Origin of the sequence: Solwaraspora sp. WMMB335, assembly GCF_049179075.1 — a bacterium.
Lineage (GTDB): Bacteria > Actinomycetota > Actinomycetes > Mycobacteriales > Micromonosporaceae > Micromonospora_E.
In genome coordinates, this window is sequence record NZ_JBMHMF010000001.1 from 5,459,776 (window position 1) to 5,516,323 (window position 56,548).

Below are 56,548 nucleotides of genomic sequence, written 5' to 3' on the forward strand. Positions count from 1 at the left end.
AACACGGTGCCGATCCCGACCAGCGCGCCACCCAGCTTGATCGCGTCGTCGGCCCGCCCGAGCACCCGCAGCCCGTCCGACCGGCCGCAGCCGCACCGCGCCGCCGCGACCCGGTCCCCGAGGCGGTAGCGCACGGTCGGCACCGTCCAGCCGTCACCCACCCGGGACAGCAGGGCACCGCCGTCGTCCGGCTCCAGCACCTGGTCCGGCATCAGATGCAGCACCGAGGTGCCGCACGCGGGGGTGCTGGTGGCGATGACGTACGTCTCCACCGAGCCGTAGTTGCCCCACAACCGCACCTGGTCGAACGCCGCCCGTACCACGGTTTCCTTCTCCTCGGTCCAAGGCTCGGCCATCCAGATGATCTTTTCGATCGGCGTCCGCCCGCCGGCGTCGAGCACCCCACGGGCCAGGTCGGCCAGGGCGGTCGGCGTGCCGGCCACCGCGTTGACCCGCAGCCGGCGCAGCAACGGCAGCCATTCGGCGACCTCGTCCGGGCCGATCGGGCCGAACGGAGCCACGTCGCTGCCGCAACGCTGGGCCAGCGCCTGCATGTAGTAGTGCGAGGCCCACAACCGGCCGGGAGTGAACAGATTGAGCAACAGATCACCGGTGTCCAACGGCCGCCACTGTGCCAGCAGCCGGTCGATCGCCTGGTGGTACGCGACGAAGGTGAGCTTGGGCCGACCGGTGGTGCCGCCGCTGGACATCAGCACACCCCCGGTGGGCCTGGTGACCGCCCGTGACACGGTGAAGATCTCGTCCGGGCCGGTGACCGCCAGATCGGCGAGGCTGACGGCCTCCTCCGGCACGACCGGGCCGCCGCATTTCGCGATCAGCCGGGCCTGGTCGAGCAGGCCGTCCCACGGCACCGCGCCTATCACCGGCGCTCCTCACCGGCCGCCGGCCGACCGTCGCCGCCGACCGCCGTCCGATCGCCGCCGACCGCCGTCCGGCTGGCGTGTCCGGCCAGGTACGCCTGGAAACGGGCCCGGACGATATCCCGCCCGGCGGCGTCCTGCTCGGGGATGCCGTTGAAGCCCACCGCGCCGTCGAGCTCGATCTCGGAGATCCAGTGCCGCTCGCCGTCGTGCAGGAAGTCCAGCGTGAAGTACGGCGTCGGCAGCCGCTGCGCCGCGTACGCCACCGCGTCGGCGAGTTCCGCCGGCAGGCCGGAGTAGCCCCGCTCGTGCCGCCCCCCGGTGGCCTTGGTGACCATCAGGCAGTAGCCGTCCTTGACCCCGTACAGCACGGTGTGCGCCTGCCCGTCGACGACGTACACCCGCTGTTCCCGCACGCCGGGCAGGTACGGCTGGGCGACCAGCGCGGTGTCGGAGCCGCCGGCCAGCCCGATGACACCCTTCAGATCGTGCATGTTGTGCACCACCGAGATGCCCAGGCCCATGCCCCAGTACGCCGGCTTCACGATCATCGGGAACGGCAGGGCGGCCAGCGCGGCGTCGTTGTGTCCGGCCATCGCCTCCCGGCCGCTGCCCACCCGCACCGTCGGCAGCATCGGGACCGGGCTGTCGGCCAGATGCAGCACGGTGGCCAGCTTGTCCTCGCCGATGTAGGACAGCGCCGGTGGGATCGGCAGGTAGAACCCGAGCCGCTCCAGGATGGTGAACAGGAACAGCTGGTTGCACACGTCCTGGGTCTGGTGCGGCAGCGAGTACAGCGAGGTCACGAAGATGGTGTCGGCCGGGGTGACCGGGTCGCCGTCAAGGTAGATCTTGGGCCGTGCGGGGTCGGTGGCGTCGACCGCGACCTCCTCCGGCTTGTTCAGCGTGAGTTCGAGCCCGAGGTCGGCGGCGACCTTGCGGTACGGTCCCCAGACGCCCTCCTCCTCGGCCCGCCGCAGCCAGGCGGTGCCCCGGTCGGGATAGATCCAGCTCAGTCGCCGCACCTTGGTGGGCGCGGCCGTGGTGTCGGTCAACTGCCGCCTCCTGTACGCTGCGTCGCCTTGCCTGGGACGGGGTGGGCGCGGTTCAACCGTCGACCGGGCGACCGGCGAAAGCCGCCACGAGCCGGGCGAACCGGTCGGGTTCCTCGATGAACGGCAGATGGCCGCTGTGATCGAACATTTCCAGCCGGGCCGCCGGCATCGCGTCGCGTAGCCAGCGGCCGAGATCACCCGGGTAGACCTGGCTGCGGGCGCCGTGCACGAGCAGGGTCGGCACCGTGATGGCACGGATCCGTTCCCGCCAGTCGGCGGCCACGGCGTCGCCGAACAGTGCCTGTACGGCGTCCGGCGCGCAGCCCTGTGCCTGTGCGGTCAACTCGGCCAGTACCGCCGGGTCGGGCTCGCTGCCGGCGGCGAAGGAACTGCCGACCAGGCCAGCGGCGAACGCGGGGTAGTCGTTGGTGACGCTGCGTACGGTGGCGTTGGCTCCGTCCGTGTCGAGCGAGCCGAACGCCCCGTACGGCCAGCTGTCGTCGACCACCAGGCGCGGGGTCTGCTCGACGGAGATCAGCCCGCTCACCCGGGCGGTGCCGAAGCGTTCCAGGTAGCCGTACGCCACGGTCGCGCCGAGCGACCAGCCGAGCAGGGTGACGTCGGCCAGGTCGCGTTCTTCGATGGCCTTGTACAGGTCGTCGACGGCCCGGGCCAGGCTGGCCGGGCGACCGGCGGTCGGGTTGCCACCGTGTCCGGGAAGCTCCACCACCACGATCCGGAGCCGTCCGGCGAGACGCGCGACGGTGCCGGCGAAGAATTCGGCGGTGCCGGCCAGCCCGGGGACCATCACCAGCGCCGGCCCCGCATCGAGGTCGGGGCCGGCGCCGGTGCCGGGACCGAAGTCCGGGCCGGTCATCGTACGCCCCCGGAAAGGCCCAACATGGTACGCAGCAACGGCTTGTCGACCTTGCCGACCGGGGTCCGGGGGATGGCCGGCACGATCCGTACGGTGCCGACCAGCCCGTGCGCCGCCAGGATCTCCGCGATGGTCTTGGTGGCGTCCTGATCGGAGTGCCCATCCGCGGCCACGGCGGCCACCGCCACCTCGTCGCGGTAGCCCCCGGGGTGTACGGCCAGGCTGACCGCCGCCGCGACGGCCCCGGCGGCGGTGAGTTCCTCGTCGAGCACCGGGGCGAGCAGCGGACCGGTCGCGCCGGCCAGCGTCTCGGACACCCGGCCCAGGATCCGGTACGTCCCGTGTGGGCTGCGCCGCGCGACGTCGCCGGTGAAGAATTCGGGTCGGCGGAAGGTGCGGGCGTTCGCCTCCGGCGCGTCGACGTACCCTTCGCTGGTGCAGTCGGAGTAGAGCACCAGCTCACCGACGTCGGGGTGGCCGGGCACGAACAGCTCCAGCCGGGTGCCGACGCCACGTACCGGCAGCAGTGCGCCGTCGGTCTGCACCACGTCGGCCATGTTGCCCATGGCCAGGCCGAACTCGGTCGAGCCGTAGATCTGCCGGAGGTGGATGCCGAGCACATCGGCGGCGTCGCGGACGATGGCCGGGCTGAGATAGGCGCCACCGCACAGCGGGCGGCGCAACGCCGGCAGCGGGAACCGGCCCTGTGCCCGGGCCGCGTCCACCAGATCGGCGTAGTGCTGCGGCAGGGCGCTGGTCACCGTCGTCGCGTGCGCCGCCAACTGCTCCAGCAGTACCTCGGCGGGTGCCTGCGGATCGGCCAGCACCAACTCGGCGCCGGCCAGCAGGGCGGCGAACACGTGCAGGTCGGTCGCGTGCGCCACGTCGAGGGTGTGCCGGCAGAAGAAGACGTCGTCGGCGTGGATGCCGGTATCGGCCAGCCAGCGGCGCCGTTCGGTGACGAACCGATCCTGCCGCCAGGCCATCATCTTGGGAAAGCCGGTCGAGCCGGAGGTCCACAGCAGCCGGAAGATCGCGGTGGGTTCCGCCGGGGCGTCCGGGGCGTCCGGGGCGTCCGGGGCGTCCGGGGTCTGTGGACCGGTCGGACCGGGCGAACTGGACGGGTCGGCAATGGTGAGCGGATCGAGGTCGACGACGGGCAGTCCGTCGACGTCGACCCGCCGGTGCCCGTCGGTGACCAGCAGGGCCGGCCGGGCCCGGGACAGCGCGGTTCGGACTCCGGCGTCGTCGAAGTTGGCCATCAGCGGGACGTAGCGGGCGCCGAGCCGGGCCACGGCCAGGATCAGCGCGACGTATCCGATGCTGTTGCGCAGCACCACGGCGACGGTGTCGCCGGCGCGTACGCCGTGCCCGGCGAGACCACCGGCGATCCGGTCGGTCAGCTCGACCAGCCCGGTGTAGCTGGTGGACTGCCCGTCGGTGGTGCGTACCGCCACGGTGCCGGCCCGGTCGTCGGCGACGTCGCGGACGGCCTGGTACAGCCCGGTGGCGGTCATCGTGCCAGCCATCCGGCGTAGGTGGCGAACCGCCAGTCCTTTGCCAGGCAGTCCACGATGTCGAATCCGGCCTCCCGCAGCCAGCCGAGCTGGGTGCCGACGTCGATACAGATATCGTGCTTCATGCGTTCGCGCCCGGCGGCCCACTCGTCGGCCGGGGTGCCGGCGGCGTGTACGTGGCCTTCGTGCTGCCGGTCGTACATCTGCTCGAGCTCCGGATGCGGAGCGAGCACCTGCTCGACGTTGACGAACATCCCGCCGGGATGCAGAATCTGCGGTATCCGCCGGAACAGTGTCTGCTTTTCGTGATGCTCCAGATGGTGGATGGCCAATCCGGAAACGACCGCATCGAATGGGCCGGCGGGCAGTGGATCCATCAGTCCGGAGACGATGAACTCGACCTGCTGATTGCCGTTGAATCGATTTCTGGCCTGCCCGAGCATCCGCTCGCTATGGTCGACGAGCGTGACCGCCGCACCGGGTATTCGGTCGAGGACGGCGGCGCTGAGCAGGCCGGTGCCCGCGCCGAGATCGAGGATTCGCGGCTGGCTCGGTACGGACATGGCGACGGCGCTCGTCGCGCTGCCGTAGAGCAGGTCGAACGATGGGATGAGTTGGCGCCGAAGCGCATCGTAGGTAGTGGGATTCCATAGCTCGAAGGTCACGATGTATCCCCAGTGGCTGCTCGGCGGAGCATTCGCCCGGGCCGCGCTCGGTCGGCAGTTGGACAAATTGATACGTGGCCGAGTGATGGTGCCATTGGGCCACGTCCTTGATGCCGGTAGGTCGCCGCGAGGGTGGTGCGGCGACGACGCCAGATCCGCCTGTTAATGGTTACAGCCCGATGTTCATGGGCGCCTCCCCGTGCCGGTCGCGTCTCCAGAAAATAGCAAAGAATGGATGTGCACAGAAGAAGTCGATCGATGACAAAGACTGTGATATGGATCACATTTAGAATGGAAAGAGGAATTTGTCCAATTCATCGTCTCCGCTCCGTCCGCCGGTTCCGCTCCGTCCGCCGGTTCCGCCCTGGCGCCGGTCCGGCCAGCCGGCCTGTCCAGGCCGACTGCCGGCTCCAGCACCGACGGGTGCCCGGGTAGCGGGTCGCCGACCCGGCGGGTCCCACAATCGCGGCCGGGCCGTCGATGCTGCCACTTGGTGAGCCCCGCGACGTGGTATCCGTACGCCGACAGCGCACCTGGGTAGGGCGGGGCGCGCCAGTGAGCAGTAGATGGACTGTCGGATGGACAGCTGGACCGGGCACCGTACCGCCGTGGAGACTGCCAGCATCGCCAGCTTTGCCCGACCGGAGTCAGCCGCCGGTGGCGCCGACCCCGACCTGATCGGCCCGCTGCGGCTACGGCCCGACGCACGCGCCGTACAGCTCGACCGGTACGGCCGGGTGGTGCGGGTCTCCGCCGGGCTGACCAGGTGGCTCGGCTGGTCCGGGAGCCAGCTTGCCGGACGGCCGTTCGAGCTGATGCTGCATCCGGACCGTCGGGCCTGGTTCCGGCACCGGTTCAGCGCCCTGCTGACCGACGCGTACCCGCACTTCGTCGGCCTGGCGGAGGTGATCGCCGCCGATACCCGGCTGGCCGCCTGCCACGTCACCGCTATCGCGGTCCGGGGCGCCGAGCCGCCGGCCGACTCGGTGCTGGTGATGCTGACCCCGGAAACCCGGGTACGCCGCCCGCAGCTGACCGAGGTCGGTGCCCGAGTGCTGGAGGGTCTGGCCGGCGGCGCCTCCACCGCCGAGTTGGCCGCCAGCCTGCATCTGAGCCGCAAGGGCGTCGAGTACCACGTGACCGCGCTGCTGCGGCAGGCCAGGGTGACCAACCGCACGGCACTGGTCGCCTGGGCGTACCACAGCGGCGTGCTGGTACCCGGCAGTTGGCCGCCCAGGCTCGCTCCGGAAGCCCGTGAGCAGGTACGCCCGCGCGCCCGTACGACCGCGACCGACCAGTCCGCGGACCCGGCCCGGCTGCTCGGCTGACCCCGAGCCCTCGCTCCCTCCCCGGCGATCTTGGACTCATCGCGCGACAAATGCGACTGAATCTCTCTCGACAAGTCCAGGATCGTCGGGGTTCAGATCCGGCGTACGGTGCGTAGTGCCAGGGCGGCGATCGGCACACCGACCAGGGCCCACACCGCGAATCCGAGCGTGACCGGATGGTCCTCGACGAGTATGCCGAGCCCGGGACGGGCCACCGCGATGGCCAGCCCACCGGCGCCGGCGATCAGGCCGAACATCGCCGCCCGGGTCGCCGACGGGGTGACCTCGTTGGTCAACACCTCCAGCACCGTGGTGCCGAGTACGTAGCCGAAGCCCATCACCGGCAGCAGCAGGAACGGCCCGAGTCCGGGCAGCTGGCTGGTGGCGGCAAGTGACCCGAGGATCAGCAGGAAGGCGGTGGCCAGGGCGGCGCGCCGGCGCCGCCGGGACAGCTGGCCGGCGGCCAGGCCGCCCAGCACCGAGGCGGCGGCGAACGCGGCGTACATCCATCCGGTGGTCCGGGCGCTCAGCCGCAGCTCCAGGGCGAGCGGCTGGAACAGGATCCGGGCGCTCCAGCCGAGGACCAGCAGCAGCACCGCGATCCATACGGCCCGGCGTACCGCCGGTCGGGCTAGCGCGGCCCGTAGGTCGGCGGCGATCGCCGCCAGCGTGGTCGGAGCGTGCGGCCGGGGCACCTCAGGCAGGGTCAGCACCAGCAGCAACGCCACGGCCGCCAGCGCGGCGGTGACCGCGAACGGCGCCCGGGGATCCGCTTCGTAGAGGTAGCCGGCGGTGAGCAGGGAGAGGAAGACCGACGCGTGCCCTACCGCGCGGGCCAACCCGAACGCCTTGGTGGGTTCGACCGGCAGCGGGTCCCGCGCGCACAGCTCGTACAGGTACGGGGCGGTGGCGCCGGAGGTGAGCGCCCACAGCACCCCCCACAGCACCCAGGCGGCGAACAACGTCCCCACCGAGCCGATCTGGCTGATCGCGGTGAACGTCAGCACTGCCATCGCGGCGAGGGCCAGGTAGGTACGACGGCGCCCGACCCGGTCGGCGACCACCCCGACCGGAAACTCACAGGCTACCGTGACCAGCCGGAACACGCCGTCGGCGAGGACCGCGGTGGTCAGCGAGAAGCCGAGATCCAGCAGGTAGATCAGCCAGATCGGGAACCAGAACTGCACCTCGAGCAGGAACTGGATGGCCAGGAAGGTGCGGATCGGCCGGCTGCGCAGCGCAGTCCTCACCCGCTGTTGTCCCGGCGGAAGAACAGATAGACCACCACGAGCAGGACGGACAACGTGCCGGAGGCGATGAGGATGGCGTCCGCCGGCTGCGCGGCCACCCAGCCGACCAGGCTGGATCGGCCCAGGTCGTAGACGGCCATGCCAGGGTCGCTGGCGACGGCCCGGCCGAACTCGGTGACCGCCAGCGCGGTGCCGAGGATCGAGGTCACCGCGATGCCGAGCAGGATGAGATCGGTGAACATCGTCGACCGGGCGGTCCGGCGGGCCGCCAACTCGCCGAGCCGGCGGTCACACAGTTCGATCTTGAACCGTACGGGTTGCTCCAGCAGTTGCTCGCAGTCCCAGAAGTCCAGGATCGCGTCCATCTCCAGCCGTACCGAGCGCTTGAGGTACTTCGCCAGGTCCCGCTGCTCCATGATGATCAACTCAGCCCGTTGGCTCAGCGTGGTCAGCCGCCCCTTGAGCTGTTCGAAGTCCCACCGGGAGGTGGCCGCAGCCGAATCGGCGAGGATCTTCGACAGCCGGGTGTCGATCCGGTCCAGTACGCCGTAGAACACCTGCGCGTGGCGCAACGCGTCCCACTGGTCGCGGAACGGGTCGCCGGGCAGCATCCGGCCGCCGGCCCCGGTCCGGTCCATGAACAGGTAGTTCAGCCAGCGCACCAGATGGTCGGAGCCGCCGTCGAGGAGCCGTTCGGCCGGTGTGCGATCCTCGGCGGTCGCCACATCCTTGACCCAGTGCCGCACCATTCGGTCGGCGCCGCGCGTACCCGGCGGCACGATCAGGGTGCGGGTCACCCAGAGCGCCTCGCCGAACTCCGCCCGCACCGGATCGTCGCTGGCGGTCGCCGCCATGATGATCCGCCGCTCGCGGTCGGCCCGGCGCAGCATGTCGAGGACCGGATCCAGATAGCGGCAGACGATCTCCCGGGCGACGCGTTCGCCCATCGCCACCGCCTCGGCCTGCACCGCGTCCAGCCGGTCGGTGACGTCGTCCGTAGCGGCGTCGAGCCAGGCGCTGATGTCGGTCAGCAGTTCCAGCAGCATCAGGCCGTGGTCGTACAACCGGAAGCTGATCTCGACGATGCCGGCGTGTACGGCCTCGGCCGCCGTGTTGCCGGCACCGGCGAACTCATCGGGCAGATGCCGGGTGGCGAGTACGCCGGTGAGCAGATGCGGCGGGCGCTCCACCGCGTGGTCGCTGATCGTCCGGTAGAGGTTCAGCGAACTGGTCGCGTGCACGTGCTCCAGCCGGATGACCGGTGCCGCCAGCGGCTCTGACTCCGGCCCCGGCTCTGACTCCGGCCCCGGCTTCGGCTTCGGCTTCGGCGGCACCTTGGCCGAAGTGGTTGCCGGCCGGGGTACCCGGGAGGCCAGCAACGCGTCGACCGCCGGCTGCTGGTCGGCCCAGAACCGGGCGTACGCCACCGGATCCCGCAGCGACGCCCCTGGCGCGCCGTAGTAGTCGACCACCACCGGCGCGAGGATCCGCAACTGGGTCATCGGCCCGTTCCGTCCAGGGAGATGGCGCGGGCATCGACGCGGAACACCCGGCCTTGCGCCGGACCCTTGATGATCTTCACCGGTACGAGTACCGGTACCGACGCCGGTCCGGGGGTGGCCGAAGTCGCGCCGGTGACGAACTCGTCGGGCCAGCTCAGCACCTGGGCCCGGGTGCCGCGGGGCGCGAGCAGGGCGAGCGCGCCATCGGCGTCGAGCAGTTCGACCAGACCGCTGCCGCCCGACGGAACGAGGGTCACCTGGTCATCGATGGAGCTCGCCAAGCCGGCCACGAGGTTGGCGTACTCCTCGGTCCGGCGCATCTCTGCCAGCACCTGGTCGAACCGTTCCAGGACGGCGGCGGCCTCGGCGGTGTCCGCCATCATCAGGTACAGCCCTTCGACGGAGCGGACCAACGGCCCGCCGTCGCGCAGGTAGCCGAAATCGGCGGCATCGCCGGTGAAGGCCGCACCGGTGAGCACCGCCTGCCCGGAAAGCAACCCTTCGGCGAGCAGATCGATTTCGCCGTCGGCGAGCGCCTGGAAACCCTCCAGGGTCGATTCGAACTCCACGATCTCGGGCACGGCGGCTTCCAACTCGTCCCAGTAGTCGTAGCCGGAGATCCCGCCGACCCGCAGCGACGCGAGATCGGCGGGTGCGTCGACGTGCGGTGTGCCGGCCCGCCGGTCGTAGAACAAGACGTACTCGAAGTCGATCAGCGAATCGGACAGCAACAGCTCGGCCCGTCTCGACCGGCTGCCCACCAGCGGGAACACGGCGTGTGCCGCGCCGGCGGTGACCTGTTCCTCGGCCAGCGACCACGACGTGTAGCTGATCTCGGGCGAGTAGCCGGCCCGGTTCAGCACCGCCGACACCAACTCGGTGATCGGCCCGCCGCCGGGAAGGTCGGGACCGACGAACGGGGCCCAGTCGCCGCTGGTGACGATGACCGGCCGGGAGGGCGTGGTCGGTGACGGGCGCAGCCCGACGGCCACTACTGCCGCCGCGCCGATCACCACGGCGACGAGAACGAGCACCGGCACCTGAGCGCGCAGCGGTCGTAGCACCGCAGGCAGCCGGGACCGCAGGGACGGGGACCAGGTCACGACGCGCCAGCCTACCAAGTTCAGCCAAGTCAGCCAGCCTGAAAAATCCAACTTTATAAATCTATTGTCGGCGTCGTGGCTGGTGGCCGACCTGCTGGCATGAGCATTTCGGTAACCGGTCGATCACCGGTCGGCGGCGGCCACCGCACCCGCTCTAGGATGCCCGGCATGCCTGCCGCGCCGCCGCTCGCGCTCACCACCGACCTCGCCACCGCCCACGGCGAACTCGCCGACCTGCGCGCCATCATGCCGGCCGGCGACTGGGTCGCGCTGCGCACGCTGGCCGACAGCCAACCACCGGCCGCCCGGACCGAGCTGGTCTGGTACGCCAGCTCGCTGCCCGGGGCCACGGTGCTCGCCCAGCGCCAGGTCGACGCCGACCCGACCGACGGGCTCGCCGCCGCGTTGCTCGGCAGCTGCCTGATCGCAGCGGCCTGGCAGGTCCGGACCAGCGCCCGTGCCCAGCACGTCAGCCGGGAACAGTTCCGCGAGTTCCACCGGGTTCTGCGCGGCGCCGAGCGGATGCTGATCGACGCGGTCGCGTACCAGCCAGCCGACCCCGCGCTCTGGGTCTGCCGCCTGATCACCGCCCGCGGCCTGCAGCTCGGCCAGGCGGAGGCGCGTCGCCGCTACGACCGGCTCGCCGAGTGCGACCCGCATCACCTGCCGGGGCAGCTGACGTACCTGCAGCAGATCTGCCCGAAGTGGGGTGGCTCGTTCGACGAGATGCACTCCTTCGCCCGGGAGGCGATGCTCGCCGCACCGGACGGTGCGGCGCAGGGCTCCCTGGTCGCCCAGGCATACGTCGAGCACCTGCTCGACCTGGCGGCAAAGCAACGGGACGACTACCGCAAGGACCCCCGGGTCCGTGCCGAGCTGGGTGAGGCCGCTGCCCGGTCCGTGCTGCACCCGGCCTTCGACCAGCAGTACGGCTGGATCAACGCGGTCAGCCGGTTCGCCCTCGTCTTCAGCCTCCTCGGCGACCACGCCGCCGCGGCGCCGCACTTCGCCGCCGTCGGCAACCTGGTCAGCGAGGACGTCTGGGGCTACTTCGGTGATCCGGTGCAGACGTTCGACGAGTTCCGGCGCAAGGCAGTGGCGAAAGGTGGCTGGCGATGATCAGGCAGTTGGAGGTCGACGGGGTACCGGCGCTGCTCGCCCCGACCACCGGGCCCAGCCACGCCGGACTGATGTTCCGAGTGGGCCAGGCCGACGAGACGCTGGCCCGTCGCGGCGTCACCCACCTGCTGGAGCATCTCGTGCTGCATCCGCTGGGCGCCGCCGACTACCACTACAACGGCACCACCGACACCCTCGTCACCCACTTTCACCTGCAGGGGTCGGTCCACGACATCACCACGTTCCTGACCGGTGTCTGCCGGACCCTGCGCGAATTGCCGGCCGGCCGGTTGGCCACGGAGAAGGCGATCCTGCGTACCGAATGGAGCAACCGCACCGCGTCGGCGTTGGACCAGATGCCGCTGTGGCGCTACGGCGCCCGCGGCTTCGGCCTGGTCAGCTTCCCCGAGTGGGGGCTGAACGCGATCACCGTCGACGATCTGCAGGACTGGGCCGGGCGCTACTTCACCCGGGAGAACGCGGTGCTGTGGCTGGCCGGAGCGGATCTGCCGGCCGGCCTGCGGCTGGACCTGCCGGCCGGGCAGCGGATGCCGGTCCCGGCACCGTCGTCGACGCTGCCCGAGACCCCGGCGTACTTCGCCGGTCCGGGTGGGTCGACCGCCGTGGACGCCGTGGTGGCGCGTCACGTCGCCGCCAACGTGTTCACCGGAGTGCTGGAGCGGGAACTGTTCCGGGCGCTGCGTCAGCGTGACGGGCTGTCCTACACCGCGGCCACCAACTACGAGCCGCGTGGCGACGGACACGCGACCATCACCGCGCTCGCCGACGCGCTGCCGGAAAAGCAGGACGCGGTGCTCGGCGGCTTCATCGACGTACTGGCGAAGATCCGGATCGGTCGGATCGACGACGCCGACGTCGCCGCGGTGATCGGCAAGGCCACCGAGGCGCTGTCCACCGCCGACGTCGACGGAGCCAGGTTGCCGTCGGCCGCGTTCAACCTGCTCACCCGTCAACGGGTCGACTCCAGCGACGACCTCCTGCGACAGCTGAAGGAGGTCACTCCGGAAGCGGTGCACGAGGTGGCGACCAGTGCGCTCGCCGCATCCCTGCTGATGACACCGCGTGGATGTACGGCGGACTGGGCCGGATTCGTCGCCGCGCCGACCGGCTCGGCCACGATGGTCACCGGCACCAGCCACGCCGGGCTCGGCGGGCTGTCCCAGCGGCTCGTCGTCGGGTCCGACGGGGTGAGCCTGACCAGTAGCGGCAGCGACGAGTTCGCAACAGTCCACTATGACCGCTGTGTCGCGCTGCTCGCGTGGCCCGACGGCGGTCGGCAACTCGTCGGCGACGATGGCATCTCGATCCGCGTCGAGCCGACTCTCTACCAAGGGCTGACCACGCAACCGGTGGACGAGGCGGTGCCGCCGCAGGTTCGTGTCGATCTGCCCGCGCGTGACCCGCAGGAGGTCCCACAACCGCCGCCGGTTCCCCGGCGGGCCGGTGCGTTCAGCCGGTTCAGGGCGCTCGGCACCCCGCAGCAGCTGCGAATCGCGGCGCTCGGCTTCGTCGCCGTTGCCGTCGGCGGGCTCGCCATGGCGATCACGATCGCCATGGCGCTCGGCGCCACGGAGTTGCGCGTGCTGCCAACCATCAGCTGCTGGATCACCGCCGGTTATCTCATCCGGACCTTCGTCAAGGCTTGGCAGGAAGCCGGTTGAACCGACCGGTCACCGACGCGCCTTTCGTGAGCACCCGCAGGACCCGGTCCGGGCGCAACAGGCCCTCCGGGCGATCCAACAGTCCGGTCACCCGGACGAATGCCGCTGACAACGCCGGGTCGCGCACCGCGGCACCGTGCAGGCGGGGCGATGCCCCACGGGACGTCCACCACCCGGGCCATCGCCCGGAAACCGCCGCCAGCGCGGGGCACCGCCGGCGGCCAGCTGCCCGCGCAGGGTCGCGGCCTGCACCTGCTCGCCGACCCCGGCACCGACCTGCGGCTGCGGGTAGCCGAGGGCGGCCAACCAGACCGGCGTACGGGAGCCGCGACCGGTGGCGTCGACGGTCAGGTCCGCACTGGTGACTCCAGCAACGGCCGGCTGGGGAACAGCACCGGCTGTCCGATGTCGATCCGACTGATCCGGAGCCCGGACTGTAGCCAACGGATCCCGCCGAGCAGGTCGCCGCTGGGCACCCCGGCGGTGGCGAGGTCGCGGACGAGTCCGGGGAACAGTTCGTCCAGCGGTTGGCTGCCGCGGGCGAGTACCGCGTGCAGGTGCTGGCCTTGCGGAACACCACGCCGTCCGCCGTGGGAATCCGGCAGCTCGTCTCGCTCGATGATGGTGACCTGCTCGTGTGCGTCGGCGAGCACTCGGGCGGCCAGCAGGCCGGGGATGCTCGCGCCGAGTACGACCGCGTGACCGCCTGCCCGCCCGCCCATCGAGCCTCCTTGCCGGGATGTCTTGGACTTATCGAGAGCTTATGTCCGGAAGATCCATCGACAAGTCCAAGATCGTCGGGGTGTTGGTCGAGGGCTCGGGGGTGCCGCGCGGGGTGGGCAGCTCGGGAGTGGTAGGCAGGGTGGCGTTGAGCATTACGGTGCGTGCCCGGCGCTCGGGCTGTTCCAGCCGTTCGAGCAGCAGCCGGGCGGCGACCTGACCGAGCTCGTACGCCGGCTGGTGGATCACGGAGATCGCCGGAGTGAGCAGCCCGGTCCACGGGGCGTCGTCGAACGCGATGATCTCGATGTCGTGGCCGGGTGCGATGCCATGTTCCCGCAGCACCTGCAGCACACCGACGGCCATCATGCTGTTGGCGACCAGGATCGCGGTCACCTGGCGGTCCCCGACCAACTGCCGGGTCGCCTGCTGGCCGCCCTGCTGGTTGAAGTCGGCATAGTGGATCAATGCCTCGTCCACCGCGATACCGGCGTCTTCGAGCGCTTCGCGGTAGCCGAGCACGCGTTCGCTGGCGGTGAAGACCCGCTGCGGTCCGGTGACGCAGGCGATCCGCTGGTGGCCTCGGCCGATCATGAGCTCGACAGCAGCTCGGGCGGCACGGCGCGAGTCGATCAGCACGGTGTCCACGTCGAGGGCCCGGCGCAGCGGCCGGTCCATGGCGATCACCGGCAGGCCGCGGGCGAGCAGCTGGTCGATGCGGCTGTCCGCGGAAGTCGGGGTGATCAGCACGCCGCTGACGCGGGCCTGTTCGGCGATGCTGAGGTAGCCGTTCTCCTTTTCTGGACTTTCGTCCGTGTTGCACAACAGCAGTGAGTATCCGGCGGATTGCGCTACGTCTTCGACGCCGCGGGTGACCTGGGTGAGGAACGGGTTCTCGATGTCGGCGATGATCAGTGCCCACGCGCTGGACCGTTGCTGACGCAACCCTCGGGCCAGTGAGTTGGGCACATAGCCGAGTTCGATCGCGGCACGCCGGACCCGCTCGGCCGTCTGCGGCCGTACGTTGGTGTCGGCGGCGAAGACCCGCGACACAGTGGCGGTGGACACCTCGGCGAGCCGGGCCACGTCACGAATGGTCGTCACAGCTCGCCCTCCGAGGCGGTTCCTGGTGCGTGTGGCGCACACAGGCTACCCGGTGGCCGAGTCTCGCCCGGATGTTCCTGGTCGGTGCCGGATCGATGCCAGGTGACGACGAGTAGTCGAGCAAGCAGCTCACGGTGCACATCGGAGGACTGTAAACGATTACAGTAACGAGCGGCAAGGGGCGAGCGCTGTCGTGGCTGATCAATTTCTCTAGTGTAACGAACGGGTTACGATGCCTGCCTGGATGGCGACAATCGAGGCTTGAGTCGGCAGCATCCGTAATGTAATCGTTCTCATTCACGGGCCGGTTGCGGTCCGAACCGGTGGAAGGACGAGAGAGTGACACCTCACAGGAAGACGTACGTCGTCGCGGCCGCGACGGCGCTGTGCCTAGGGCTCGCCGCATGCGCCGGGGGTGCGAGCGAGGAGGGTTCCGGCGACGGTGACGGGTCCACGGTGACCTTCCGGTCCTGGAGCCCGATCGACCAGACCACCCAGCAGATGGTCGCCGCGTTCACCGAGGAGCACCCGGACGCGACGATCGACGCCACCATCTTCAACTACCCTGAGTACTTGGTCGACCTGCAGACCCGGGCCTCGTCCAACACCATGCCCGACATCGTCGGGCTGCAGCCCGGGGCGCTCACCCAGCAGTACCGCGACAAGTTGCTGCCGCTGCAGGACTGCGCCGAGAACACCTGGGGCGCCGACTGGCAGGACCGCTTCTACCCGATCGGCCTGGAGCAGGCCCGGATGGGCAACCCTGACGGCGACGAGAACTTCTACGCCCTGCCGCTGCTGGTGCAGACCGTCAACCTCTGGGCCAACACGGAGATCTTCGAAGCCCAGGGCGCCGAGATCCCCACCACCTGGGACGAGCTTGTCGCCGTGGTCGACCAGCTCGACGGCGGTGGCGAATACGCCCCGTTCATGCTGCCGGCCAAGGACAGCTGGCTGCGTAACGTGGTGTTCCTGCAGATCGCCAACAACGTCGCGCCCGGTCTGGTCTACCAGGCCGAGGACGGCACCGACTCGTGGACCAACCCGCAGCTCGTCGAGGCCTTCACCTACTGGCAGAAGCTGTTCACCGACGGCATCGCCCAGCAGGGCGCGATCGGCCTGGACGCGTACCCCTCCGGAGCCAACCAGTTCGAAGCCGGCAACGCCGCGATGATCCCGCTCGGTGCCTGGTGGATCCAGCAGTCCGACCCGACCAAGACCGGGCTGCCGCCGCTGTCCGAGGGCATGGCCGGCTACCAGCCGTTCCTCTTTCCGACCATCCCCGGCGGGGCGCAGCAGCCGCAGTTCGTCGGCGGTATCGACGTCGCGCTCGGCATCGCCAAGGACACCGACGACCCCGACCTGGCCTGCCAGGTGCTCACCGACTGGATCGCCGGAGCCGGCGCCCAGAAGCTGATCAACACCTTCAACGACCTGCCTGCGGTGACCGGTCTCAACCCGGAGACGTTCACCAGTGACAAGCAGCAGCAGATCTGGCAGACCTTCGTCGAGGACTGGATGCCCCAGGTGCAGTACTCCCGCTACCTGAAGACCCCGGAGATGGACACCGCGCTGGGCGACGCGCTCGCTGCCGTCGCCACGGGCGAGCTCACCCCCGAGGCGGCCGCCCAACAGGTGCAGCAGGCACAGGAGCAGGTCGACAACGGCTGACCGGCCAGGCAACCGGACATGGGCCGGGGTGCGCCGCACGGAGCGGCGCGGCGCACCCCCCGGGCCGCTCCGCGCGGCGCACCCCGGGCCGCCCTGCACCCGGCAGGCCACATCAGCCGTCCGCTACCGAACGCCTCGCATCCGATCGCGACGGAGTGACCCATGCATCACCAGCCCCACCGCCGGGAATGGGCGACCGGAGCGCTGTTCCTGCTGCCGGCGATCGCGCTGTTCGCGACCTTCGTCGTCTACCCGATCGTCTACAACGTGCAGGCCAGCACATTACGTTGGGACGGGGTCAACGAAGGCTTGTTCGTCGGGTTCGACAACTACCTGGAGCTGTTCCGCGATCCGGTCTTCCTGATCACCCTGCGCAACTCCGGCTGGTGGATCCTGCTCACCATCGTGCCGCAGGCGCTCCTCGGCTTCTTCCTGGCGCTGCTGCTCAACGAGAAGTTGCGCGGTCGGTCGATCTACCGGGCGATCTTCTTCGTACCGGCGATCCTGTCCCCGGTCGTCGTCGGCATTGTCTGGCAGCGCATCTTCGACCCGTTCAACGGCGTCATCGCCAAGGTCGGCCGGGCCACCGGGCTGGATCTGCTCACCCACGGTTACCTCGCCGACCCCGACACCGCGATCTTCGGTGCCATCTTCGTCAACGTCTGGATGTGGACCGGCTTCTCGATGCTGTTCTACCTGGCCGGCCTGCAGCTCATCGACACCAGCGTGCTGGCCGCCGCGAAGATCGACGGCGCCGGACCGTGGCGCACCGTACGCAGCATCATCTGGCCGCTGCTGCGCTCCACCCACCTGTCCCTGCTCCTGCTGGGCATCATCGGCTCGCTGAAGACCTTCGAGCTGGTCTACGTGCTCACCGAGGGCGGACCCAACCACGCCTCGGAACTGCTCCCGACCTACACCTTCAAGCAGGCGTTCCAGCTGCAGAGCGTCGGGTACGCCTCGACGATCAGCGTCGTCCTGCTGGTCATCGCGGTGGTGAGTTCACTGTCGATGGTCAGGGTGTTCGGCTCGGGATTCCTCACCGGAGACGAGAAGCAATGACCGGAACTGGAACCGGGACCCGGACGCGTACCCGCCGGCGCCGCCGGCCGCACTGGGCGCACCTGGTGCTGGCCCCGCTGGCCGCGATCTGGCTGATCCCGATCGTCATGGTGGTCGGCCTGTCCCTGCTGCCGACGTCCAACCCGTCGACCACCGCCTTCGGGCTGTTCCCGCAGGAACCGAGCTTCGACAACTACCTGCAGATCTGGTCGGCCAACCCGATCCTGCAGCACCTGGTCAACAGCGCGTTGATCACTGTACCGTCGGTGATCTTGGTGATCATCTGCGGTTCGCTGACCGCGTTCGCGCTGGCCCGGCTCAGGGTCCCGGTCAAGGCCGTGATCTTCGGGGCGCTGACCCTGGCACTGATCCTGCCGATGTCCAGCATCGTGGTCTCCACCTTCAAGATCCTGCAGAGCGTCGGGCTCTACAACAGCCGACTCGGCCTGGTGCTGGTCTACACCGCCCTCGGCATCCCGTTCGCGGTGATCATCATCCGTACGTCCTACCTGGCGGTGCCGTTCGAGACCTTCGAAGCCGCCCTCGTCGACGGGGCGAGCAAGTTCCGCATCCTCTGGCGGATCTACTTCCCGTTGAGCCGTCCGGCGCTGGCCGTCGTCGCCATCTGGCAGTCGATGATGACCTGGAACGACTTCCTCCTGCCGCTGGTCACCCTGCAGGACAACGCGATCAAGCCGCTGACCCTGGTGCCACTGGCCTACCGCGGGGTCTTCCTCAGCCAGCCCGGCGCGCTGTTCGCCGTCCTGGTGCTGATCTCCATCCCGATCGTGGTGGTCTTCCTGGCCGTCCAGCGCTACCTGGTCAACGGCCTGTCCGGGGCGGTCAAGTGAGCCTCGTCGGCGTCGATCTCGGCACCAGCGGCGTCCGGGTGGTCGCGGTGCGGGCCGGCGACGGTACGCCGCTGGTCGGCCTGGCCCGGCCGACCAGCCTGCGCCGGCCCGGTCCTGGCCTGGTGACCACGGACGCGGAGCAGTGTGTGGCCGCGGTGACCGGGCTGCTGGCCGAGCTGGCCGGGCACGACGCGGTCGCCGCCGACCCGGTCGAGGCGATCTCGTTCAGCGTGCAGGGCGAGGCCGTCGTCCCGGTCGACGCGGCCGGGCTGGCGCTGGCCGCCGCGCCGGTCAGCATGGACCAGCGCGGTGTGCCCGCCGCCCACCGCGTCGAAGCCGAACTCGGTGCCGGGCAGGTGCAGCGGGTCACCGGCCAACCGTTGCACCCGATGTTCTCCATCTACAAGATCGCGTACGGCGGGCCGGGATGGACCGGGCCGGCGGTACGCGGCTACCGCTGCCTCGGCGACTACGTCGCCGCCCGGCTCGGCGCCCGCCCGGCGATGGACACCACCATGGCGGCCCGCACCGGTGGGTACGACGTCGGACAGCGGTGCTGGTCGGCGCAGCTGCTGGCCGCCACCGGGGTCCCGGAGGCGTTGCTGCCCGAGGTGGTGACGCCCGGCACCGCCGTCGGCGGCCTCGCCGCTGCCGCCGCTGCCGCCACCGGTCTGCCCGCCGGCACGCCGATCGTGGTCGGCTCGCACGACCAGGCCGCGTCGTTCTGGGGCGCGGGCGGGCGGCCCGGCACCGTGTCGGTGTTCTCCTTCGGGTCCAGCGACTGCCTCACCGTCGGCTCCGCCGGGCGCCCCGGCCGGCTCGACGGCACCGGCCTGGCCAGCTATCCGGTCACGGCCGGCGACGTCGGCGACGCCGACGGCCAGTGGCTCACCCTGGCCGGCACCGCGGCCGGCGGCTGGGCGCTGGACTGGTTCGCCACCCTGGTCGGCGCGGCCGACGCGGCGCAGCGCGACGCGCTGTTCGCCGCCGCCGCCGGCACCCCGGCCGAGGTGCTGGTACTGCCGTATCTGGCCGGCTCCGGCACCCTCGACAACGATCCCCGGGCCCGGGGCGCCGTCGTCGGGCTCACCCTGGAGACCAGCCGGGCACAGCTCGCCCGCGCCTTCCTGGAAGCGTCCGCGTTCGAACTGCACAAGATCATCGCCGCGTTCGCCGCGCGCTGCGTGCCGGTCGGCGCGGTGCACGCGGTCGGCGGCGGGGCCCGCCACGCGGCCTCACTCGCCATCCGGGCCAGCGCCGCCGGGCGGGCACTGACGGCCGTACCGGTGGACGCGTCGGCGCGCGGCGCGGCCTTGCAGGCCGGCGTCGGCGTCGGCCGCTACACCGGCCTCGCCGACCTGCCGGCACCGCCGACGCTGCCGGCCGCCGTGCCCGATCCGACGACCACCGACTGGTACGCCGCCCAGGTCCGCCGATACCAGGACCTCTACCCGGCGCTGACCCCGCACGACCGCTCGTACGACCACGACAAGGAGACCAGGTGACCGCCTTCGACCTGCAGCAGGCCAAGCAGGAAATCCTCGACTACTGCCTGCTGTCCATGCAGTACGGCCTCAACTTCAACACCCAGGGCAACATCAGTGTCCGGCTGCCCGAACCGGACCGGTTCCTGATCACCCCGTCGGACCTGGAGTACGACCGGATGAGCGCCGACGACATGGTGGTCGTCGACTCCGCCGCCACCGTCATCGCCGGCCGGCACGCCCCGTCGTCCGAGGTGACCGTGCACCTGGCCACCTACCGGCGCCGGTCCGACGTCAACGCGATCGTGCACACCGAACCCGTGTTCGCCAACGTCTTCGGCGTGATCGACCAACCGATCACCGGCGCTCTGGTCAACATGGTCATCTACACCAAGGGCGATGTGCCGATCATGCCGTTCGCGCTGAGCAACCGCACCGAGTTCGGTGACGCGATGTGCGACGTGATGGGCGAGCGCAACGCCGTCGTCTGGGCCAATCACGGGCTGCTCACCGTCGGGCCCAATCTGCGGGACGCGTTCAAGACCACGGTCGCGGTGGAAAGCGCCGCGAAGGTCCTGCTGTACGCCCGGACCGTCACCGACCGGCCGACCGTCCTGGACTACCAGCAGCTCGGCATCACCAGCTCGCTGTGACCCTGCCAGTCCGCGTCGACTCTGCCAGCTCGCTTCGACACCTCCGCGTCCGCTTCGACACCTCCGCGTCCGCTTCGACCCCTTCGAGGAGACCCGACAGATGGCCCTGGTCACCCTGCGGCAGGCACTCGACGAGGCCCGCTCCGGCGGGTACGCCGTCGGTGCGTTCAACGTCAGTGACGTCATCCAGGCCGAAGCGGCGCTCGACGCCGCCGCCGAAACCGACTCCCCGGTGATCCTCGCCGTGCTGGCCGGCACCACCGGGCACGGCAGCGACGAGCGCTACTGGTCGGCGCTGCACCACCTGATCGGCGACTACCCACGGGTGCCGGTGGTGCTGCACCTCGACCACGGCCCCGACCCGGACACCTGCCGGCGGGCGGTCGCCGCCGGCTTCACCAGCGTGATGATCGACGGCAGCCTGCGCGGCGACGGCAGCCCGGCCGGATTCGCGGAGAATTTGGCGGTCACCGCCGAGGTGGCCGCCGAGGCACATCGGGCCGGCGTCAGCGTCGAAGGTGAACTCGGCACCATCGGCGGCTCGAAGACCGACGGCAGCCGGGCCGAGATCGTGCTCGCCGACCCGCGGCAGGCCAGCGAGTTCGTCGCCGGCACCGGGGTGGACGCGCTCGCGGTGGCGATCGGCACCTCGCACGGGGCGTACAAGTTCGATGCGCCGCCGGACGGCTCGGTGCTGCACCTGGATCTGATCGAACAGATCGCCACCCTGGTGCCCGACACCCACCTGGTGATGCACGGTTCGTCGAGCCTGCCGGCACCGCTGCGCGAGCAGAACAACCGGTACGGCGCCGAGCTGCCCGAGTCGTGGGGCGTACCGCAGGAGGAGAAGGTCCGCTCGATCGCGATGGGCGTCCGCAAGATCAACCAGGGGATGGACTCGCATCTGGCGTTCACCGGCGCGGTCCGCCAACGCCTCGGCACCGACCCGCGCAACGTCGACCCGGCCCCGTACGTCGGCGCCGGCCGCGACGCGATGCGCCGGATGGTCGCCGAACGGATGCGGATCTTCGGTCAGGCCGGGCACGCCAGCGACTACCAGCCGATCCCGCTGCCCGACATGGCCCGCCGCTATCGCTGAGTCTCATCCGGAGGGCTGGTCCGCTCCGACCACAGGCGAGTCACGAACCGAAACGAGGAGACCATGATCGACCACGCTTACCTCGTCGCGAACGGCGACCAGCGGCTGTCCGCCAACCAGACCTGCTGGCCGGCGCAGCAGCGGTTCGAGGCGGCTCTGACCCGGGCGTTCCGCGACCGGGGGGTGGTCCTGCGGCGGGCCCACCCCGCCGACACTGCGGCCGGGCACGGCTTCATCGCCAGCCAGGCGCAGGGACTCGCCGTCCTCGCCGCCATCCCGCCGCAAGCGCCGGTGGTGGTCGCCGAAGGGGTGTGGCAGTTCTCCCAGCAGATCCTCGGCGGGCTGCTGCGCCACCGCGGCCCGATCCTCACCGTGGCCAACTGGGAAGGCCAATGGCCGGGCCTGGTCGGCCTGCTCAACATCAACGCTTCGCTGGCCAAGGCCGGCCGGCCGTTCGAGACACTGTGGAGCCGTACGTTCACCGACGACTGGTTCGGGTCGCGGCTCGACGCCTGGATCCGGGGCGACAAGATCGAACACGACCTGAGCCACGTCGCTCCGTTCGACCCGACCGCCGTACCCGAGCGGGCCCGCGCCGTCGCCGACGGGATCACCGCGCGGATCCGCCGCGACGGCGCGATCCTCGGCGTTTTCGACGAGGGCTGCATGGGCATGTACAACGCGATCATTCCCGACGAGCTGCTCTTCCCGCTCGGGGTGTTCAAGGAGCGGCTGTCCCAGTCGGCCCTGTACGCCGAGACGATGAAGACCGATCCGGCCGAGGCCGAGGCGGCGCTGCGCTGGCTCACCGGGCGGGGCATGACGTTCCACTTCGGCACCGACGAAACCACTGAGCTGACCCGCGACCAGGTGCTGCTGCAACTGCGGATGTACGCGGCGGCGGCCCGCATCGCCGACCGGTTCGGCTGCGCCGCCATCGGCATCCAGTACCAGCTCGGCCTGGCCGACGTACTGCCCGCCTCGGACCTGGCCGAAGGCCTGCTCAACAACGCCGACCGGCCACCGGTGACCGGCGACGACGGCGGCATCGTCCGCGACGGCGAACCGATCGTGCACTTCAACGAGGCAGACGAGGGTGCCGGCCTGGACGCGCTGCTCACCAACCGGGTGCACGCGGCGCTCGGCCAGCCGCTGGAGACCACGCTGCACGACGTACGCTGGGGCGACGACGACGCCAGCGGTACGGTCGACGACTTCGTCTGGGTGTTCGAGATCTCCGGCCCGGCACCGGCCGCGCACCACGTCGGCGGCTACGCCGGCACCGATTCGATGCGTCAACCGCCGCTGTACTTCCGGCTCGGCGGCGGCACCGTCCGCGGCGTGGCCAAACCCGGCGAGCTCGTCTGGTCCCGGATCTTCATCGAGGACGGCGCCCTGCACATGGACATCGGCCGGGCCAGCGCGGTCGCCCTGCCCGAGTCCGAGACCGAGCGGCGGTGGGCGGAAACCACCCGTGAATGGCCGATCATGCACGCCGTACTGCACGGGGTGAGCCGCGACCAGTTCATGGCCCGGCACCGGTCCAACCACATCCAGGTGTCGTACGCCGACGCGGCCGCCGCCGACCTGGTACTGGCGGCCAAGGCCGCCACCGCCCACCAGCTCGGCATCCAGGTGCATCTGTGCGGCACCCGGCCGGACCGCAGCCCACTGGTATGACCACCGTGGACGTTTTCCTCGGCGTCGACGTCGGCACCGCCAGCACGAAAGGGGTGGCGGTCACCGGCGACGGCCGGGTGGTCGCCCGGGCACAACGCCCGCACCGGGTCAGCACGCCGCGACCCGGCTGGTTCGAACACGACCCGGAGGCGGTGTGGTGGGCCGACTTCCGGCACGTCGTCGCCGAACTGCTGGCCGGGCGACCGGGGCAGCCGGCGACTGGACCGGTTCGGTCCGCCGTGCGGCCGGTCGGGCTGGCGGTCAGCGGCATCGGACCGTGCCTGCTGGCCGCCGACGACGCCGGCCGGCCGTTGCGCCCGGCCATCCTGTACGGCGTGGACACCCGCGCCGAGCAGGAGATCGAGCTGCTCAACGAGCGCTGGGGCGTCGCCGAGATCTCCCGACGAGGGGCGGTGCTCACCTCGCAGGCGATCGGTCCGAAACTGCTCTGGCTGGCCCGCCACGAACCGGACGTGTTCGCCCGCACCCGCCGGATCTTCATGGCCAGCTCCTATCTGGTGCACCGGCTGACCGGCGAATACCTGCTGGACCACCACTCGGCCAGCCAGTGCAGCCCGCTGTACGACCAGCGCGTCGGCGGATGGGACGACGCCTGGTGGGACGAGTTGGCGCCGCAGGTGCGACGCCCGCCGTTGGCCTGGTCGACCGCGCCGGCCGGGCAGGTCAGCGCCGAATCGGCCCGGCTCACCGGGTTGCCCGCCGGCCTGCCGGTCACCGCCGGCACGATCGACGCCTGGGCGGAGGCGGACAGCGTCGGCGTCCGCGACCCCGGCGACCTGATGCTGATGTACGGCAGCACGATGTTCCTGATCGTGCTGACCGACCGGCCCCGGTCCAGCACCCGGCTCTGGCCGACCGCCGGCCTGCGCCCCGGCGTACACTGCCTGGCCGCCGGGATGGCCACCTCCGGCTCGGTGACCGGCTGGCTGACCGAACTCACCGGCGCCGACTACGCGACGCTGACCGCCGAGGCGGCCCGGGTGCCGGCCGGCAGCGGCGGGCTGCTCCTGCTGCCGTACTTCGCCGGCGAGCGGACGCCGATCTTCGACGCCCGCGCCCGGGGCGTCGTCGCCGGGCTCACCCTGGGGCATGGCCGTGGGCACCTGTACCGGGCCGCGTTGGAGGGCGTCGCCTTCGGGGTACGGCACAACCTCGGCGCGATGCGGGACGGGGGCGCGGCCCCGCGCCGGGTGGTGCCGGTCGGCGGCGGCACCGCCGGTGACCTATGGACGCAGATCGTCAGCGACGTGACCGGGCTGACCCAGGAACTGCCCCGGGAAACCACCGGGGCGGCGTACGGCGACGCGATGCTGGCGGCGGTGGCGACCGGCGCGGTGCCGGCAGAGGACACCGCAGGCTGGAATCCACTGGAACGCCGGATCGAGCCGGACCCGCGTCACCGGGACCGCTACGACAGGCTGTTCGAGCACTACCTGCGGCTGTACGCCGAGACCGCGCCGACCGTGCACCACCTGGCCGGCCTCGGCGACCGACCTACCGGCTGATCCGCTGCCCCGCACGGTCGGCCAGCCCTGCGTGGTCGGCCAGCGCTGGCGCAGTCGGTCAGCGTCGGGGTGGTCGGCCAGCGCTGGCGCAGTCGGTCAGCGTCGGGGTGGTCGGTCAGCGTCGGGGTGGCGCGAGCGGCGAGTAGCGGATCCGGTTGCCCGTCGAAGTGGTCGTGGCGGCGTGCGGCGGCACAGGGACGGAGCGGGCCGCCGCGTGGGCCGCTGTCGGCCTGGTCGAGGCGGCGGCGGGCCGGCGTAGCCGCAGCGACGGGCGGTGCCGCTGGAACAGCCAGACCGCCAGCCCACCGAGCAGCGCACCCATGATCACGGCGAGGATCAGCCGGACCGTGCCGCCGAACACGATCTGACCGAGCGCCGCCCCGACGGTCCAACGGGCGATCCACGTCCCGACCGTCGACTGTGTCACCGGACTGGTGTCTGGTCCTGCCGGCATGATTGCCTCCCCCGCGACCCACGGTATCGACCCTTGGCGTTCCCGTACCAGGAAACGGGAAACCTTGTCGGCTACTTGACGCCGGTCACGGTGTGACGGCAGCCACCCGTCCCACCGGCGAATGTTCACCGTAGGCGTCGGGAAATCAGGTCACGTGTCTGGTCGGTCAGCTGGGTAGCGACAAAGGCGTTGAGGCGCTCGGGATCGGGCTCGACACGGCGTGCCTCCTCCCGCTCCTCCCAGGTGTCATAGTCGTCCGCGTCGGCAGCAGTTACGACGCCGATTCCATGTGTGCGGGCAGCTTCGGCCACATCCGCTACCGCGTCCTCCAGCGCTTCAGCCTGCTGGGCGGGGACGTGTAGCAGCACATACGAGTGAGTGGCGGCACGGCGGTGTGCCAGAGCTTCGTACACCGCCTGAACGTTGATCGCGTTGGCCGCCTTGACCTCGAAAGTAGTGACTTCGAGGTACTTTCCGGGTACGTAGGCGAACGTCCGTACCTCGACGCTCACGAGGTCCGGCCGAGACCAGGTCCCGCCGGTGGCGCGCCGACCCTGTAGCGCGGTGACCTCGACCGCGAGAGGCTCGCGCCGGTGGTCACGCGCCCACTCGTCGCTGATGACGCGTCGTATCGGCTCGTACAGCGCGAGTTCGTTCTTGATGGCTGCTTCCACTGTCGCCGCCGTGGCGTGGGGGTCGGCACCAGCTTCGACAACGACAGCAACGGTCCGCTCCTCGATGGGCCTTTCGCTCAGCACACGTCGGACCACTCCGCCGCGACCGCGTCCACGCACGAGCAAACCAAGATCCACCAGGGCGTCGCGTGCGCGGAAGTATCGGTCGGAGTCCCATCTCAGGCGTCGTTGCAGAGTCGGGTTACTCATGGTCGTGCCGTCGGGCGGCATCTCCGCGAAGAGCTGATGCAGATCACCTTGCAACATCGAGGGATCAGCGTTCACGTGGCGATATTAGACAGACAGCGAGGTGTCTTCGGTCGTCCGTGAGGCCGGTTCTGCTGACCGTACCGAGGATACGTTCCGTCTGGCCGTCAGGCCCTCGGGCCGTGCGTCAGTTCGGCGAGGCTGATGGGTCGGGTGTCGGTGAGCAGTACTGGTAGACCTCGGTCATGCTGTCGTCCCGAGTTGGGTCACGTTGACGATCGTTTTCTGATCTCGGCGCTGTGACCTGCCGTGTTGCTCGCGACCGTGTCGAAATCTGGGCACTAACCGACACCCTGACCTCGGCACGATGTTCCATCTTGGCGACTTCCCTACGCCCAGGAAGAGACGCGGGCATCCGATGTGGATGACCAAGCCTACCGGAAGAGCCGCAAAGGTCGCCGACCACGACGTGCCCACCAGGACCCACGCCGGCGGATGCCGGGTATCCGCCCACGCCGACACGCCGCCATCCAGTGCGAAGGTGCTCCTTCAGTCGGGGCGCTCAACGGGCGGCACCGCTGCCACCAGCGGAAACGCCGCACCGATCGTCGTACGCACCACATGACCCCAGTCGGGTCACTCACGGTGACCAGGGGGCTGGAGCCGGCCCGGGTAACGCGGGATCTCCATCGCGACTGGACTCTGGCACACCTCAAAAGCCAGGGATTACGTCAGTCTGGCTCCACTCGCTGCGGACATGACGATGGCTGGACGGAGGCAGCACGACGCAGTGCCCGAAATGGGCAGGAGGTGACATCACATTCGTGACCGTGCGTGATTACGCCGGCTCATCCACCGACGGTCAGCCGCCGTCCAGCCGGACACAACGGGCGGCACCGCTGCCACCAGCGGAAACGCCGCACCGATCGTCGTACGCACTACATGACCCAAGTCAGGTATCGGTCGGAGTCCCATCTCAGGCGTCGTTGCAGAGTCGGGTTACTCATGGTCGTGCCGTCGGGCGGCATCTCCGCGAAGAGCTGATGCAGATCACCTTGCAACATCGAGGGATCAGCGTTCACGTGGCGATATTAGACAGACAGCGAGGTGTCTTCGGTCGTCCGTGAGGCCGGTTCTGCTGACCGTACCGAGGATACGTTCCGTCTGGCCGTCAGGCCCTCGGGCCGTGCGTCAGTTCGGCGAGGCTGATGGGTCGGGTGTCGGTGAGCAGTACTGGTAGACCTCGGTCATGCTGTCGTCCGCGCCCGGTGGCAGGCTTCGCAACAGCAGTGCCGACTGCGTGGATTCCCCAGGCCGGCAGCCCTGCTCGGACTTGGTTTGGTCGAAACCGCCGCCGACGATCGCACCGGTCTTGTCACGGAACAGCACACTTGCCCCGGCGGAGGCGAGCACCTGGCAGTACGGCGAGTCGATTTCGTACCTGACGTTGGCATCGATGCCGTCGGGTCCGTAGCGCTGGGTCTCCAGGTGATGTGCGGTGATCAGGGTGAGTTGTGGCGTGTCCGCCGGCAGCCAGGTGGTGCCTTCGATGACGGCCTCAACGCGAGCAACTTCCACCCGTCGGCCCGATCTGGACTTCACCCAGTGCCCGGCGCCGATGCCGATCTCCTGCCCGGGCAGGATGATCGGAATTTCCCGGGTCTGGTCCCGGACGGTGCTCAGCGTCGCTGATTCACCTTCCGGGTCGAGGAGACGGAAGATCACCTTTGTCTGGTACGCGATGTGCCCGCTCGTGTTCGCGACGACCGCGCCGAGGCTCGCGGTGGATCCCTTCGTGATCGGGGCCGCCATGCTGCCGATCTGCGCGAAGCCGGTCTCGACGACTTCGAGGCCACCGCCGTCCGGGGCGGTCCCTGGGTCTGACTCCGCCTCGGTCGGTACGCCGTCCGGCAGCGTCTCCGGTGCGCCGACGCACGAGATGGCGGGAGTCGGCGCCAGGTCAGCCTGCGGCTGCCGCACCTGCAGGGTGATGGCGGTCCCGGCGGTCAGGGTGGCGAGCAGCGCACCTGCCGCGAGCAGGACGATGATCCGGCGTCGCCAGGGTGACCTTGGTGCACTCACGGTCGGAATGCCCATGATGCGTGAACTCCTGCTTCCCGTACGACGGCCAGCGGTAGCTACGCCAAGGTACTATGCCGACACGCATGGTGGCGACACTGCCGTGGACCCGACAGTCCGACTGCGACGTACGCCACTCTTGGTAGTTGCGAATGTGGAATTTGCTCGATCGTCCGACGGCGAGGCGTCCACTCTGTGAATAAGGCGCGAGGGCCGGATCAACGTACACTATCGGGGCGTCGACCTGCTGAAACGCGATTCCATCAGGTCGTTGATGTCGGAAATGTCAGAGTTTCGCGAAAGGGTCCTATCTCGCGAACGAGATCGGGAAGCCGGCGAAACTCTTCAAATCGACGACCCACCGACTGTGCCAGGACTCCTGTCCGGCGCTCGTGCTGTACATGTAGAAGAAATGCAGCGGATCGTTACCGGCCGAAGTCGCACTTCTTACATTGGGATCCCGCCGAGCGTAGTTCTCCATGGTCACGAAGTCGTCTCCGCTGGCCGCAACGACGCCTCCGTAATGGTAGGCAAACGGGTCGGCAACTTCCTCCCACTTGCCGAGCGCGACAACCGCCAGTTGTGACCCGACGTCGATGTTCGTCAGGTACTCGTTGAGCTGTCGCGCTGCGAAAGCGGCCTGTAGCGCTGCGGTCAACTGGGCGCCGTACGTGCTCCTCAGTTGCTTGAGGACACTGACCATCTCGTCGCCGAGAGCGGGTAGATCCGTGGACGTCTTCTGCTTTCCGGTGTAAGGACCAGTCGGTGGCAGGACGCCTGTGAGCCGAGTATGGACATGATCGAGAACCTTGCCCAGCACGTCGAACCAGGCGAACGAGAGCAAGTTGGAGTCTGCGCCGGTGACGAACTCCGACATCCGTTCGCAGTCCTGCGGGGTGCGAATGTTGAGGCCGGTCGGCAGACCCAGTGTCTGCGGTTCCGCTTCGGTCGCGCCTTTCTTCCGGCTGAGCGCGCCGCGTAGCTTGCCGGCCATCGTATTCGGCTTCTTCGCCGGTGGCGGCTTCTGCAATGCCTCGACCTGGTACAGCTTCTGGGTAATCTGTGCCGGCTCGTCGTCCATGTCGCTGTCGCTGTCGGGCACCTCTTCCAGGTACATCTCCAGGAACCTGGCCGTCTTCACGAGCTGTACCTGGCCCTTCAGCCGGGCGTTCGATCTCTCGATCTGCTCCTCGGTGGCATAGAAAACCTTTGCCTCGGCACCCTTCGTGTTCTGGACGGCAAGGTCGAAATCGTTGGAGAAGCGAAGGCCGGGCTTGTATCCCTGCCGTAGGTTGACCCGCAGGAGATTGAAGTTGGACGGATTGTTCTTGAAGAGTGAGCCACCACGGAGCCATGTCCGGTAACTCTTCCCGGCGGTGTAGTCCTGGGCCTCGACCTCGACCTGGTAAGGGAAGTAGCCGACCTTCACGCCCGGCGGGGTGTCGGTGCCCTTCTCCGGGTACGCCTCGTCGGTCGAATCGATGTCGATGTATCGCTGTACGGTGCCCATCGCCGTACTACCGGATCCTCCGCCGACGGCACCCTGCTGGACTGTGTGCGTCAACTCGTGCGCGAGCAACCTGTCGCCCTGCGCGCTGCCCGGTCGGTACTCGCTGCGCCGTACGAACACGTCTTGACCCACCGTGAAGGCCTTCGCCCCCAGCGCGAGGTTGAGTTGGTCGGCCTCGGTATCGACGTGCACGCGCACCGGTCCGAAGTCCGCACCGGTCGCCCGCTCCATCCGGTCCCGCACGCCTCGCGGCACCGGTCGCCCTCCACCACGGGCCTGCCGTACGGCCTGCTCGACCGCCGGGTCCGCCGACGCACCGACGGCCGACCCAGCGCCGGCCACCCGCTGGACGACCGCGGAATCTCGTTGCGCGATCTCGGGATCCTGCCGTGTCGGCGCCGCCAGCGCCTGCTCCGCGACCCGGTCCGCCGCACGCTCGAACCGGTCACCTGCCGGGCCGACCCGCAGTTTCGCTTGGATGACCGACCGGGACTGCCGGTTGCCGTACCGGCGCTGCAACCCCAGCAGTGCCTCGCGGGCCGCAACCGCACCGCCAGGTCGCGTCAGGCTCTCGGGTGCGGCTGACGGCGCATTGGCCGTCGCCGTCGACGCGGCTCTGGACCACTCATCCGTTGCGACCCGCACCGAACGCATGAAAAAAAGTCCTTTCGGCCGGCCGACCATCGCACGGTAGCACCGACGTGGGACGAAGGTCCGCCGAGCCGGAAGAGGGGCAGCATCACGTGGCAAAACGGCCGGTGTCCGCCGCGACCTTTCCGGCTGACCTCGCCGTGCAGCGGGACGACCTTCGCGACTGGAGTACCGGCGCGGCTGATGATGATCTCCTCGCCATGCTCCACGTCATCTCGCACCCCCTTAGCTGAGCAGGCTGGTCCGCAGCGGGCCATGGGGGCGCCAGTGAACCCTCGGCGCGGTGTGGGACAGCCGGCTGCGGGCGCACCGGCGGTGGGGTCAGCGTGTGTAGGTGAGGAAGGTGGTCCAGGCGGTGGGGGAGAAGGTAAGGGTGCCGCCGTCACGGTCCTTCGAGTCCCGGACCAGGACCCGACCGGGCAGGCTGCCGGACACCTCGACACAGTTGCCGCCGGTGTTGGTGGAACGGCTGGACTTGTGCCACTGCAGGCCGTCTGGAGTCGTCATGGCGTCAGCCTATATTTGGCGATGATGCTCAGCGATGCACTCGTGGAAGCGGCGTCGCCGAGCAGACTGTCCCACTGGCGGTTGAGTAGGTCGATCGTCTCCTCGTCGTCGGCGACCTGGCCCTTTGTGGCGTTCTCCAGGTAGGCGATCGGGTCGAGGTCGGGCAACTGCGCGATGGCGAAGCCGCCACCGAGTGCGGCGTGCGCGCCGACGCCGATGGGCAGGATGTGAATCCGCACGTTCGGCAGCTTGGCGACCTCCTGCAGGTGCTGAAGTTGCCGGTCGAGGATGGCGTGGTCGCCCACGGGGCGGCTCAGAGCAGTTTCGTCGATGATGAAGATGCACTCTGGCGGGTCGTCGCGGGTCAGCAGCTCCTGCCGCTCCATCCGGACCCGGACCAGTTCCTCGGCCTTGGCTGGCTTGTGTAGCCGGCCGCCAGCGATGACTGCTCTGGCGTACTCCTCGGTTTGTAGCAGGCCCGGGATGACGGTCAGCTCGAAGGTGCGGAGGCGCTTGGCCTGGGCTTCCTGTTTGCGCCAGGCAAGGAACCAGGCGGGGGTGCGTTGGCGTTCGGCGCGGTCCAGCAGCTCGGTCAGCAGGCCACCGGTGTCCAAGGCTGTATCGGCCTCTGTCGCGAACGCGAACGTCGGCTTGCGTCGGCCGGTTTCGATCGCGGCAATCGTCGACGCGCTCCAATTGATCTTCTCGGCGAGCCCGTCCTGGCTAACTCCGGCGGCGACGCGCGCTGCTTTGAGCGCGCGTATCCACATGATCATGTCCACCGCTTACCCCTCCGTACGTGAGCGATTCCACCGGTATGCCGCTCCATCCTTACCGGCGTGGCCCGGCGGAGTCCAGAGTGTTCACAGGAGAAGTTGTCGAGTGATAGCGGAGGGCAGAAATGAGCGTCCTGGTGCCAGGTTCCCAGCCGCCGGTAATCCCCGAGCTGAGCGAGGAGCAGGCCCGCAACGTCGCAGTTATGTACACGAGACGTGTCGTCGCTGATCACTGGCCTTCGGTGGAGTGGGCGGGCTGCCCCGTCTGTTTGACCGACGGGTGCCGCCCGATGCGGACCGCGCTGGATTTTCTGCAGGTGGAGGATTCTGCGGCATATCGGAGGTTCGTAGACCTGCTGCGCGACGGTCAGCCGGTGGAAACGATCACCGATGACGAATGATCCGTTGATCAAGGTCGGTGACACGGTTTCGCTGAATGCCGGCGACTACTGCTACGGGCTCGGTCGACTCGTGCTGCGGGTCACCAGGATCGACGACGGCGCACAGCATCCGGGGATCGAGTGGATTCACCTGATCGGCATCGAGGTCGTCGGCGGCGAGGACCAACGGTTCAAATCGATCGTCGTACGGGCGGACGCGCTGCGCCGCCCCGGCGCGGTCACCCGGCCGGCCCGTCGCCGCACATGAACCGACGGCGCCTCCGGTCGGAATCGGCAAGCCGACCGGAGGCGCCGTCCCGCACCCGGCACAGCACCGGTGCGACTACTACGACAGCCGCTGGGAGAAACGGATGTTGTTGCCGGACGGGTCGCGGACACCGCAGTCGCGTACCCCGTACGGCTGGTCGGTGGGCTCCTGCATGACCTCCGCCCCGGCGGCCCGGACCCGCTCGAACGTCGCGTCCACGTCGTCGACCAGGAAGATCAGGCCACTGAGTGAGCCCTTGGCGAGCAGCACCTCCAGGGTCTCCTGGTCGGCGGCGCGACCCATCGCGGCGACTTCGAGCACGATCTCGACGTCCGGCTGACCGGGCGGGCCGACGGTCAGCCAGCGGAAGCCCTCGAACGGCATGTCGGTGCGGACCTCCAGGCCGAGCACGTCGCGGTAGAACTTCAGCGCCTCGTCCTGGTCGTGGACGAGCAGAAATGTGTGGGAAAGCGTGATTGCCATGCCAGCGACGCTACGCCGGCCGGCTGACCTGGGCTTCTCCAAACCGACTTGATGCACCGGCCGGGCGGGTCGGCCGGGTGACGGCTTTGACGTAGCAGGCCGGGATGGCTGCGCCGGCCGCGTGTGACCGGGCCCGGTACGCGCTGGGTGTCTCGCCGACCAGCTCGGTGAAGCGGGAGCTGAACGAGCCGAGCGAGGTGAACCCGACCGCCATGCAGACATCGGTGACGCTCAGGTCACCGCGGCGTAGTAGCGCCTTGGCCCGCTCGACCCGCCGGGTCGACAGGTAGCCGTATGGGCTTTCGCCGTAGGCGGCCCGGAACAGCCGGGTGAAGTGCGACGGCGACATGTACGCGGCCCGCGCCATCGCCGGCACGTCCAGCGGACGGGCGTACTCCCGGTCGAGCAGGTCCCGGGCGCGGCGTAGCCGGACGGCTTCTTCGACGTTCACGTGATCAGGGTGCCTGACGTTGATCGACGAGATCGACCGCCCCACTGCCCCGGGTGCCGTCGAGCGCGTCGTCGACCGGCTGCGCCGGGCCGATGAGCGCACCCAGATCGTGGCGACCTGCCACAGCGACCTGTCCGCCGACCAGCTCAAACCAGACACGTCGCAACCAGTGTCAGTCCTGTGTGCCTTCTCGCAGCACCCAGCGGATCGGCTTGATCAGGCTGAATCAGGCTGACTCTGCTGGCCATCCCCAGGAACGTCGCATCGACGTACCCCAACGGGGCGGCGACGAGTTGGCGTACGAGTTCGGCGGCGCGCTCCCGGTCATCGTCAGTCGGGTTGACGATCTCGTAGCCCGACCCACGGCTTGTCACCGCGTCGAGGAACCGGGTCTCAAGGGCCGGTCCATTCCGAAGACCCGAGTTGGGTCACGTTGACGATCGTTTTCTGATCTCGGCGCTGTGACCTGCCGTGTTGCTCGCGACCGTGTCGAAATCTGCGCACTACCCGACACCCTGACCTCGGCACGATGTTCCATCTTGGCGACTTCCCTACGCCCAGGAAGAGACGCGGGCATCCGATGTGGATGACCAATCCTACCGGAAGAGCCGCAAAGGTCGCCGACCACGACGTGCCCACCAGGACCCACGCCGGCGGATGCCAGGTATCCGCCCACGCCGACACGCCGCCATCCAGAGCGAAGGCGCTCCTCCAGCCGGGGCGCTCAACGGGCGGCACCGCTGCCACCAGCGGAAAAGCCGCACCGATCGTCGTACGCACCACATGACCCCAGTCGGGTCACTCACGGTGACCAGGGGGCTGGAGCCGGCCCGGGTAACACGGGATCTCCATCGCGAGTGGACTCTGGCATACCTCAAAAGCCAGGGATGACGTCAGTCTGGCTCCACTCGCTGCGGACATGACGATGGCTGGACGGAGGCAGCACGACGCAGTGCCCGAAATGGGCAGGAGGTGACATCACATTCGTGACCGTGCGTGATTACGCCGGCTCATCCACCGACGGTCAGCCGCCGTCCAGCCGGACACAACGGGCGGCACCGCTGCCACCAGCGGAAACGCCGCACCGATCGTCGTACGCACCACATGACCCAAGTCAGGAGGAACTTGGTCGGCCGAACCGGAGCCGGCCCCGCCCGGATTACCCGAAGCGCTCTGGATCGGGTACGCGGCGAGGCCGGACGGCTCGTCCGGCAGTCGTGTTACCTCCAGGCGGCCGAGGCGACGGTGCGTGAGCTGGTCGCCTTGCTGGTTTGGCAGCACGGGGCCGACCATCCGGAAGTCGCCGAGGCGCGTAAGCTGCTCGACGACTTCCCCTGACGGCGTGCTCGACCACCGGCGGTGACTGGTGTGTGCGGTGGCTACCCGCGCAGGATGACGGTGTCGAGTACGTCGAACCTGGCCGGGTTGTCCCGACGGTTGCCGACCAGGAACGCCACCTGACGGCCCGGCTGGCGCAGCGGCCACCAGAACTCGCCGGCCAGCGCGCGCCGTAGCGGCAACCCGCAGTAGCGCCGCCGCCGCTGCTGGAAGGCGACCACCTCACGGTCACACAACTCCTGCACATGGCTGCGGCACGCCGGGTGGTGGCAGTAATAGCGGTAGGCGAGGGTGAACGGCGGTCGGCGCAACATCGCGTTGACCACCGGACGGAACAGGTCGGCTTCCGCGCGGCGCCAGGTGGCGGCGGACCAGCGTTCGGCGGGCGGCGCCACCGGGGTCCGGGTGACCCGCACGTAGCGCAGCTCGGCGATCCGGATCAGTGCCATCGACTGGGCGTCGGGACGGCTCGCCGCCGACTCTTCGAGGTCGCACATGGAGCCTTCGTCGCGGCGGTGCAGCAGCGCGGTCCGCTGGGTCCACCGGCGCGCTTCCCGCTGCACCCGTAGCGACCCGTTCAGGATTCGCCAGCTCTCCGGCCGGGGATCGGTGCGGTCGGGTTCGACGACGGCCGAGATGACGTCGTAGCGCTGCACCGGTGCGGTCGGGCCGAGCGGGTGGGCGGCGACCTCGTCGAACCGGATCCAGTGCCGGGGTTCGTTCAGGCGTAGCCCGACGAGGGTGGTCACCGCTCCGTACGTCGCGGACGGCACCGGCGGGGTGATGCCGGTGACCAGTACGCGTATCCGGGTCGCCTCGCTGTCCTTGGGTGGCGGTGCGTCGTAGTACGGCGTCCGGTACAGCTCACTCACGCGCGCCTCCGGCCGAGGGGATAGCTACCGGTGATCGTGCGACTACTTCCAGCTAACAGGATCGCACGCGTGACACCGACAATCCAGAGCCTCGAACCGTCCTTATCGAACGGTGCTCCGGCCCGCCGTCCGCGTGGCGGTCCCGGCCGGGACCCGAACGGGTCCCCGGCCGGTGGTCCCGAACCGGGGTGACCACCGGCCCTGACCGCCGTCGCCGACCGTGCATAGCGTCAAGCCGGGGAGTGGACCGCGAAAGGGGTACGACGATGAAGCGGCTACTGGTCCTCGGCGGCGGGACGGCCGGCACCATGGTGGTCAACAAGCTCCGCGACCGGCTCGACCGCGACGAGTGGCGGATCACCGTCGTCGACCACGACGACCGGCACATCTACCAGCCCGGACTGCTGTTCATTCCGTTCGGCGGCTACACCGCCGCCGACGTGGTGAAACCCCGGCAGCGGTTCATCCCCGACGGCGTGCACTTCATCCGGGGCGAGCTCGACCGGGTGCACCCGGAACGCAACGAGGTGCTGCTCACCGACGGGCAGGTGCTCGGATACGACTACCTGGTCATCGCCACCGGCACCACGCCCCGCCCCGACCAGACGCCCGGCATGCTGGGCCGGCACTGGCGCAGCCGGATCTTCGACTTCTACACCCTCGACGGGGCGACCGCGCTCGCGGAGGCGTTGGACCGCTTCGACGGCGGCCGGCTCGTCGTGCACGTCACCGAGATGCCGATCAAGTGCCCGGTGGCGCCGCTGGAGTTCGCGTTCCTCGCCGAGGCGTACTTCCGGCACCGCCACATGCGCGACCGGGTGGAGATCATCTACGCCACCCCGCTGTCCGGCGCGTTCACCAAGCCGGTCGCCGCCGCCCACCTGCAGTCCATGTTGGACCACCGAAAGATCGCCGTCGAGGCCGATTTCCTGGTCGAGCGGATCGACAACGACATCCCCGCATTGGTCTCCTACGACGGCCGGGAAGTCCCGTTCGATCTGCTGGTCACGGTGCCGATGAACATGGGCGGGGACTACCTGGCCCGCTCCGGGCTGGGCGACGAGCTCAACTACGTCCCGGTGGACAAGCACACCCTGCTGTCCCGGACGTACGACAACATCTTCGTCCTCGGCGACGCCAACGACATCCCCACCTCCAAGGCCGGCTCGGTGGCGCACTTCTCGGTCGAGGTCTTCGTCGGCAACTTCCTGCAGCACGTCGCCGGTCAGCCGATGACCGGTAGCTACGACGGGCACGCCAACTGCTTCGTCGAGTCCGGCGACGGCAAGGGCCTGCTGATCGACTTCAACTACGACACCGAGCCGCTGGCCGGCTCGTACCCGCTGCCGGTGCTCGGGCCGTTCGGCCTGCTCGCCGAGAACGTCCGCAACCACTGGGCAAAGCTCGCCTTCCGCTGGATGTACTGGCACCTGTTGCTGCCCGGCCGGCCGATCCCGTTGCCCGCGCAGCTGTCCATGGCCGGCAAGTACCGGCCGGGCGACCCGACCCACAACTGACCGATCCGACCAGGCACTGGATTTGCGAGGAGGCCGCCATGCCGGTCACCACCGTCGGCACCCACCAGGTGCACGTCGACCCCGAAGGATTCCTCACCGAATTTTACGAGTGGGACGACCGGCTGGCGGCCGAGCTGGCCGCGGTGCTCGGCATCGAGCTGGGCGAGACCCACTGGCAGGTGCTGCGGTTCCTGCGTGCGGACTTCCAGCAGCGCGGCGAGACGGCGACGCTGCGCCAGGTCGCCGCCGGCACCGGCATCGCGATCAAGCAGCTGTTCGCGCTCTTCCCGACCAAGCCGGCGAAAAAGATGGCGTACGTCGCCGGGCTGCCCAAGCCGCACGGCTGCGTCTGACCACCCGCCACCGGAAAGGGCCCTGTCATGACCAACGGAACGCTCTCCGCCCCCGCGCTGCTACCGGACTTCGCCGGCACCGCCCCGACCGGTCGCAAGCTGGTCATCATCTGCTCCAAGGGCAACCTCGACATGGCGTACCCGGGGTTGATCCTGGCCAACGCCGCCCTCGGCGAAGGCATCGAGACCCGCCTGTTCTTCACGTTCTGGGGTTTCGACGTCATCAGCAAGGCGCACATGGGTGACCTCAAGTTCACCATGCTCGGCAACACCGCCACCCACCTGCCGCAGGGCCTCGGCGGTCTGCCCGGCATGACCACGGTGGCCACCCGGCAGATGCGCCGGCAGATCCAGCAGGTCGGCGTACCGGACGTGCCGGACCTGCTGGACCAGATCGTCGACTCGGGCGGGCATCTGTGGGCCTGCCGGATGTCCGCCGACATGCTCGGGCTGACACTGGCCGACCTGCACGACGCGGTCGAGGGGATCATCGACGCCACCGAGTTCGTCGAGAAATCCGAGGGCGCCCAGCTGCTGTTCATCTGATCCGTACAGTCCGCTCGGCACGCAGCCTACTGACCTCCGCGCCCATATGTTGTACGATCGCCCAAGGCGAACGCCCAACAAGGTTCCCGCGAGGAGGATGCGATGCCACCGCAAACAGCCGCCGAGCGCGGCCGGCAGGTGCGGCAGCGGCTCCGTGCCGCCGCCGCCGAGCTGATCGCCGAACGCGGCTGGGCCGGGGTGAGCACCCGGCTTGTCGCGGACCGGGCCGGGGTCGCCCCCGGCCTGGTCCACTACCACTACGCCTCGGTCCAGGCACTGCTCGTCGAGGCGGCCACCACGGTGATGACCACCCTGGTCGGCGAGCTGGACGAGGTGCTGGCCCGGTCCGCCACCGCCGCCGACGGGGTACGGTCGCTGCTCGCCTCCCTGGACGGCTTCTCCGGCACCGACCCGACATCGCTGCTGTTCACCGAGGCCTACCTGGCCGCCACCCGCGACGAGAACCTGCGGCACGCGCTCGCCGCCGTCATCGACGGGCTGCGCGAGCGCCTCGCCGGCTGGCTCGCCGGACACGGCGTCGCCGACCCGGCCGCCACCGCCGCCGTCCTGGCCGCCGCCATCGACGGAATGATGCTGCACCGGCCGCTGTCACCCGGCCTGACCGGCGCGGCCGTCGCCCCCGTGCTGATCCGGATCCTGACCCCGGCGACGGCGGCAGCGCCGACCGCGGCGATGGCGACGGCGGCAGCGCCGACCGCGGCGACGGCCACGATGCGGGCGGCTTCCGCGGCGGAGGCGGCGCGATGAAGGCGGTGATCTGCGGAGCCGGCATCGCCGGGCTGGCCCTGGCCCAGCGGCTCGACACCCTCGGCTGGACGGTGACCGTGCTGGAGCAGGCACCGGCACCGCGCGCCCAGGGATACATGATGGACTTCTTCGGGCCGGGCTACGACGCCGCCGCCCGGATGGGCGTGCTGCCGGCCATCCGGGCCTACGGCTACCAGGTGGGCGAGCTGACCTACCGGGACGACCGGGGCCGGCGCCGGGCCAGCCTCAGCTACGCGCGCTTCGCCCGGATGGTCGACGGTCAGTTGGTCAGCATCATGCGTCCCGACCTGGAAACGGTCCTGCGCGAAGCGCTGCCCGACCGGGTCGAGGTGCGCTATGATGCCCGGCTGACCCGGATCGACCAGCACCCCGACCGGGTCGAGGCAACCGCCGCCGACGGCACCGTGCACCGGGCCGACCTGCTGGTCGGCGCGGACGGCATCCACTCCACGGTGCGCCGGCTCGCCTTCGGCGACGAGCAGCGCTACCTGCGCCATCTCGGCTTCCACACCGCCGCGTGGACGTTCGACGACCCCGAGGTCCGGGCCGCCGTCGGCGACGACTTCGCGCTCACCGACACCACCAACCGGCAACTCGGCTGCTACGTGCTGCGCGACGACCGGGTCGCCGTCTTCGCCGTACACCGCACCCCCGACCCGGCGCTGTCGGCCGACCCGCAGGCCGCGCTGCGCCGCGAGTACGCCGGCCTCGGCTGGATCGCACCCCGGGCGCTGGCCGCCTGCCCGCCCGCCGCCGACATCTACTACGACCAGGTCGCCCAGATCGAGCTGCCGAACTGGAGCGACGGCCGGGTCGTGCTCGTCGGGGACGCCTGCCAGGCGGTGTCGCTGCTGGCCGGCCAGGGTGCCTCGCTCGCCGTCGCGGGCGCGTACCTGCTCGCCGAGCAGTTGGCGAGGACAGATGACGACATCACGGCCGGTCTGCGCGGCTACCAGACGCTGATGCGTCCCCTGGTGGCGGAGAAGCAGCAGGCCGCGCGGGACGGGATGGCCTGGTTCGTGCCGGAGTCGCCGTGGCGGCTGCGCGCCCGCCGGCTGGCGCTGGCCGCCGCCCGGCTGCCCGGCGTCGACCGGCTCGTCGCGAGTGCCCTGGTCGGCAAGTCCAGCACCCTGCCCCGATCGCAACCAGCCACCCGCAGGCAGGATCGGACCACCCGCTGAGTCCGGCGGTACCCTTCGCGGCATGCCGGCCAACCTGCTGACCCAGCGGCACCGCGAACAGCTGTTCGACCTGGCGCTCAGCGGCGGGATCGCGTTCCTGGCGATGTTCCTGTCGCTGTTCGCGGCCGTATCGTCGTACCGCGGCGTGGTCGGTCTCGGTCATGGGCTGCTGATGGCGGCCGCCCTGCTGCTGCGGCGCCGCTTCCCGGTGGCGACGTACGCGGTGATCGCCTGGCTCGCCGCGCTCCAACTTCTCGCCCTCGACACGTTCACCCTGCTCCCGCACGACATCGCGATCCTGATCGCGATGTACTCGGTGGTGAAGTACGCCCGTCAGGCCTGGGCCGGGCACCTCGCCTTCGGCGTCACCCTCGCCGGCTGCCTGGCCGCCTCGGTGCTGATGGGTCCGGCGCTGCGCGGCGGCGACTTCAGCTACCTGCCCGGCGGCCTGGTCGACCGGACCATCCTGGGGATGACCAGTTCGGTCGCGGTCGGCGTCTGGCTGGCCGGCCTGACCGTGCGGATCCGCCGGCTGTACGTACTCAGTCTGGAGGAACGGGCCGCGACCGCCGAACGGGAACGCGACCACCTGGCCCGGATCGCCGTCGTCGAGGAGCGGGGCCGGATCGCCCGCGAACTGCACGACATCGTCGCCCACTCGCTGTCGGTGATGATCGTGCACGCCGACGGCGCCCGGTTCGCGCTGGACCGCGACCCGGAGCGGGTCCGGGCGGCGCTGGGCACGATCGGCAGCACCGGCCGGGAGGCGCTGGGGGAGATGCGCCAGCTGATCGACGTACTGCGTAATCCGGCGCGTTCCGAGCCGGTGGTGGAACGCCCGCGCGGCAACCTCGACCAGGTGGGCGACGCGGTGGAGAAGGCCCGCAGCGCCGGACTGGCGGTCGAGTTGCGGATCACCGGCGCCGCTCCCGAGGTGCCCGACGGGGTCGCCCTCGCGGTGTACCGCATCGTGCAGGAGTCGCTGACCAACACGCTGCGCCACGCCGGGGCACGGGCGCAGGCGGTGGTCGACATCGGCTACCTGCCCGCAGCGATCGGCATCAGCGTGGTCGACGACGGTGGCGGGCGTGCCCCGGCCGCCGCCCTGACCAACGTCACCCCGCTGCCGGTGGCCGCCGCCCCGCTGCCGACCGGTGGGCACGGGCTGGTCGGCATGCGCGAGCGGGTCGGGCTGTACGGCGGCCAGTTCAGCGCCGGACCACGCCTCGACGGCGGCTGGCAGGTGCACGCCCGGATCCCGCTGGCCCTGCCCGCCGCGGCCTGAACGGACCGAGGCCGTGGCCCGGATCGACCGAGGCCGTGGCCCGAGCGAATCGAGGTTGCCATGACGATCCGCGTCGTACTCGTCGACGACCAGGCGCTGGTGCGGGCCGGGTTCCGGATGGTGCTCGACTACTCCGGCGACATGACCGTGGTGGGGGAGGCCGGTGACGGCGCCGAGGCGCTGCGGCTGCTGCGTACCGTCGACACCGACGTCGTGGTGATGGACGTCCGGATGCCGGTGCTCGACGGGGTCGAAGCCACCCGGCGGATCTGCGCCGCCGGATCGACCCCCAGAGTGCTGGTGCTGACCACGTTCGACACCGAGTCCGACGCGTTCGCCGCGCTGCAGGCCGGGGCGAGCGGCTTCCTGCTCAAGAACGTGCCGCCGGAGGAACTGCTCGCCGCGATCCGGGTGATCGCCAGCGGCGACTCGGTGGTTGCGCCACGGATCACCCGCCGGCTGCTGGACCGCTTCGCCGGGCAGTTGGTCACCTCCGCGCCGGCCGGTCCGGCACTGGCCGGGCTGACCGAGCGGGAACGCGAGGTACTGCTGCTGATCGGCCAGGGGCTGTCGAACGCGGAGATCGCCGCCCGGCTCACCGTCGCCGAGGCGACGGTGAAGACCCATGTCGGGCGGATTCTGGGCAAACTGGGACTGCGTGACCGGGTGCAGGCGGTGGTGCTCGCGTACGAGACCGGGCTGATCCGCCCCGGCGCCGGCTGACCCGGTTGCTTGCCCGGTTGCTTGCCCAGCGGCGGGTGCGGTGGCGAGTGCGGTGGCGGGTGCGGCCGGACATGGCGTACGCCTCAGGTCGTACGTCGTCGGCCGGATGCGACCCGCGACGGACCGGCAAGTGACGTAGCGCGGTGGACGACCCGCACCCGCCCCGTCCCTAGCGTGTGCCGCATGCCAACGATCACTACGACCGCGGCGGCGGTCACCGCTGTCGGCCTGTCCAAGGTGTACGGCCGGGGCGAGGCGGCCGTCACCGCGCTGGACCGGGTCGACGTCGAGTTTCCCGCCGGCCGCTTCCACGCCATCATGGGCGCGTCCGGCTCCGGCAAGTCGACCCTGATGCACTGCCTGGCCGGCCTGGACCGACCGACCGCGGGCACCGTCCGGGTCGGCGACACCGACATCACCCGGCTCGACGACCGGCGACTCACCCTGCTGCGCCGGGACCGGGTCGGGTTCGTCTTCCAGCGCTACAACCTGCTGCCCACCCTCACCGCCCTGGAGAACGTCACCCTGCCGGTGGCGATCGCCGGCGACCGGGTCGATCCTGGCTGGCTGGGTCAGGTGGTCGCCGCCGTCGGGCTGACCGACCGCCTCGGGCATCGGCCGGCGGAGCTTTCGGGCGGGCAGCAGCAGCGGGTCGCCGTCGCCCGCGCCCTGATCACCCGCCCGGCGGTGATCTTCGCCGACGAACCGACCGGCAACCTGGACTCCCGTTCCGGCGCCGAGGTGCTACGCCTGCTGCGCGACGCGGTCGACCAACTCGGCCAGACGGTGGTGATGGTGACTCACGACCCGCTCGCGGCCACCCGTGCCGACCGGGTCGTCTTTCTCGCCGACGGACGCCAGGTCGACCAACTGGACCGGCCCGACGTGGACGCGGTCCACGCGGTCATGGCCCGTCTCGACGCCGGTTCCCGCCTCGATGCCGGTGCCGGCCAGCGGCGTCCGGCCCCGATGGGCCGGTGAGCGCCGCGATGCTGCGCCACACGCTGCGGTCGCTGCGCGCCAACGCGGCACGTCTGCTGCTTTCCTCGCTCGCCATCGTGCTCGGCATCGGGTTCGTCACCGGCACCCTGATCTTCGCCGACGGGCTGGCGGTGACCGCCGAGGACCGGGCGTACGCCCTCGACCGGCCGGTCGACGTCGACCTGCGGCCCGACTACGAGCGGCCGACCGGCACCGACGCCGGCCCGCCGATCCTGCCCGCCGAACTGGTCGAACGCATCCGTGATCTTCCCGGGGTGGTCGCCGCCGAAGGGTTGATCGCCAACTACGGCATCGGCCTGCTCGATCCGGACGGCCAGGCCGTACCCGGTTTCAACGGCCTGCTCACCGTCCCGCAGCCGGAGCAGTTGCGGGCGCTGGAGGTCACCGCCGGGCGGCTACCGCAGCGTCCCGGGGAGGCGGTGCTCGACGCGCGCACCGCCGACCGGCGCGAGATCTCCGTCGGTGACGAGGTCCAGGCCAGCGGCCCCGACCAGCCGGCCCGGACGTACCGGCTGGTCGGTCTCGTCGACGTGGCCGGCACCCCGGTCGACCTGGGCGGCAGCCTGCTCGGCCTGTTGCCGGCGGACGCGCAGCAGCTCACCGGGCGCACCGACGTGGACCGGATCGTCGTCGCCGCGCGGCCCGGCACCGACCTGGCCGAGCTGGCGGCCCGGGTCGACGCGACGGCCGGGGACGACGGGGTCGCCCGCACCCGCGACCAGGTGCGCGCCGACGCCCTCGACGACGCGGTCGGCAACGGCGAGCAGTTCACCGACGTGCTGCTGGCGTTCGCGGCGATCGCCGTCTTCGTGGCCGCGTTCGTCATCGCCAACACCTTCACCATCCTGCTCGCCCAGCGGACCCGGGAGAGCGCGCTGCTGCGGCTGGTCGGCGCCACCCGTGGCCAGCTGTTCCGGGCCACGTTGGTCGAGTCGGTGGTGATCGGCGTGATCGGCGCCGTCTGGGGGCTGGCGGCCGGCGTGGTCACCGCCGCCGGCCTGCATCAGGTGTACACCATGCTCGGCAGCGGCATGCCCGCCACCATCGTGGTCACCCCGGGCACCGTGCTGGTCGCCCTGAGTGTCGGAGTGGGCGTGACGGTCGGCGCGGCACTGCTGCCGGCGTGGCGGGCGACCGCGGTGGCACCGGTCTCGGCGCTCACCGACGCCGTGTTGACCGTCGCCCGGCCGGTGGGCCGGGTCCGCCTCGGCACCGGTCTGCTGCTGATCGCGGCCGGAGTGGCCGTGCTGGCCGCCGCCGGCCACGCCGGGGAACTGCTGCTCGTGGTCGTCGGCGGCATCCTCACCTTCCTCGGCCTGGTGCTGGCCAGTCCACTGATCGTGCCGGCGGTGACCCGGCTGCTCGGCGTGGTCGCCGTGCGCGCCGGCGGCGCCACCTCCCGGCTGGCGGTCGCGAACGCGATCCGCAACCCGCGCCGTGCCGCCGCCACCGCGATGGCGCTGGTCATCGGCATCGGGCTGGTCTCGTCGTTCGCCGCCGCCGCCAGCAGTGTCAAGGCCGGCATCGAGCGTGAGGTCGCGGCCCGTATCGGTGCTGCCTTCCTCCTCACCAGCGACAGCGAACCGGTGCCGGACGAGCTGATGTCGCGGCTGGCGCAGTTGCCGCAGATCGGGCTGGTGCATCCCACCGGCGAGGGGTACGACGAGGCGACCGGGAACCTGATCGTCGCCGCGCATCCCGATCTGCTCGCCAAGACCGGCGCCACCGCGCTCGCCGGTGACCTCGCCGACCTGGCCCCGGGCCGGGCTGTCGCCGATGCGGGGAGCGGGCTCGCGGTGGGCGACGAGATCCGCCTCGAACCGGTCGAGTACGACGACGAGCAGCCGGCCGGCCAGGCCCGGACGCTGACCGTGGTCGCCGTGCTGGCCGGGACGACCGAGCCGGAGCCGGGCCAGCCCGGGCGGGTGCTGATCAGCGCGGACGATTTTGCCGCCGTCCACCCCGAGAACGGGACGTGGCTGGTACAGATCGAGCCGGCTGCCGGTATCGAACCCTCGGCGGCGGCCTCCGCCGTGGAGCAACTCGTCGTCGGCTATCCGAACGTGCAGTTCATGGACCGGGCGGCGTACGGTGCCGCGCAGAGCTCGACAGTGGATACCGCGTTGCAGTTCGTCGCCGCCCTGCTGGCACTGGCGATCTTCATCTCGCTGCTCGGGGTGGCCAACACGTTGACCCTGTCGGTGGTGGAACGGACCCGGGAAAACGCTCTGCTGCGGGCGGTCGGGCTGACCCGGGGCCAGCTGCGCGGCATGCTCAGCGTCGAGGCGGTGCTGATGGCGGTCACCGGCGCGGTCTGCGGAATCGTGATCGGGGTGGCCGGTGCGGCGAGCGTGATCGCCGCCCTCAACACCGAGAACGACGGCGTCTTCTGGCTGGACCTGCCGTGGGGCCAGTTCGGGCTGATCGTCGCGGTGGCCGGCGTGGCGGCGTTGCTCGCCTCGGTGCTGCCCGCCCGGCGGGCTCTGCGCCAGCCGGTCGTCGAGTCACTCGCCGCCGAGTAGCCGCGTGCGGGCCGGGCGGTCCAGCCCTCGCTGCCCGTTGTGGGGCTGCCCGGCCCGCTCCCGGCCCGGTACGGTGTGCCGATCGACCGGGGAGAGGACGCGCAGTGGCCGACATGTCCGCGGAGATCGCGACCGAGCAGGCGTACTTCGACGCGGCCGCCGCCGAGCGGGACCGCCGGCTGGCAAGCCTCGGTGCCCTACCTGCCAGCGGTGCCGACAAGGCTGCCGCGGCCCGGCTGCGCAAGCACGCCGAGGCTGTCTCCCGAGCCCTCGGTGACGCCGCTGACGCGGTCGCGTTCGGCCGTATCGACGACGACTCGGGCTCGGAGCCGCCGCTGTATCTCGGGCGGCACCTGATCAGCCCGGCGGACGGCGGTGACCCCTTGGTGATCAACTGGCAGTCGCCAGCGGCGGCCCGCTACTTCACCGCCACCCCCGCCGATCCGCAGGGACTGGTACGCAAGCGCAGCTATCAGTGCAGCGGCAACACCATCGAGCACCTCACCGACGTACTGTTCGCCGATATCGCCGCCGGGGTGCGCGCCGGTGGCGTCGACGAACATCTGCTCGCCGAGCTCGCCCGCGGACGCACCGGGACTTTGCGCGACATCGTGGCCACCATCCAGGCCGCGCAGTACGAACTGATCCGTGCCCCACTGGCCCAGGTGCTGGTGATCGAGGGCGGGCCCGGCACCGGCAAGACCGCGATCGCCCTGCACCGGGTCTCCTGGTTGCTGTTCCAGCATCCCGAGCTGGCCGCGGCCGACGTGCTGGTGGTCGGACCGCACCCCACCTTCATGCGCTACATCGGCCAGATACTGCCCGATCTCGGTGACGCCGATGTCGACCTGCGCGACGTCAGCCGGCTCGCCCCGCCGGTACGCCGAGGGCGTGGTGAATCCGCCGAGGTCGCCCGGCTCAAGGGCGAAGCCCGGATGGCCGCCCTGCTGGACCGGGCGCTGCGCAACCGGATCGGCGCACCGGAGCCGGCAGAGCGGCTGCTGCTCGGCAGCAGGTTCGTCACCCTGCCCGGTGCCGACATCGGTGCCGCGATCGCCGGTGCCGAGGCGGCTGTACTGCCGTACGCCGGCCGTCGGCGGTTGTTCCGCGACAAGCTGGTCGAGCTGGTCCGCAGCCGGGCCGCGGTGGACCCCGACGAGTTCGGCCAGCCGGTCGTGGCGAATCTGGTGGAACGGCTCTGGCCGCAGCAGGGTCCGGCGGCCTTCCTCCGCGACCTGCTCGCCTCCCGCCCTCGGCTCCGTGCCGCTGGTGGTGCTCCCGGTGCTGGTGGTGCTCCCGGTGCTGGCAGCGATGGCGGCGCATCGGCCGCGTTCACCGACGACGAACTCGCCGCGCTGCACCGCCGTGGGGCCGACCGCGTCTCCGAGGAGATCTGGTCCGCCGCCGACCTGCCGTTGCTCGACGAACTCGACCACCTGATCAATGGCGGGCCACAGCGCCGGTACGGCCACGTGGTCATCGACGAGGCGCAGGATCTGTCGCCTATGCAGCTGCGAGCGGTAGCCAGGCGCAGCGCCAGCGGGTCGCTGACCGTGGTCGGCGACCTTGCCCAGTCCACCGGCGTGTGGGCGCGGGACAGCTGGGACGAGGTGACGCGGCATCTGCCGGAGACCCACCCGGTGAGCACCGTGCCGTTACGGTACGGCTACCGGGTGCCGCGCCAGGCGTACGAGTTCGCCGCCCGGCTGTTGCCGGTGGCCGCGCCGGCGGTGACACCGCCGCAAGTGGTCCGTGACGGCCCTGCCGAGCCGGCTGTCCACCAGGTCGGACTGACCGAGCGGGCCGGTCGGGTCGCGGCCGTCGCCGCCGGGCACGCCGGGCGCGGCGCGTTCGTCGGAATCGTCTGCCCGCCGCGCTGCCGCCGCGAGGTGGAAGCGGCTCTCGCCGACAACGGCGTCGCCTGGAGCAGCGCCCAGCAGGGGGAACTCGGCAAGGCGATCAACCTGGTCAGCCCGGCCGAAGCCAAGGGCCTGGAGTTCGACGCGGTCGTGGTGGTCGAACCGGAACAGATCGTCGCCGACGACGCACGCGGCCACCGGATGCTGTACGTGGCGCTCACCCGTACCACCGGATTCCTTGACGTGGTCTGCGTGGGTGATCCGCTGCCGCTGGCCGTGCCGGCCAGGCCCGCGCCCACCGCCGGGCCTGGCGGGCCTGGCGGGCCTGAGTTCACCGATCGGGACGTTCGCCGGGTCGCCGAGCACCTTGCCGGCCAACTGCGGGCCGGGGCTCCTGCGAGCCGCCGGGTCGAGGTGCTCGACGAGGTACGCCGCCAGTTGGAAGACCGTCAGCTGGAGACCTGAGGCTCAAGTCCAGCTGCCGTACTGTCTCCCGCTTTCCGCCGGCTTTCCGCTTTCCGCCGGCATCGTCAGCCGGCGTTGGCCGGCCTGCTCAACACCGCCGAGGTGAGCCGGCGGCCCACCGTCGCCTGCACGATGCTCTGCTGGATGGTCGCCTTGGTCGCCCGGCTCGGTACCGCCACACCGAGTTCCTTGGCGAGGGCACGCAGGTCGGCGGCCTTCAACCGCAGGTCGTCCAGGTAACGGCCGGCGGCCGTCCGGTCGTCGATGGTGGCCAGGTCCGCCCGTACCCGCTCGACGTCGACCGCCGGTGCCGCCGGCTCGGCCCTGGTCGCGCGGGCCTTGGCGGCGCGGGTCTGTCCCGACGGCGCCGCTGCCTGCCCGACCCCGACGATCGTCAGTCGGGAGCTGCCGTCGGCCAGCGCGGCCAGCTGCTCCGGCGGCACGGTACGGAGGAACTCCGCGACCCGGATCAGCACGGCATGGGTCAGATCGGCGGTGCTTGTCACGTATGTCTCCTAGGGGCGGATCTTGGCCAGGAACTCGCTGGTGAGTTGCTGCAGCTCGTACTGGACGTTGATGTTGGCGTTCGGCAGCAGTACGGCGGGCAGACCCTGCTCGCCAGCGGCGGCGAAGAGCGTCTTGTTGTCCCGGATCATCGTCGCGAAGCGCGGAATCTCGATCGTCGCGGGATGGTTGATGAAATCCCGTAGCGCCAGCAACGGCCCCTGGCTGCTGTACTGCACCATGGTGAACACGATGCCCAGAATCTCCGGGCTGATCTGCTCGACCTTGCCGGCCGCGACCCGGTTGAAGTCGGTGACCAGTTCGGAGACCTTCTTGCGCAGGTAGTCGATGCCGAGTGTGGACAGGTAGTCGGGCCTGGCCGGGATCAGGATGTGATCACTGGCCACGATCCCGGTCCGGGTCACCATGGTGAAATTCGGCGGGCAGTCGATCAGAACGACCTGGTACGCCTCGAACGCCGGGGCGGCGAGCGCGCTGGCGAGTGCGCGGTGCAGCGGCAGGAAGCGCGGACTGCCGTGCTGGAACCGGGATCCGCCCAGATCGGCCGCGAAGTCCAGATCCGCGTCGGTGAGCATCAGATGGGACGGCACCAGGTCGAGCCGGCCGGCGCTGTGCTCGCTGATGATGTCGTTGACCATGGTCGGGGCGATGACGTACCGGTCCAGTGGCGCGGTGCCGCCGTCGTTCAACACCGTGCCGAACCACTGCAGGATGGTCCGGTCATCGGCCAGCTCCCGCTCCCACTGACTTGGGTCGAGGAACGAGAAGGTCAGACTCGCCTGCGGATCGAGGTCGATCAGCAGCACCTTGTGGCCCCGGTACGCCAGTTCAGCCCCGATGTTCGCGGTGACGGTCGTCTTGCCGACACCGCCCTTGTAGTTGATGACGGACACCACGGTCATCGGGCACTCCGTACACACATGGTCAGCAGCATGCCACGTCCCGGCCCGGAATGACCCCGCCCACCGGGGCGTTACACATGGTCGCCGCCGCGGCACCGACCGCGCGCCCCCGCACCACCATCTGACCTGTCACCCGCCCCGCCCCGGCAGGGCACCCCCCGACACGGAAGGTGGACCCCCCATGAACACCACCACCACCATCACCACCACCCTGCGCAAGACCGCCCTCGGCATCGCCGGACTCACCCTCGCCGGCGGCGCCATCACCGCCCCCGCCCTCGCCGCCGACCACACCCCCCTCACCACCCACACCACCGCCCTCGCCACCACCAACGACAACACCGACACCACCACCCTCACCCCCCACGGCACCCAAGGCACCCAATCCCACATCGACCTCGACGACGAACAGACCACCAACGCCAAAACCATCATCACCACCACCAAGAAAGCCGGCATGAACCAACGCGCCGCCGTCATCGCCACCGCCACCGCCCTACAGGAATCCAAACTGGAAAACCTCGGCCACCTCGGCGACCGCAACGACCACGACTCCCAGGGCCTGTTCCAACAACGCCCCTCCTCCGGCTGGGGCACCGTGGAACAGATCACCGACCCCGAACACTCCACCACCGCGTTCCTGGACGCCCTCAAACAAGTAGACGGCTGGCAGGACATGGCACTGACCGACGCCGCCCAGACCGTCCAGGTCTCCGCCTACCCCGACCACTACGCCCAATGGGAAACCCAGGCCGCCGAACTCGTCGCCACCCACTGGAACAGCTGACCCGCGACAGGACAACGCGAGGGCCGGACCCCGACACCGGGGTCCGGCCCTGCCGCATGTGCCCGACCTGCGGCATGTGCCCGAACGGGCGGGCAGATCGTCAGCAGCCGGCGAACGGGTCGGGCAGGGCACGCCAACCGGCCTCGCCCTCGGCGAGTTCCGCGTCGGTGACCAGGCACGAGCTGAGCAGCCGATGCAGGTCGACGGGGTCGAAGTCGACGCCGATGAACACCAGGTTGTGGTGCCGGTCGCCGTAGTAGGGGTCCCACTCCAGCGCCGCTGCCAGCCGGCGGTGAATGCCGACCTGTTCCCACCGTGCGTCCGCGACCGCGGTCAACCAGGGCCCGAGGGCACGCATCCCGATCCCGCCGCCGGCACACTGCCAGCCGATGACCGTATCCGGTTGGCTGGCCAACCACAGGTGGCCCCGCGACCGCAGCACCCGTGCGCCGATCTCGTCGAGCGCCGCGTGCAGCCGGTACGGATGGAACGGGCGGCGGGCGCGGAACACCGCCGAGACGATCCCACAGTCGGGGATCGGTTCGTGCACGCCGGTCGGGAAGCCTGCCAGGCCGCGTCCGAGTACGCCCGGCGTCTCCGGACGGTGCCGATCGGTGTGCCTCAGTTGGGCCGCCAGGCTGGTCGCGTCAATGGTCGGCTGGTCGCCGGCGCGCAGGTGCACCGCCCAGGGGGCCAACCGGTGCAGCAGTACGCCGAGCCGGTGGGCCTCGAAGGGGCCGTCCGGCGGTTCGCCCCACAGCACGACCGTGTCGGCGTACTCGATCTGGCGGGCGATCACGTCGGCGAGCGCGCGGTCGTCGTCGGGCGCCGCGTTGATGCCGAGATGGCTCAGGTCATCGGTGCTGGCCAGCCCGTCGAGCAGGTGTTCGGCGGCGACCACGGTGGCGTACGAGTCGAACCGGACGAGATCGGTTATCTCCGCGCCGTCGACCCGGCACTGGGTGCAGGCGGCCGCGAAGGCTTCGGGCTCGACCACGTCGGGCAAGACGAGCACGATGTCGCTGCTCGGACGGGTGGTGGCCAGCCTGGCCAGGGTGGGCAGGACGTCTTCCCGAAGGGTGCAGGTGACGCAGCGGCGGGTCAACTCGACGTGTGCCTGTTCGATGATGCCGCTGCCGTCACGGACCTGGCGGTGCACGACGCCGCCGGGCGCCGCGCCGAGCTCGTGCCGGACGACGAGCAGGTTGGGGTCGGCGGCGAGCAGGGTCCGGGCCACCGCCATGGTGGCAGCGGGCCAGAGACCGGACAGCACCGTGACAGCCGGTCGGGTGGCTGCAGGCGTCCGGGCGGTACGGCCGGCTTGGGCGGGCGGCGACGACATCCACGCTCTCCTCGACTGAACTGGTCTGGGACTGTTCTCGACCAACTTGAAAACGGTTGTCATTATAGTCAGATGGATGACGTGCTCAGGTTCCACCTCATCGGTCTGCTGCAGGAGTTGATCGAGGACGAGCGATCGGCCGCGACACGGCTGCCAGGCGGCGGACGGGGAGCGGGTGTCGGGTTCGGCGGCGACGGCCGGACGCTGCTTACCGCGAGGCCGGTTGCCCCAGGGCCGGTTTCCGCGAGGCCGGTTGCCGCAGGGCCGACTACCGCAGGGCCTCCTGCGGTGCCGGCTGCCGATCTGGGTGATCCCGCCGCGCTGCGGATCTGCGCCGAATCACGCACTGTGTTACTGGGACCGGTCGAGATCCCGCTTACCCGGCGCGAGTTCGACCTGCTGTTCTGCTTGGCCAGCCACCCCCGCCGGGTGTTCACCCGCGGGCAGTTGCTGGACCGGGTATGGGGACACCGCCGGTCCAGCCCGCGCAGTGTCGATGTTCACGTTCGCCGGTTGCGGGTCAAGATCGGCGAAGATCTGCCGGTCGTACGCACGGTGCACGGCGTCGGGTACCGGTTGGACGGCGGTATCCCGGTGCTGATCCTCGGCGCGGAGATTTGACGGATTCGCGGATCTCGGGCACGGTAGGCAACAGACGGCCGTTGACCGACCCAGCCCAAAGGCGTTCCCGCCGCCCGCCCTGACCGCCCGCCGCGCACCCGCCCGCTGAGCCGTCGGATCCATCCCGATCTTCACATTGACGCGTTATTCGGCGTCGACCATCACCTTCTCTGGTAAGTCCATCCCTTTCCTGTCAGAACCGAAATTCCTGGTGAAGGAGTTGTCATGCTGACCATGACCGATAACGCCGTATTCGTGATCCGCGAGATCACCACGCAGCAGCAGGCGCCGGAAGGCGCGGGGCTGCGGATCGCCGCCGATGCCGCAGCCGGCTCGCTGACCTTGACGCTCGCCGACCAGCCCATCGCCGGAGACCAGGTGGTCGACTCCTCCGGAGCCCGGGTCTTCCTGGACGCCGAGGCGGCCAAGCTCCTCGACGACAAGGCACTCGACGCTGCCGTGGACGACAACGGTGGCGTGCAGTTCGGATTCGCCGCACAGCCGGTCGGCTGAACCGCATCGCCGTCGCTCTGCGGCAACCGCCGATGCCGCTGTGGTCACTGCGGCCACTGCCGTCGCCGGCGAATCTGGTGGGCTCATCGGCCGGTGACGCAACGTCCATCCGGACATGTCCTCAGTAAACTCGGCGACAGCCGGGCGACGGTATCCGTCGCGGACGATAGATTCCGCCGGTGGCAGCTAGCAGACCGGCGGCGGACCACGCGGCCGAGGGCGCGGCGACCGGACGGGCAAGCGGTGGTGGTGTCGGCGGGCGTACCGGCGGGCAGGTGAGCGACCTCATCATCGGCGTCGCCGTCCTCGTCGTCACCGTCGAGGCCGGCTGGCTGGTCTTCGCCTGGCCGGGTGCCGCGCTGGTCAGCGATCTCGGCGCGATCACTGTGGCCGGTTGTGCCACCGCCGCCTGCGGCGTGACCGCCCGGAACCATCCACCGGTGCTGCGCCGGTTCTGGCTGCTGCTGTCCGTGACCATGGCGCTGGCCGCGACCGGGCGGATCACCTGGACGATCGGGCGGTTGGCCGGAGGCGCGTTGCCGCATACCCCGGTGATCGGGCTGATCTTCATCGCCGGACTCGTCACCGGCACTGCGGCACTGCTCACTGTGGTCTTCGCACCGCGTACCGCGGTCGGCCGGGCCCGGGTGGTCCTCGATGGAGTGATAGTCGGGCTTGCTCTGGTGCCCATTTCCTGGGTGGTGGTCTACCAGGACGTGTTCGGAGCCGGAGCCGACCTGGAGGACACGGCCCGCACCCTGGGACTGCTCTACCCGATGCTGGACCTGATCCAGCTCGCGGTGCTGATCTCGGTGGCCGGCCCGGCTCGTCCGGTCTGGCGCCCGTTGACCATTCTCGGGGTCAGCCTCGCCGTCCGAGCTGGTGCCGACGCGGTGTACGTCTCCCAGGTCGCCCAGGACCGGTACCAGCCGGGTGATCCGATCGACGTCTGCTGGCCGCTGACCTACCTGTTGGTCGCGCTCGCCACCCGACATCCACCGCCGGTGGACCTGGACGCCGACGAAACCGCCGAACCACCGCCGTTGCCCTGGTGGCGGGTGGCGTTGCCGTACCTCACGGTCGGTGGGGCGATAGCCGCGATCGTCGTCGTCGGCGAGCCGACGCCGTTGATCCTCGGCAGCGGTGTCGCGTTGTTGGCAGCCCTCGCCGTACGGCAGGCGCTGGCCGCCAACGAGAACCGCAGGCTCGCCGGCCGGCTGCGCCGCCTCGCGTACACCGATCAACTTACCGGTCTGCCCAACCGGCTGCTGTTCACCCGACGGCTACGGCAGGCGATCCTGGCGCGGGTCGCATCCGCCGCCGACCTGGCGGCGGAATCCGGAGGTCCTGGATTCGCCGTCATGCCCGGGACGGACCCGGCGGGCGCCGTCGGGTCCGGGACCGACGCTGCGGGCAATGTCGCGGTTCTGCTACTCGATCTGGATGGGTTCAAGCAGGTCAACGACCAGTTCGGACACGCCACCGGCGATGCGGTGCTGGCCGAGGTGGCTGCCCGGATGCGGGCCGTGGTCGGCGACGACGGGCTGATCGCCCGGCTCGGCGGCGACGAGTTCGCCGTACTGCTCGACCCGGCCCGTGACCCGGCGCAGCTGGCCGGCCGGATGCTGGCCGCGCTCGGCGACGGCACCGTCACCTCGGCGAGTATCGGCATCGCCGAGTACGGCCCGCAGCACAGCGGCGATGCCGACCTGCTCCGCGACGCAGACATCGCGATGTACGCGGCCAAGGCGGCCGGCAGGTCCGCCTACCGGATCTGCACGCCGACGTTGCGCGAAGCGGCGGTGAGCCGGGCCGAACTGATCGCGGACCTGCGTCGGGCGGTCGACGAAGGTTCCGGTTTCGAGCTGGCCTACCAGCCGATCGTCGACGTCGGCAGCGGTCGGGTACGCGGGGCGGAGGCGCTGCTGCGCTGGCGTCACCCTCGGTACGGTGTGCTCAGCCCGGACCGGTTCCTGCCGCTGGCCGAGGAGACGGGGCTGATCCTGCCGCTGGACCGTTGGGTGCTGGCGACCGCCTGCCGCGACGCCGCCGCCTGGCAGCAGATGGCGCCCGGGACCACCGTGGCGGTGAATCTCGCCCCGGCCCACCTGCGCCGTCCCGGCCTGATCGACACGGTCGGCGCGGCGGTGGCGGGCGCCGGACTGCCCGCACCCGGACTCACCTTGGAGTTGACCGAGACCGCGTTGATCGACAGCACCGACGAGGTGTTGGCTCGGCTCGCCCAACTGCGCGAGCTCGACGTACGCATCTCGATCGACGATTTCGGCACCGGCTACTCGTCCCTGAGCTACCTGCACCGGCTGCCCGCCACCGACCTGAAGATCGACCGTTCGTTCGTGCAGCGTCTCGACGCCCACGATCCGCGGGCGTTCGCCACGGTCGAGATGGTCACCCGGCTCGCCGGCGCGTTCGATCTGGTCGTCGTCGCCGAAGGGGTGGAAACCGCCCTGCAGCACCATGCGATCGCGGCGATCGGCTGCCCCCGCGCCCAGGGCTACCGGTACGGGCGGCCGCAGCCGGTGGCGCAGTTGCGAAAGTTGATCGTGGAACAGCCAACCGGCTGGCGATGACCGGTAGGATTCACACCCAACTGGTCGCGATGATCGTCCACGGCTATGCTACGAGACCGCTCTGGTGCCCGTTCCGAGAAGGATGCCCGCATGGTTGATGATTCCTCCGGTAGCTCCAGCCACGTGGCCAAGCTGGACACCACGGCGCCGCAGCACGGCCGGATCTGGAATCACCGGCTGGACGGCAAGAACAACCACGCGGTTGATCGCGAAGCCGGCGACCAGATCCGGTACCGCGGCGTCGGCCGCAAGGCGTAGGTCGGCAGTGAGCACGGTCGGGCAACATCACGAGCATGCAGCCGGTGGACCTACCGTCCGGCGGATGCAACTCGGTGCCCGGCTGCGGCGGTTGCGGGAGAACAAGGGCATCACCCGGGAGGACGCCGGCTGGGTGATCCGGGCCTCCGAATCGAAGATCAGCCGGATGGAACTCGGTCGCGTCGGGTTCAAGGAGCGCGACGTCGACGACCTGTTGACGATCTACGGGGTCACCGACGAGCAGGAGCGGGCCGAGCTCGTCACGCTCGCCCGTCAGTCGAACCAGCCGGGCTGGTGGCAGCCGTACGGGGATCTGCTGCCCACCTGGTTCCAGTACTACCTGGACCTGGAGTCGGCGGCCAGCTTGATCCGCACCTACGAGATCCAGTTCGTGCCCGGACTGTTGCAGACCGAGGAGTACGCCCGGGCGGTGATCGGCATCGGGTTCAGCGAGGGCAGCGCTCAGGAGGTGGAACGCCGGGTCGCGCTGCGGATCGCCCGCAAGCAGGTGCTGGATCAGCCGGATGCGCCCCGGGTGTGGGCGGTGATCGACGAAGCGGTGTTGTGCCGGCCGATCGGCGGGTCGAAGGTGCTGCGCGGGCAGATCGAAGCGCTCGCCGAAAGCTGCGAGCGACCGGGCGTACGCCTGCAGGTGGTGCGGTTCCGCAGTGGCGGACACGCGGCGGCCGGCGGTGCCTTCAGCATTCTGCGTTTCCCGGAGCAGGAGTTGCCGGACGTGGTCTACCTGGAGCACCTGACCAGCGCCCTCTACCTGGACAAGCGGGAGGATGTCGACCGGTACGCCGCCGCGGCCGGCCGGCTGTTCATCGAGGCCGACCCACCGGACCGGACCCGCGACATCCTGCACGCCGCGCTGCGTGACCTCTGACGCTGCGTGATCTCTGACGCGGTGCGCTGATCTGTGCCAGCGGTGGGCGCGGGCCAGCTACCAGCGGATCGGCCGATGGCCGGGGGTGGGTAGTGCGGTACGAATCCCCGCCGCTGCTGCGCCCCGCCGGGTCCAGCCCGGTCACCGTCGGGTTGCCACGGCCACCGGAGGACCGAAGCGGACCGGCACGCCCGGGGAGTAGAGCACGCTCACCGGTGGCCCGTCCGGTGCGGGTAGCCCGGCGGCGGTGACCAGGCCGTCGTCGAGGTCGAGTAGGTCGGCCCGGTGCAGTGGCCACCGTGGGTGCACGTTGGGCAGGTACAAGGTGCGGCCGTGGGCGCGTACGTGCAGCCCCCACCGGGCGGTGAGGAAATGCTCCAGCGGGGTCGGCTCGTCGAT

The 56,548-nt window shown here is 70.2% G+C and carries 55 protein-coding genes (2 of these 55 running past the window's edge); 31 read left to right on the forward strand and 24 right to left on the reverse strand.

Annotated features, from left to right (window positions below; translation table 11 throughout):
- The 5 genes in view from ACN27F_RS23770 to ACN27F_RS23790 are tightly spaced (at most 52 nt apart) and all read right to left on the reverse strand, a layout consistent with a single transcriptional unit that may run on beyond the window.
- On the reverse strand, positions 1 to 884 hold the 5' portion of the coding sequence (locus tag ACN27F_RS23770; RefSeq protein WP_421437056.1) for an AMP-binding protein. The gene continues 277 nt to the left of window position 1, outside the view; 884 of the gene's 1,161 nt are visible here — the first part of the coding sequence; it begins with the start codon at positions 882 to 884; its stop codon lies off the left edge, out of view.
- Positions 881 to 1,936, reverse strand: coding sequence for an ATP-grasp domain-containing protein (locus tag ACN27F_RS23775; protein ID WP_421437058.1), 1,056 nt, complete (start codon positions 1,934 to 1,936; stop codon positions 881 to 883). The genes ACN27F_RS23770 and ACN27F_RS23775 overlap by 4 nt, the downstream gene beginning before the upstream one ends.
- Before the next feature lie 52 nt (positions 1,937 to 1,988).
- Positions 1,989 to 2,813 carry an alpha/beta fold hydrolase gene (locus tag ACN27F_RS23780; protein WP_421437061.1) on the reverse strand — a complete coding sequence of 275 codons (825 nt, stop codon included), beginning with the start codon at positions 2,811 to 2,813 and terminating at the stop codon, positions 1,989 to 1,991.
- Positions 2,810 to 4,342: a class I adenylate-forming enzyme family protein gene (locus ACN27F_RS23785; protein WP_421437063.1), complete on the reverse strand. Its 1,533-nt coding sequence runs from the start codon at positions 4,340 to 4,342 to the stop codon at positions 2,810 to 2,812. The genes ACN27F_RS23780 and ACN27F_RS23785 overlap by 4 nt, the downstream gene beginning before the upstream one ends.
- On the reverse strand, positions 4,327 to 4,995 hold the full coding sequence (locus tag ACN27F_RS23790; RefSeq protein WP_421437065.1) for a class I SAM-dependent methyltransferase: 669 nt from the start codon (positions 4,993 to 4,995) through the stop codon (positions 4,327 to 4,329). Before ACN27F_RS23790 ends, ACN27F_RS23785 begins: the two co-directional genes overlap by 16 nt.
- A 578-nt stretch (positions 4,996 to 5,573) precedes the next feature.
- On the opposite strand from ACN27F_RS23790, the gene ACN27F_RS23795 reads away from it, so the two are divergent.
- Entirely contained in the window at positions 5,574 to 6,323 is a 750-nt protein-coding gene (locus ACN27F_RS23795) for a LuxR C-terminal-related transcriptional regulator (protein ID WP_421437068.1), read from the forward strand.
- Between the two features lie 92 nt (positions 6,324 to 6,415).
- Here the strand turns inward: ACN27F_RS23795 and ACN27F_RS23800 are convergent, their stop codons facing one another.
- From ACN27F_RS23800 to ACN27F_RS23810, 3 genes are read right to left on the reverse strand one after another with little or no spacing between them, the layout of a single operon-like run.
- The gene (locus ACN27F_RS23800) at positions 6,416 to 7,573 is read right to left on the reverse strand and encodes an MFS transporter (protein WP_421437070.1); all 1,158 of its coding nucleotides are present in this window, start codon (positions 7,571 to 7,573) and stop codon (positions 6,416 to 6,418) included.
- On the reverse strand, positions 7,570 to 9,075 hold the full coding sequence (locus ACN27F_RS23805) for a hypothetical protein (RefSeq protein WP_421437071.1): 1,506 nt from the start codon (positions 9,073 to 9,075) through the stop codon (positions 7,570 to 7,572). Before ACN27F_RS23805 ends, ACN27F_RS23800 begins: the two co-directional genes overlap by 4 nt.
- Positions 9,072 to 10,178 carry a substrate-binding periplasmic protein gene (locus ACN27F_RS23810; RefSeq protein ID WP_421437073.1) on the reverse strand — a complete coding sequence of 369 codons (1,107 nt, stop codon included), beginning with the start codon at positions 10,176 to 10,178 and terminating at the stop codon, positions 9,072 to 9,074. Before ACN27F_RS23810 ends, ACN27F_RS23805 begins: the two co-directional genes overlap by 4 nt.
- A 168-nt stretch (positions 10,179 to 10,346) precedes the next feature.
- On the opposite strand from ACN27F_RS23810, the gene ACN27F_RS23815 reads away from it, so the two are divergent.
- Both ACN27F_RS23815 and ACN27F_RS23820 read left to right on the forward strand, forming a co-directional pair.
- Positions 10,347 to 11,297 (forward strand): hypothetical protein, encoded by a 951-nt coding sequence (locus ACN27F_RS23815; RefSeq protein WP_421437076.1) that lies wholly within the window; start codon positions 10,347 to 10,349, stop codon positions 11,295 to 11,297.
- A complete protein-coding gene (locus tag ACN27F_RS23820; protein ID WP_421437079.1) occupies positions 11,294 to 12,979 on the forward strand; it encodes a M16 family metallopeptidase in 1,686 nt (561 codons plus the stop codon). Before ACN27F_RS23815 ends, ACN27F_RS23820 begins: the two co-directional genes overlap by 4 nt.
- A gap of 87 nt (positions 12,980 to 13,066) precedes the next feature.
- On the opposite strand, the gene ACN27F_RS23825 is transcribed toward ACN27F_RS23820, so the two are convergent.
- The 3 genes from ACN27F_RS23825 to ACN27F_RS23835 are packed head-to-tail and all read right to left on the reverse strand — an operon-like array spanning position 13,067 to position 14,803.
- On the reverse strand, positions 13,067 to 13,285 hold the full coding sequence (locus tag ACN27F_RS23825; protein WP_421437082.1) for a hypothetical protein: 219 nt from the start codon (positions 13,283 to 13,285) through the stop codon (positions 13,067 to 13,069).
- 41 nt (positions 13,286 to 13,326) lie between these two features.
- Complete coding sequence (locus ACN27F_RS23830) at positions 13,327 to 13,701, reverse strand: hypothetical protein (RefSeq protein WP_421437085.1); 375 nt, start codon at positions 13,699 to 13,701, stop codon at positions 13,327 to 13,329.
- A 28-nt stretch (positions 13,702 to 13,729) separates the two neighbouring features.
- Positions 13,730 to 14,803 (reverse strand): LacI family DNA-binding transcriptional regulator, encoded by a 1,074-nt coding sequence (locus tag ACN27F_RS23835; RefSeq protein ID WP_421437088.1) that lies wholly within the window; start codon positions 14,801 to 14,803, stop codon positions 13,730 to 13,732.
- A 339-nt stretch (positions 14,804 to 15,142) separates the two neighbouring features.
- On the opposite strand from ACN27F_RS23835, the gene ACN27F_RS23840 reads away from it, so the two are divergent.
- The 8 genes from ACN27F_RS23840 (at position 15,143) to ACN27F_RS23875 (ending at position 24,829) form a co-directional block, all read left to right on the forward strand.
- Entirely contained in the window at positions 15,143 to 16,474 is a 1,332-nt protein-coding gene (locus ACN27F_RS23840) for an ABC transporter substrate-binding protein (protein ID WP_421437090.1), read from the forward strand.
- A 162-nt stretch (positions 16,475 to 16,636) separates the two neighbouring features.
- Positions 16,637 to 17,536, forward strand: coding sequence for a carbohydrate ABC transporter permease (locus ACN27F_RS23845; protein WP_421437093.1), 900 nt, complete (start codon positions 16,637 to 16,639; stop codon positions 17,534 to 17,536).
- The gene (locus ACN27F_RS23850) at positions 17,533 to 18,387 is read left to right on the forward strand and encodes a carbohydrate ABC transporter permease (RefSeq protein WP_421437096.1); all 855 of its coding nucleotides are present in this window, start codon (positions 17,533 to 17,535) and stop codon (positions 18,385 to 18,387) included. The genes ACN27F_RS23845 and ACN27F_RS23850 overlap by 4 nt, the downstream gene beginning before the upstream one ends.
- Positions 18,384 to 19,892, forward strand: coding sequence for an FGGY-family carbohydrate kinase (locus ACN27F_RS23855; protein ID WP_421437099.1), 1,509 nt, complete (start codon positions 18,384 to 18,386; stop codon positions 19,890 to 19,892). The genes ACN27F_RS23850 and ACN27F_RS23855 overlap by 4 nt, the downstream gene beginning before the upstream one ends.
- Positions 19,889 to 20,524, forward strand: coding sequence for a class II aldolase/adducin family protein (locus ACN27F_RS23860; protein ID WP_421437102.1), 636 nt, complete (start codon positions 19,889 to 19,891; stop codon positions 20,522 to 20,524). The genes ACN27F_RS23855 and ACN27F_RS23860 overlap by 4 nt, the downstream gene beginning before the upstream one ends.
- A gap of 100 nt (positions 20,525 to 20,624) precedes the next feature.
- Positions 20,625 to 21,623, forward strand: coding sequence for a ketose-bisphosphate aldolase (locus ACN27F_RS23865; protein ID WP_421437105.1), 999 nt, complete (start codon positions 20,625 to 20,627; stop codon positions 21,621 to 21,623).
- Between the two features lie 63 nt (positions 21,624 to 21,686).
- Positions 21,687 to 23,303 (forward strand): fucose isomerase, encoded by a 1,617-nt coding sequence (locus ACN27F_RS23870; RefSeq protein ID WP_421437106.1) that lies wholly within the window; start codon positions 21,687 to 21,689, stop codon positions 23,301 to 23,303.
- Entirely contained in the window at positions 23,300 to 24,829 is a 1,530-nt protein-coding gene (locus ACN27F_RS23875) for an FGGY-family carbohydrate kinase (protein ID WP_421437108.1), read from the forward strand. The genes ACN27F_RS23870 and ACN27F_RS23875 overlap by 4 nt, the downstream gene beginning before the upstream one ends.
- A 115-nt stretch (positions 24,830 to 24,944) precedes the next feature.
- Here the strand turns inward: ACN27F_RS23875 and ACN27F_RS23880 are convergent, their stop codons facing one another.
- From ACN27F_RS23880 to ACN27F_RS23905, 6 genes are all read right to left on the reverse strand, one after another.
- On the reverse strand, positions 24,945 to 25,283 hold the full coding sequence (locus ACN27F_RS23880) for a hypothetical protein (protein ID WP_421437110.1): 339 nt from the start codon (positions 25,281 to 25,283) through the stop codon (positions 24,945 to 24,947).
- 125 nt (positions 25,284 to 25,408) lie between these two features.
- Positions 25,409 to 26,242: a hypothetical protein gene (locus ACN27F_RS23885; RefSeq protein ID WP_421437112.1), complete on the reverse strand. Its 834-nt coding sequence runs from the start codon at positions 26,240 to 26,242 to the stop codon at positions 25,409 to 25,411.
- Positions 26,243 to 27,355: 1,113 nt separating this feature from the next.
- Positions 27,356 to 28,261, reverse strand: a complete 906-nt coding sequence (locus tag ACN27F_RS23890; protein ID WP_421437114.1) for a hypothetical protein — start codon at positions 28,259 to 28,261, stop codon at positions 27,356 to 27,358.
- Positions 28,262 to 28,550: 289 nt separating this feature from the next.
- Positions 28,551 to 30,437, reverse strand: coding sequence for an eCIS core domain-containing protein (locus tag ACN27F_RS23895; RefSeq protein ID WP_421437116.1), 1,887 nt, complete (start codon positions 30,435 to 30,437; stop codon positions 28,551 to 28,553).
- A gap of 288 nt (positions 30,438 to 30,725) precedes the next feature.
- Positions 30,726 to 30,911, reverse strand: coding sequence for a DUF397 domain-containing protein (locus tag ACN27F_RS23900; protein ID WP_421437119.1), 186 nt, complete (start codon positions 30,909 to 30,911; stop codon positions 30,726 to 30,728).
- Entirely contained in the window at positions 30,908 to 31,681 is a 774-nt protein-coding gene (locus ACN27F_RS23905; protein ID WP_421437122.1) for a helix-turn-helix domain-containing protein, read from the reverse strand. Before ACN27F_RS23905 ends, ACN27F_RS23900 begins: the two co-directional genes overlap by 4 nt.
- Before the next feature lie 131 nt (positions 31,682 to 31,812).
- Here ACN27F_RS23905 and ACN27F_RS23910 point away from each other — a divergent pair, with 131 nt between their 5' ends.
- Positions 31,813 to 32,088 carry a hypothetical protein gene (locus ACN27F_RS23910; protein ID WP_421437124.1) on the forward strand — a complete coding sequence of 92 codons (276 nt, stop codon included), beginning with the start codon at positions 31,813 to 31,815 and terminating at the stop codon, positions 32,086 to 32,088.
- Entirely contained in the window at positions 32,078 to 32,335 is a 258-nt protein-coding gene (locus ACN27F_RS23915) for a hypothetical protein (RefSeq protein WP_421437127.1), read from the forward strand. The genes ACN27F_RS23910 and ACN27F_RS23915 overlap by 11 nt, the downstream gene beginning before the upstream one ends.
- A gap of 78 nt (positions 32,336 to 32,413) precedes the next feature.
- Here ACN27F_RS23915 and ACN27F_RS23920 read toward each other — a convergent pair whose 3' ends face one another.
- Both ACN27F_RS23920 and ACN27F_RS23925 read right to left on the reverse strand, forming a co-directional pair.
- Positions 32,414 to 32,818: a VOC family protein gene (locus tag ACN27F_RS23920; RefSeq protein WP_421437130.1), complete on the reverse strand. Its 405-nt coding sequence runs from the start codon at positions 32,816 to 32,818 to the stop codon at positions 32,414 to 32,416.
- Between the two features lie 10 nt (positions 32,819 to 32,828).
- Positions 32,829 to 33,269 (reverse strand): helix-turn-helix transcriptional regulator, encoded by a 441-nt coding sequence (locus tag ACN27F_RS23925; protein ID WP_421437132.1) that lies wholly within the window; start codon positions 33,267 to 33,269, stop codon positions 32,829 to 32,831.
- Positions 33,270 to 33,288: 19 nt separating this feature from the next.
- Here ACN27F_RS23925 and ACN27F_RS23930 point away from each other — a divergent pair, with 19 nt between their 5' ends.
- Positions 33,289 to 33,504: a hypothetical protein gene (locus tag ACN27F_RS23930; protein WP_421437135.1), complete on the forward strand. Its 216-nt coding sequence runs from the start codon at positions 33,289 to 33,291 to the stop codon at positions 33,502 to 33,504.
- 890 nt (positions 33,505 to 34,394) lie between these two features.
- Positions 34,395 to 34,607: a hypothetical protein gene (locus tag ACN27F_RS23935; RefSeq protein WP_421437136.1), complete on the forward strand. Its 213-nt coding sequence runs from the start codon at positions 34,395 to 34,397 to the stop codon at positions 34,605 to 34,607.
- 41 nt (positions 34,608 to 34,648) lie between these two features.
- On the opposite strand, the gene ACN27F_RS23940 is transcribed toward ACN27F_RS23935, so the two are convergent.
- Positions 34,649 to 35,479, reverse strand: a complete 831-nt coding sequence (locus ACN27F_RS23940; RefSeq protein WP_421437139.1) for a hypothetical protein — start codon at positions 35,477 to 35,479, stop codon at positions 34,649 to 34,651.
- Positions 35,480 to 35,745: 266 nt separating this feature from the next.
- On the opposite strand from ACN27F_RS23940, the gene sqr reads away from it, so the two are divergent.
- The 10 genes from sqr to ACN27F_RS23990 all read left to right on the forward strand — a co-directional run bounded on the left by sqr (position 35,746) and on the right by ACN27F_RS23990 (position 47,721).
- Positions 35,746 to 36,996 (forward strand): type III sulfide quinone reductase, selenoprotein subtype, encoded by a 1,251-nt coding sequence (sqr, locus tag ACN27F_RS23945; RefSeq protein WP_421437140.1) that lies wholly within the window; start codon positions 35,746 to 35,748, stop codon positions 36,994 to 36,996.
- 38 nt (positions 36,997 to 37,034) lie between these two features.
- Positions 37,035 to 37,349 carry a TusE/DsrC/DsvC family sulfur relay protein gene (locus tag ACN27F_RS23950; RefSeq protein ID WP_421437142.1) on the forward strand — a complete coding sequence of 105 codons (315 nt, stop codon included), beginning with the start codon at positions 37,035 to 37,037 and terminating at the stop codon, positions 37,347 to 37,349.
- Between the two features lie 27 nt (positions 37,350 to 37,376).
- On the forward strand, positions 37,377 to 37,895 hold the full coding sequence (locus tag ACN27F_RS23955; RefSeq protein WP_421437144.1) for a DsrE/DsrF/DrsH-like family protein: 519 nt from the start codon (positions 37,377 to 37,379) through the stop codon (positions 37,893 to 37,895).
- A gap of 102 nt (positions 37,896 to 37,997) precedes the next feature.
- Positions 37,998 to 38,663: a TetR/AcrR family transcriptional regulator gene (locus tag ACN27F_RS23960; RefSeq protein ID WP_421437146.1), complete on the forward strand. Its 666-nt coding sequence runs from the start codon at positions 37,998 to 38,000 to the stop codon at positions 38,661 to 38,663.
- Entirely contained in the window at positions 38,660 to 39,865 is a 1,206-nt protein-coding gene (locus ACN27F_RS23965; RefSeq protein WP_421437147.1) for an FAD-dependent monooxygenase, read from the forward strand. Before ACN27F_RS23960 ends, ACN27F_RS23965 begins: the two co-directional genes overlap by 4 nt.
- 22 nt (positions 39,866 to 39,887) lie before the next feature.
- Positions 39,888 to 41,150 (forward strand): sensor histidine kinase, encoded by a 1,263-nt coding sequence (locus tag ACN27F_RS23970; RefSeq protein ID WP_421437148.1) that lies wholly within the window; start codon positions 39,888 to 39,890, stop codon positions 41,148 to 41,150.
- A 60-nt stretch (positions 41,151 to 41,210) separates the two neighbouring features.
- Positions 41,211 to 41,873 carry a response regulator gene (locus tag ACN27F_RS23975; protein ID WP_421437150.1) on the forward strand — a complete coding sequence of 221 codons (663 nt, stop codon included), beginning with the start codon at positions 41,211 to 41,213 and terminating at the stop codon, positions 41,871 to 41,873.
- 183 nt (positions 41,874 to 42,056) lie between these two features.
- A complete protein-coding gene (locus tag ACN27F_RS23980) occupies positions 42,057 to 42,854 on the forward strand; it encodes an ABC transporter ATP-binding protein (protein WP_421437153.1) in 798 nt (265 codons plus the stop codon).
- The gene (locus ACN27F_RS23985; RefSeq protein ID WP_421437156.1) at positions 42,851 to 45,397 is read left to right on the forward strand and encodes an ABC transporter permease; all 2,547 of its coding nucleotides are present in this window, start codon (positions 42,851 to 42,853) and stop codon (positions 45,395 to 45,397) included. Before ACN27F_RS23980 ends, ACN27F_RS23985 begins: the two co-directional genes overlap by 4 nt.
- A gap of 113 nt (positions 45,398 to 45,510) precedes the next feature.
- A complete protein-coding gene (locus ACN27F_RS23990; RefSeq protein WP_421440415.1) occupies positions 45,511 to 47,721 on the forward strand; it encodes a HelD family protein in 2,211 nt (736 codons plus the stop codon).
- 65 nt (positions 47,722 to 47,786) lie between these two features.
- Here ACN27F_RS23990 and ACN27F_RS23995 read toward each other — a convergent pair whose 3' ends face one another.
- Together ACN27F_RS23995 and ACN27F_RS24000 are read right to left on the reverse strand one after the other, a co-directional pair.
- Entirely contained in the window at positions 47,787 to 48,227 is a 441-nt protein-coding gene (locus ACN27F_RS23995) for a hypothetical protein (protein WP_421437159.1), read from the reverse strand.
- A 9-nt stretch (positions 48,228 to 48,236) separates the two neighbouring features.
- Positions 48,237 to 49,148 (reverse strand): ParA family protein, encoded by a 912-nt coding sequence (locus ACN27F_RS24000; protein WP_421437161.1) that lies wholly within the window; start codon positions 49,146 to 49,148, stop codon positions 48,237 to 48,239.
- 199 nt (positions 49,149 to 49,347) lie between these two features.
- Between ACN27F_RS24000 and ACN27F_RS24005 the strand changes: the two genes are divergently transcribed.
- Positions 49,348 to 49,935 carry a hypothetical protein gene (locus ACN27F_RS24005; protein WP_421439873.1) on the forward strand — a complete coding sequence of 196 codons (588 nt, stop codon included), beginning with the start codon at positions 49,348 to 49,350 and terminating at the stop codon, positions 49,933 to 49,935.
- A 100-nt stretch (positions 49,936 to 50,035) separates the two neighbouring features.
- On the opposite strand, the gene ACN27F_RS24010 is transcribed toward ACN27F_RS24005, so the two are convergent.
- Positions 50,036 to 51,277: a CobW family GTP-binding protein gene (locus tag ACN27F_RS24010; RefSeq protein ID WP_421437164.1), complete on the reverse strand. Its 1,242-nt coding sequence runs from the start codon at positions 51,275 to 51,277 to the stop codon at positions 50,036 to 50,038.
- A gap of 72 nt (positions 51,278 to 51,349) precedes the next feature.
- On the opposite strand from ACN27F_RS24010, the gene ACN27F_RS24015 reads away from it, so the two are divergent.
- The 5 genes from ACN27F_RS24015 to ACN27F_RS24035 all read left to right on the forward strand — a co-directional run bounded on the left by ACN27F_RS24015 (position 51,350) and on the right by ACN27F_RS24035 (position 56,149).
- Complete coding sequence (locus ACN27F_RS24015) at positions 51,350 to 51,898, forward strand: winged helix-turn-helix domain-containing protein (RefSeq protein ID WP_421437165.1); 549 nt, start codon at positions 51,350 to 51,352, stop codon at positions 51,896 to 51,898.
- Between the two features lie 225 nt (positions 51,899 to 52,123).
- On the forward strand, positions 52,124 to 52,411 hold the full coding sequence (locus ACN27F_RS24020; protein ID WP_421437168.1) for a HesB/IscA family protein: 288 nt from the start codon (positions 52,124 to 52,126) through the stop codon (positions 52,409 to 52,411).
- Positions 52,412 to 52,590: 179 nt separating this feature from the next.
- A complete protein-coding gene (locus tag ACN27F_RS24025; RefSeq protein ID WP_421437171.1) occupies positions 52,591 to 55,002 on the forward strand; it encodes a putative bifunctional diguanylate cyclase/phosphodiesterase in 2,412 nt (803 codons plus the stop codon).
- 90 nt (positions 55,003 to 55,092) lie between these two features.
- A complete protein-coding gene (locus tag ACN27F_RS24030) occupies positions 55,093 to 55,260 on the forward strand; it encodes an SAM-dependent methyltransferase (RefSeq protein WP_421437173.1) in 168 nt (55 codons plus the stop codon).
- Positions 55,261 to 55,324: 64 nt separating this feature from the next.
- Positions 55,325 to 56,149 (forward strand): helix-turn-helix domain-containing protein, encoded by an 825-nt coding sequence (locus ACN27F_RS24035; protein WP_421437175.1) that lies wholly within the window; start codon positions 55,325 to 55,327, stop codon positions 56,147 to 56,149.
- Between the two features lie 141 nt (positions 56,150 to 56,290).
- Here the strand turns inward: ACN27F_RS24035 and ACN27F_RS24040 are convergent, their stop codons facing one another.
- Positions 56,291 to 56,548, reverse strand: partial view of a YqjF family protein gene (locus ACN27F_RS24040; protein WP_421437178.1) — the end only. The gene runs 525 nt beyond the window's last position; the window shows 258 of its 783 coding nt (coding positions 526–783); its start codon lies beyond the right edge, outside the window; it ends in the stop codon at positions 56,291 to 56,293.

Bases quoted from the DNA above. Each gene is read 5' to 3' on its own strand.
- ACN27F_RS23830 (WP_421437085.1), bottom strand. From the start codon at position 13,701: ATGGGCGGGCGGGCAGGCGGTCACGCGGTCGTACTCGGCGCGAGCATC.
- ACN27F_RS24000 (WP_421437161.1), bottom strand. From the start codon at position 49,148: ATGACCGTGGTGTCCGTCATCAACTACAAGGGCGGTGTCGGCAAGACG.
- ACN27F_RS24015 (WP_421437165.1), top strand. From the start codon at position 51,350: ATGGATGACGTGCTCAGGTTCCACCTCATCGGTCTGCTGCAGGAGTTG.
- ACN27F_RS23875 (WP_421437108.1), top strand. From the start codon at position 23,300: ATGACCACCGTGGACGTTTTCCTCGGCGTCGACGTCGGCACCGCCAGC.
- ACN27F_RS23965 (WP_421437147.1), top strand. From the start codon at position 38,660: ATGAAGGCGGTGATCTGCGGAGCCGGCATCGCCGGGCTGGCCCTGGCC.
- ACN27F_RS23785 (WP_421437063.1), bottom strand. From the start codon at position 4,342: ATGGCTGGCACGATGACCGCCACCGGGCTGTACCAGGCCGTCCGCGAC.
- ACN27F_RS23975 (WP_421437150.1), top strand. From the start codon at position 41,211: ATGACGATCCGCGTCGTACTCGTCGACGACCAGGCGCTGGTGCGGGCC.
- sqr (WP_421437140.1), top strand. From the start codon at position 35,746: ATGAAGCGGCTACTGGTCCTCGGCGGCGGGACGGCCGGCACCATGGTG.
- ACN27F_RS23990 (WP_421440415.1), top strand. From the start codon at position 45,511: ATGTCCGCGGAGATCGCGACCGAGCAGGCGTACTTCGACGCGGCCGCC.
- ACN27F_RS23865 (WP_421437105.1), top strand. From the start codon at position 20,625: ATGGCCCTGGTCACCCTGCGGCAGGCACTCGACGAGGCCCGCTCCGGC.
- ACN27F_RS23870 (WP_421437106.1), top strand. From the start codon at position 21,687: ATGATCGACCACGCTTACCTCGTCGCGAACGGCGACCAGCGGCTGTCC.
- ACN27F_RS24030 (WP_421437173.1), top strand. From the start codon at position 55,093: ATGGTTGATGATTCCTCCGGTAGCTCCAGCCACGTGGCCAAGCTGGAC.
- ACN27F_RS24020 (WP_421437168.1), top strand. From the start codon at position 52,124: ATGCTGACCATGACCGATAACGCCGTATTCGTGATCCGCGAGATCACC.
- ACN27F_RS24010 (WP_421437164.1), bottom strand. From the start codon at position 51,277: ATGTCGTCGCCGCCCGCCCAAGCCGGCCGTACCGCCCGGACGCCTGCA.
- ACN27F_RS23950 (WP_421437142.1), top strand. From the start codon at position 37,035: ATGCCGGTCACCACCGTCGGCACCCACCAGGTGCACGTCGACCCCGAA.
- ACN27F_RS23895 (WP_421437116.1), bottom strand. From the start codon at position 30,437: ATGGTCGGCCGGCCGAAAGGACTTTTTTTCATGCGTTCGGTGCGGGTC.
- ACN27F_RS23900 (WP_421437119.1), bottom strand. From the start codon at position 30,911: ATGACGACTCCAGACGGCCTGCAGTGGCACAAGTCCAGCCGTTCCACC.
- ACN27F_RS23845 (WP_421437093.1), top strand. From the start codon at position 16,637: ATGCATCACCAGCCCCACCGCCGGGAATGGGCGACCGGAGCGCTGTTC.
- ACN27F_RS23815 (WP_421437076.1), top strand. From the start codon at position 10,347: ATGCCTGCCGCGCCGCCGCTCGCGCTCACCACCGACCTCGCCACCGCC.
- ACN27F_RS23910 (WP_421437124.1), top strand. From the start codon at position 31,813: ATGAGCGTCCTGGTGCCAGGTTCCCAGCCGCCGGTAATCCCCGAGCTG.
- ACN27F_RS23820 (WP_421437079.1), top strand. From the start codon at position 11,294: ATGATCAGGCAGTTGGAGGTCGACGGGGTACCGGCGCTGCTCGCCCCG.
- ACN27F_RS24035 (WP_421437175.1), top strand. From the start codon at position 55,325: ATGCAACTCGGTGCCCGGCTGCGGCGGTTGCGGGAGAACAAGGGCATC.
- ACN27F_RS23795 (WP_421437068.1), top strand. From the start codon at position 5,574: ATGGACAGCTGGACCGGGCACCGTACCGCCGTGGAGACTGCCAGCATC.
- ACN27F_RS23955 (WP_421437144.1), top strand. From the start codon at position 37,377: ATGACCAACGGAACGCTCTCCGCCCCCGCGCTGCTACCGGACTTCGCC.
- ACN27F_RS23880 (WP_421437110.1), bottom strand. From the start codon at position 25,283: ATGCCGGCAGGACCAGACACCAGTCCGGTGACACAGTCGACGGTCGGG.
- ACN27F_RS23960 (WP_421437146.1), top strand. From the start codon at position 37,998: ATGCCACCGCAAACAGCCGCCGAGCGCGGCCGGCAGGTGCGGCAGCGG.
- ACN27F_RS23890 (WP_421437114.1), bottom strand. From the start codon at position 28,261: ATGGGCATTCCGACCGTGAGTGCACCAAGGTCACCCTGGCGACGCCGG.
- ACN27F_RS23970 (WP_421437148.1), top strand. From the start codon at position 39,888: ATGCCGGCCAACCTGCTGACCCAGCGGCACCGCGAACAGCTGTTCGAC.
- ACN27F_RS23780 (WP_421437061.1), bottom strand. From the start codon at position 2,813: ATGACCGGCCCGGACTTCGGTCCCGGCACCGGCGCCGGCCCCGACCTC.
- ACN27F_RS23915 (WP_421437127.1), top strand. From the start codon at position 32,078: ATGACGAATGATCCGTTGATCAAGGTCGGTGACACGGTTTCGCTGAAT.
- ACN27F_RS23850 (WP_421437096.1), top strand. From the start codon at position 17,533: ATGACCGGAACTGGAACCGGGACCCGGACGCGTACCCGCCGGCGCCGC.
- ACN27F_RS23920 (WP_421437130.1), bottom strand. From the start codon at position 32,818: ATGGCAATCACGCTTTCCCACACATTTCTGCTCGTCCACGACCAGGAC.
- ACN27F_RS23980 (WP_421437153.1), top strand. From the start codon at position 42,057: ATGCCAACGATCACTACGACCGCGGCGGCGGTCACCGCTGTCGGCCTG.
- ACN27F_RS23805 (WP_421437071.1), bottom strand. From the start codon at position 9,075: ATGACCCAGTTGCGGATCCTCGCGCCGGTGGTGGTCGACTACTACGGC.
- ACN27F_RS23905 (WP_421437122.1), bottom strand. From the start codon at position 31,681: ATGTGGATACGCGCGCTCAAAGCAGCGCGCGTCGCCGCCGGAGTTAGC.